The organism is Amycolatopsis sp. NPDC043885 (assembly GCF_056435685.1).
This window is the reverse complement of the sequence record NZ_JBWKEA010000016.1, coordinates 1-56872: the sequence shown is the minus strand read 5'-3', so window position 1 is coordinate 56872 and position 56872 is coordinate 1. Positions and strand designations below refer to the sequence as shown.

Annotated in this window: 53 protein-coding genes and 1 pseudogene (1 of these 54 cut by a window edge); 15 read left to right on the top strand and 39 right to left on the bottom strand. The window is 68.1% G+C overall.

From position 1 onward, the window contains the following. A protein-coding gene (locus AC069I_RS33475; protein ID WP_478229556.1) for a GNAT family N-acetyltransferase crosses the window boundary here: on the bottom strand, positions 1-318 show its beginning. It extends 585 nt beyond the left edge of the window; only the first 318 of its 903 coding nucleotides appear in the window; its start codon is at positions 316-318; its stop codon lies beyond the left edge, outside the window. Beyond that, the gene (locus AC069I_RS33470) at positions 315-1166 is read right to left on the bottom strand and encodes a class I SAM-dependent methyltransferase (RefSeq protein WP_478229555.1); all 852 of its coding nucleotides are present in this window, start codon (positions 1164-1166) and stop codon (positions 315-317) included. Before AC069I_RS33470 ends, AC069I_RS33475 begins: the two co-directional genes overlap by 4 nt. Positions 1167-1470: 304 nt before the next feature. Here AC069I_RS33470 and rpsA point away from each other — a divergent pair, with 304 nt between their 5' ends. Then, positions 1471-2970, top strand: coding sequence for a 30S ribosomal protein S1 (gene rpsA / locus AC069I_RS33465; protein WP_007028125.1), 1500 nt, complete (start codon positions 1471-1473; stop codon positions 2968-2970). A gap of 151 nt (positions 2971-3121) precedes the next feature. Here rpsA and AC069I_RS33460 read toward each other — a convergent pair whose 3' ends face one another. Beyond that, on the bottom strand, positions 3122-3355 hold the full coding sequence (locus tag AC069I_RS33460; protein ID WP_478229554.1) for a hypothetical protein: 234 nt from the start codon (positions 3353-3355) through the stop codon (positions 3122-3124). 197 nt (positions 3356-3552) lie between these two features. Here AC069I_RS33460 and coaE point away from each other — a divergent pair, with 197 nt between their 5' ends. After that, positions 3553-4737: a dephospho-CoA kinase gene (gene coaE, locus AC069I_RS33455; RefSeq protein ID WP_478267192.1), complete on the top strand. Its 1185-nt coding sequence runs from the start codon at positions 3553-3555 to the stop codon at positions 4735-4737. 3 nt (positions 4738-4740) lie between these two features. On the opposite strand, the gene AC069I_RS33450 is transcribed toward coaE, so the two are convergent. The 4 genes from AC069I_RS33450 to AC069I_RS33435 form a co-directional block, all read right to left on the bottom strand. Beyond that, positions 4741-5277 carry a hypothetical protein gene (locus tag AC069I_RS33450; RefSeq protein ID WP_478267191.1) on the bottom strand — a complete coding sequence of 179 codons (537 nt, stop codon included), beginning with the start codon at positions 5275-5277 and terminating at the stop codon, positions 4741-4743. After that, entirely contained in the window at positions 5274-6794 is a 1521-nt protein-coding gene (locus AC069I_RS33445) for an ArnT family glycosyltransferase (protein ID WP_478267190.1), read from the bottom strand. The genes AC069I_RS33450 and AC069I_RS33445 overlap by 4 nt, the downstream gene beginning before the upstream one ends. A 90-nt stretch (positions 6795-6884) precedes the next feature. Further along, positions 6885-8411: an ArnT family glycosyltransferase gene (locus tag AC069I_RS33440; RefSeq protein ID WP_478267189.1), complete on the bottom strand. Its 1527-nt coding sequence runs from the start codon at positions 8409-8411 to the stop codon at positions 6885-6887. Positions 8412-8556: 145 nt separating this feature from the next. Continuing rightward, a complete protein-coding gene (locus AC069I_RS33435; protein ID WP_478229549.1) occupies positions 8557-9072 on the bottom strand; it encodes a ribonuclease FAU-1 family protein in 516 nt (171 codons plus the stop codon). Between the two features lie 143 nt (positions 9073-9215). On the opposite strand from AC069I_RS33435, the gene AC069I_RS33430 reads away from it, so the two are divergent. Beyond that, positions 9216-10499, top strand: a complete 1284-nt coding sequence (locus tag AC069I_RS33430) for a DUF5685 family protein (RefSeq protein ID WP_478267188.1) — start codon at positions 9216-9218, stop codon at positions 10497-10499. Positions 10500-10551: 52 nt separating this feature from the next. Further along, positions 10552-12708 (top strand): excinuclease ABC subunit UvrB, encoded by a 2157-nt coding sequence (gene uvrB / locus AC069I_RS33425; protein ID WP_478267187.1) that lies wholly within the window; start codon positions 10552-10554, stop codon positions 12706-12708. Positions 12709-12781: 73 nt separating this feature from the next. Here the strand turns inward: uvrB and AC069I_RS33420 are convergent, their stop codons facing one another. From AC069I_RS33420 to AC069I_RS33400, 5 genes are all read right to left on the bottom strand, one after another. Further along, a complete protein-coding gene (locus tag AC069I_RS33420; protein ID WP_478267186.1) occupies positions 12782-14191 on the bottom strand; it encodes a S28 family serine protease in 1410 nt (469 codons plus the stop codon). 90 nt (positions 14192-14281) lie between these two features. Continuing rightward, on the bottom strand, positions 14282-15052 hold the full coding sequence (locus tag AC069I_RS33415; RefSeq protein ID WP_478229326.1) for an enoyl-CoA hydratase/isomerase family protein: 771 nt from the start codon (positions 15050-15052) through the stop codon (positions 14282-14284). Positions 15053-15233: 181 nt separating this feature from the next. Further along, the gene (locus AC069I_RS33410) at positions 15234-15656 is read right to left on the bottom strand and encodes a hypothetical protein (protein WP_340688297.1); all 423 of its coding nucleotides are present in this window, start codon (positions 15654-15656) and stop codon (positions 15234-15236) included. A 257-nt stretch (positions 15657-15913) separates the two neighbouring features. Next, entirely contained in the window at positions 15914-16873 is a 960-nt protein-coding gene (locus tag AC069I_RS33405; protein WP_478229328.1) for an ABC transporter permease, read from the bottom strand. Further along, positions 16866-19775 carry an alpha/beta fold hydrolase gene (locus AC069I_RS33400; RefSeq protein ID WP_478267185.1) on the bottom strand — a complete coding sequence of 970 codons (2910 nt, stop codon included), beginning with the start codon at positions 19773-19775 and terminating at the stop codon, positions 16866-16868. Before AC069I_RS33400 ends, AC069I_RS33405 begins: the two co-directional genes overlap by 8 nt. Before the next feature lie 318 nt (positions 19776-20093). On the opposite strand from AC069I_RS33400, the gene AC069I_RS33395 reads away from it, so the two are divergent. Then, a complete protein-coding gene (locus tag AC069I_RS33395) occupies positions 20094-21068 on the top strand; it encodes a TerC family protein (RefSeq protein WP_478229330.1) in 975 nt (324 codons plus the stop codon). Positions 21069-21098: 30 nt separating this feature from the next. After that, on the top strand, positions 21099-23060 hold the full coding sequence (locus AC069I_RS33390) for a S9 family peptidase (RefSeq protein ID WP_478235719.1): 1962 nt from the start codon (positions 21099-21101) through the stop codon (positions 23058-23060). A 78-nt stretch (positions 23061-23138) separates the two neighbouring features. On the opposite strand, the gene AC069I_RS33385 is transcribed toward AC069I_RS33390, so the two are convergent. The 3 genes from AC069I_RS33385 to AC069I_RS33375 all read right to left on the bottom strand — a co-directional run bounded on the left by AC069I_RS33385 (position 23139) and on the right by AC069I_RS33375 (position 25790). Then, complete coding sequence (locus AC069I_RS33385) at positions 23139-23795, bottom strand: RES family NAD+ phosphorylase (RefSeq protein WP_478229332.1); 657 nt, start codon at positions 23793-23795, stop codon at positions 23139-23141. A gap of 97 nt (positions 23796-23892) precedes the next feature. Continuing rightward, complete coding sequence (locus tag AC069I_RS33380; protein ID WP_340688302.1) at positions 23893-24474, bottom strand: DNA-binding protein; 582 nt, start codon at positions 24472-24474, stop codon at positions 23893-23895. Between the two features lie 335 nt (positions 24475-24809). After that, complete coding sequence (locus AC069I_RS33375) at positions 24810-25790, bottom strand: LacI family DNA-binding transcriptional regulator (protein WP_125682291.1); 981 nt, start codon at positions 25788-25790, stop codon at positions 24810-24812. A gap of 114 nt (positions 25791-25904) precedes the next feature. On the opposite strand from AC069I_RS33375, the gene AC069I_RS33370 reads away from it, so the two are divergent. Beyond that, positions 25905-27428: an FGGY-family carbohydrate kinase gene (locus AC069I_RS33370; protein ID WP_478267184.1), complete on the top strand. Its 1524-nt coding sequence runs from the start codon at positions 25905-25907 to the stop codon at positions 27426-27428. Here the strand turns inward: AC069I_RS33370 and AC069I_RS33365 are convergent. Continuing rightward, positions 27359-28045 carry a helix-turn-helix domain-containing protein gene (locus AC069I_RS33365; protein WP_478267183.1) on the bottom strand — a complete coding sequence of 229 codons (687 nt, stop codon included), beginning with the start codon at positions 28043-28045 and terminating at the stop codon, positions 27359-27361. The genes AC069I_RS33370 and AC069I_RS33365 overlap by 70 nt on opposite strands. Before the next feature lie 30 nt (positions 28046-28075). Between AC069I_RS33365 and AC069I_RS33360 the strand changes: the two genes are divergently transcribed. From AC069I_RS33360 to AC069I_RS33350, 3 genes are all read left to right on the top strand, one after another. After that, the gene (locus tag AC069I_RS33360; protein ID WP_478267182.1) at positions 28076-28480 is read left to right on the top strand and encodes an NUDIX hydrolase; all 405 of its coding nucleotides are present in this window, start codon (positions 28076-28078) and stop codon (positions 28478-28480) included. Positions 28481-28681: 201 nt separating this feature from the next. Next, on the top strand, positions 28682-29167 hold the full coding sequence (locus tag AC069I_RS33355) for an MmpS family transport accessory protein (protein WP_478229336.1): 486 nt from the start codon (positions 28682-28684) through the stop codon (positions 29165-29167). A 21-nt stretch (positions 29168-29188) separates the two neighbouring features. Next, on the top strand, positions 29189-29956 hold the full coding sequence (locus AC069I_RS33350; protein WP_478229337.1) for an ABC transporter permease: 768 nt from the start codon (positions 29189-29191) through the stop codon (positions 29954-29956). Here AC069I_RS33350 and AC069I_RS33345 read toward each other — a convergent pair. The 12 genes from AC069I_RS33345 to AC069I_RS33290 form a co-directional block, all read right to left on the bottom strand. After that, entirely contained in the window at positions 29919-30605 is a 687-nt protein-coding gene (locus AC069I_RS33345) for a histidine phosphatase family protein (protein WP_478267181.1), read from the bottom strand. The genes AC069I_RS33350 and AC069I_RS33345 overlap by 38 nt on opposite strands. Positions 30606-30786: 181 nt before the next feature. Continuing rightward, positions 30787-32655, bottom strand: coding sequence for a Na+/H+ antiporter (locus AC069I_RS33340; RefSeq protein ID WP_478229399.1), 1869 nt, complete (start codon positions 32653-32655; stop codon positions 30787-30789). Between the two features lie 40 nt (positions 32656-32695). Then, positions 32696-33088: a VOC family protein gene (locus AC069I_RS33335; protein ID WP_478267180.1), complete on the bottom strand. Its 393-nt coding sequence runs from the start codon at positions 33086-33088 to the stop codon at positions 32696-32698. A gap of 5 nt (positions 33089-33093) precedes the next feature. Beyond that, positions 33094-33498 carry a helix-turn-helix transcriptional regulator gene (locus tag AC069I_RS33330; RefSeq protein ID WP_198941864.1) on the bottom strand — a complete coding sequence of 135 codons (405 nt, stop codon included), beginning with the start codon at positions 33496-33498 and terminating at the stop codon, positions 33094-33096. 115 nt (positions 33499-33613) lie between these two features. Further along, on the bottom strand, positions 33614-36706 hold the full coding sequence (locus AC069I_RS33325) for a glycosyl hydrolase 2 galactose-binding domain-containing protein (RefSeq protein WP_478267179.1): 3093 nt from the start codon (positions 36704-36706) through the stop codon (positions 33614-33616). Between the two features lie 120 nt (positions 36707-36826). Beyond that, the gene (locus AC069I_RS33320) at positions 36827-38065 is read right to left on the bottom strand and encodes a hypothetical protein (RefSeq protein WP_478229341.1); all 1239 of its coding nucleotides are present in this window, start codon (positions 38063-38065) and stop codon (positions 36827-36829) included. Positions 38066-38123: 58 nt separating this feature from the next. Continuing rightward, positions 38124-38510 carry a YchJ family protein gene (locus AC069I_RS33315; RefSeq protein WP_478229400.1) on the bottom strand — a complete coding sequence of 129 codons (387 nt, stop codon included), beginning with the start codon at positions 38508-38510 and terminating at the stop codon, positions 38124-38126. Between the two features lie 19 nt (positions 38511-38529). Further along, positions 38530-38907 (bottom strand): DUF1801 domain-containing protein, encoded by a 378-nt coding sequence (locus tag AC069I_RS33310; protein WP_478267178.1) that lies wholly within the window; start codon positions 38905-38907, stop codon positions 38530-38532. A 70-nt stretch (positions 38908-38977) separates the two neighbouring features. Further along, entirely contained in the window at positions 38978-39181 is a 204-nt protein-coding gene (locus AC069I_RS33305; protein ID WP_340688314.1) for a helix-hairpin-helix domain-containing protein, read from the bottom strand. Positions 39182-39239: 58 nt separating this feature from the next. Continuing rightward, the gene (locus AC069I_RS33300; RefSeq protein WP_478235729.1) at positions 39240-39869 is read right to left on the bottom strand and encodes a hypothetical protein; all 630 of its coding nucleotides are present in this window, start codon (positions 39867-39869) and stop codon (positions 39240-39242) included. A gap of 385 nt (positions 39870-40254) precedes the next feature. Then, positions 40255-41508: an HNH endonuclease signature motif containing protein gene (locus AC069I_RS33295; protein ID WP_478267177.1), complete on the bottom strand. Its 1254-nt coding sequence runs from the start codon at positions 41506-41508 to the stop codon at positions 40255-40257. 126 nt (positions 41509-41634) lie between these two features. After that, complete coding sequence (locus AC069I_RS33290) at positions 41635-41907, bottom strand: hypothetical protein (protein WP_478229346.1); 273 nt, start codon at positions 41905-41907, stop codon at positions 41635-41637. A 104-nt stretch (positions 41908-42011) separates the two neighbouring features. Here AC069I_RS33290 and AC069I_RS33285 point away from each other — a divergent pair, with 104 nt between their 5' ends. Next, positions 42012-42809 carry a DUF1684 domain-containing protein gene (locus AC069I_RS33285; RefSeq protein ID WP_478229347.1) on the top strand — a complete coding sequence of 266 codons (798 nt, stop codon included), beginning with the start codon at positions 42012-42014 and terminating at the stop codon, positions 42807-42809. Here AC069I_RS33285 and AC069I_RS33280 read toward each other — a convergent pair. The 7 genes from AC069I_RS33280 to AC069I_RS33250 form a co-directional block, all read right to left on the bottom strand. Beyond that, positions 42791-43786, bottom strand: coding sequence for a BtrH N-terminal domain-containing protein (locus tag AC069I_RS33280; protein ID WP_478229348.1), 996 nt, complete (start codon positions 43784-43786; stop codon positions 42791-42793). The genes AC069I_RS33285 and AC069I_RS33280 overlap by 19 nt on opposite strands. Then, positions 43783-44586 carry a MerR family transcriptional regulator gene (locus tag AC069I_RS33275; protein ID WP_478267176.1) on the bottom strand — a complete coding sequence of 268 codons (804 nt, stop codon included), beginning with the start codon at positions 44584-44586 and terminating at the stop codon, positions 43783-43785. Before AC069I_RS33275 ends, AC069I_RS33280 begins: the two co-directional genes overlap by 4 nt. Before the next feature lie 45 nt (positions 44587-44631). Then, entirely contained in the window at positions 44632-47538 is a 2907-nt protein-coding gene (locus AC069I_RS33270) for a discoidin domain-containing protein (protein WP_478229350.1), read from the bottom strand. 159 nt (positions 47539-47697) lie between these two features. Then, positions 47698-48384 (bottom strand): hypothetical protein, encoded by a 687-nt coding sequence (locus AC069I_RS33265; protein ID WP_007028085.1) that lies wholly within the window; start codon positions 48382-48384, stop codon positions 47698-47700. Between the two features lie 36 nt (positions 48385-48420). Then, positions 48421-49140 (bottom strand): HEAT repeat domain-containing protein, encoded by a 720-nt coding sequence (locus AC069I_RS33260; RefSeq protein ID WP_478267175.1) that lies wholly within the window; start codon positions 49138-49140, stop codon positions 48421-48423. 189 nt (positions 49141-49329) lie between these two features. Beyond that, positions 49330-49815, bottom strand: a complete 486-nt coding sequence (locus AC069I_RS33255) for an AMIN-like domain-containing (lipo)protein (protein WP_478267174.1) — start codon at positions 49813-49815, stop codon at positions 49330-49332. Between the two features lie 77 nt (positions 49816-49892). Further along, on the bottom strand, positions 49893-50957 hold the full coding sequence (locus AC069I_RS33250) for a DUF6734 family protein (RefSeq protein WP_478267173.1): 1065 nt from the start codon (positions 50955-50957) through the stop codon (positions 49893-49895). Between the two features lie 100 nt (positions 50958-51057). Here AC069I_RS33250 and AC069I_RS33245 point away from each other — a divergent pair, with 100 nt between their 5' ends. Together AC069I_RS33245 and AC069I_RS33240 are read left to right on the top strand one after the other, a co-directional pair. After that, positions 51058-51675: a hypothetical protein gene (locus AC069I_RS33245; RefSeq protein WP_478267172.1), complete on the top strand. Its 618-nt coding sequence runs from the start codon at positions 51058-51060 to the stop codon at positions 51673-51675. An 18-nt stretch (positions 51676-51693) separates the two neighbouring features. After that, positions 51694-52023 carry a hypothetical protein gene (locus AC069I_RS33240; RefSeq protein ID WP_478229355.1) on the top strand — a complete coding sequence of 110 codons (330 nt, stop codon included), beginning with the start codon at positions 51694-51696 and terminating at the stop codon, positions 52021-52023. Between the two features lie 16 nt (positions 52024-52039). Here AC069I_RS33240 and AC069I_RS33235 read toward each other — a convergent pair whose 3' ends face one another. After that, on the bottom strand, positions 52040-53116 hold the full coding sequence (locus AC069I_RS33235) for a beta family protein (protein ID WP_478229356.1): 1077 nt from the start codon (positions 53114-53116) through the stop codon (positions 52040-52042). Between the two features lie 178 nt (positions 53117-53294). Here AC069I_RS33235 and AC069I_RS33230 point away from each other — a divergent pair, with 178 nt between their 5' ends. Next, positions 53295-53600, top strand: a complete 306-nt coding sequence (locus AC069I_RS33230; protein WP_478267171.1) for a type II toxin-antitoxin system Phd/YefM family antitoxin — start codon at positions 53295-53297, stop codon at positions 53598-53600. A 25-nt stretch (positions 53601-53625) separates the two neighbouring features. On the opposite strand, the gene AC069I_RS33225 is transcribed toward AC069I_RS33230, so the two are convergent. After that, the gene (locus AC069I_RS33225; RefSeq protein ID WP_478267170.1) at positions 53626-53874 is read right to left on the bottom strand and encodes a low molecular weight phosphatase family protein; all 249 of its coding nucleotides are present in this window, start codon (positions 53872-53874) and stop codon (positions 53626-53628) included. A 410-nt stretch (positions 53875-54284) separates the two neighbouring features. On the opposite strand from AC069I_RS33225, the gene AC069I_RS33220 reads away from it, so the two are divergent. Beyond that, the gene (locus AC069I_RS33220; RefSeq protein ID WP_478267169.1) at positions 54285-55505 is read left to right on the top strand and encodes a hypothetical protein; all 1221 of its coding nucleotides are present in this window, start codon (positions 54285-54287) and stop codon (positions 55503-55505) included. Positions 55506-55566: 61 nt separating this feature from the next. Here AC069I_RS33220 and AC069I_RS33215 read toward each other — a convergent pair. Together AC069I_RS33215 and AC069I_RS33210 are read right to left on the bottom strand one after the other, a co-directional pair. Continuing rightward, positions 55567-55761 (bottom strand): annotated as a pseudogene (locus tag AC069I_RS33215) (MBL fold metallo-hydrolase); the annotation flags it as partial. Positions 55762-56126: 365 nt separating this feature from the next. Beyond that, entirely contained in the window at positions 56127-56714 is a 588-nt protein-coding gene (locus tag AC069I_RS33210) for a hypothetical protein (protein ID WP_478267168.1), read from the bottom strand. Positions 56715-56872: the final 158 nt, after the last annotated feature.

The window sequence follows — 56872 nt, the reverse complement described above, 5'->3', positions numbered from 1 at the left end:
CGCGACGTCCCGGCTGGGCCAGGTGACCGTGCACGACGAGTCGGGTTCGGCGTCGGCTAGGGCGATTCGCTCGCGCCAGGCGGAGAGCAGCGCGCTCATCCCCGCGCCGGCGTCGAGCGGGAGGATCGCGGAGAGGATCTGCAGTTGAGCCGGGCTCCAGAGTCGTTGCCAGGAACCCGCCGCGAACCGGACGTGCGCGATCGTCCCGAAGGCGCCGTCCGCCTCGACCGGTTCTCCGGCCGGGAGCGGAGGCGGCGGCGGGAGCAACGGGTCGAGCGCGGCGAACCGCGCCCGCTGCCGCTCCGCCGCCGGGATCATCCCCGCTGGGTGCAGAAGATCGCCGTGCCGGGGAAGAGCTTGCCGCGCAACGGGCTCCACTGCCCCCACGTGCGGGAGTGGCCCTCCGGCCAGGCGGGCTCGATGAGGTCGGTCAGCGCGAACCCGGCGTCGGCGAGCGCGCGGACGTAGTCGCCGAGGGTCCGGTGATACTCGACGTACGTCGCGACGCCCTCTTCGTCGACCTCGACATAGGGTGTGCGGTCGAAATACGGCTGGGTGACGGTGAGGCCCTGCGGGCCGGGGTCGTCGGGGAAGATCCAGCGCATCGGATGGGTCACCGAGAACACCCAGCGGGCCCCCGGCCGGAGCACCCGGTGCACTTCGGCGAACACGACGTCCACCGAGGCCACGAACGGGATCGCGCCGAAGGCCGAGCAGGCCGCGTCGAAGCTCGCGTCGGCGAACGGCAGCGACTCCGCCGTCGCCTGCACGAGCGGGACGAGGGTGCCGGTGCGCTCGTTGCCCTCTTTCGCGTGCCGGAGCATGCCTGCCGACAGATCGGTCGCCACCGCGTCGGCGCCCTGCGCGGCGAGCCAGCGCGAGCAGGCCGCCTGTCCGGAGCCGACCTCGAGGATCCGCTTGCCGCCGACTTCACCCAGAAGCGCGACGTCGGCCTCGCGGACACCCTCGGGGCACCAGACGAAGTCCGCGTCGCCGAGGAAGCCGCCGTGGGTCGCCTGGTAGTCGTCGGCGTCGGCGTCCCACCACGCCAGGTTCGCGGCGGTGGCCTCCGGCGCCGAGACCGCCCGGTAGGCGACCCCCGCGGTGCCGAGCCGCTCCTCGGCCTCTGCGTGCCGTTCGGGCTCGGTGACGGACTGCTGGCTCAAACCGATATCCTTTCCCCAGGTCAGGGCTTCGCGGGACAGTCTATCCGCCCGCCGCGATCGTGGGGGCGACCCTGATTGTGCCGTGTACAGGGGGCCGCGTAGGATATCTGTTAGCGCAGTGGGTTCGCGCTACTCTTTCCCCCGGTTCGCTCAGCGTCCGGGTCAGGGGGTCGCGTACCGGATGCGGTGATGCTCGCGGTCGTTCCCTGTGGACGTTTGCTTATGTGGTCGCCTCATGTCGGAAGAGCCCATGGTGCCCTAACTGCAAACCCACTACTTCCCATCCACCGGAGCAACCCGCCTAATGACGACCGACACCGCCACCGCCCCGACCGCCCCCGCCGGGCCCCAGCAAGTCGCTATCAACGACATCGGGTCGGAGGAAGACTTCCTCGCTGCGATCGACAAGACGATCAAGTACTTCAACGATGGCGACATCGTCGAAGGAACCATCGTCAAGGTCGACCGTGACGAGGTCCTGCTCGACATCGGCTACAAGACCGAGGGTGTCATCCCCTCGCGCGAGCTCTCCATCAAGCACGATGTCGACCCGGCTGAGGTTGTCACCGTCGGCGATGAGGTCGAAGCCCTGGTCCTCCAGAAGGAGGACAAGGAAGGCCGTCTGATCCTGTCCAAGAAGCGTGCGCAGTACGAGCGCGCCTGGGGCACGATCGAGGAGCTCAAGGAGAAGGACGAGCCCGTCAAGGGCACCGTCATCGAGGTCGTCAAGGGCGGCCTCATCCTGGACATCGGCCTGCGCGGCTTCCTGCCGGCGTCGCTGGTCGAGATGCGCCGCGTGCGCGACCTGCAGCCGTACGTCGGCCGCGAGCTCGAGGCGAAGATCATCGAGCTGGACAAGAACCGCAACAACGTGGTCCTGTCCCGCCGCGCCTACCTGGAGCAGACCCAGTCCGAGGTGCGCAGCGAGTTCCTCAACGCGCTCGCCAAGGGCCAGGTCCGCAAGGGTGTCGTGTCGTCCATCGTCAACTTCGGTGCCTTCGTGGACCTGGGTGGCGTCGACGGCCTGGTGCACGTCTCCGAGCTGTCCTGGAAGCACATCGACCACCCGTCCGAGGTCGTCGAGGTCGGCCAGGAGGTCACGGTCGAGGTTCTGGACGTCGACATGGACCGCGAGCGCGTCTCGCTGTCGCTGAAGGCGACCCAGGAAGACCCGTGGCGTCAGTTCGCCCGCACCCACGCGATCGGCCAGATCGTGCCGGGCAAGGTCACCAAGCTCGTCCCGTTCGGTGCGTTCGTGCGCGTCGAGGAGGGCATCGAGGGCCTGGTGCACATCTCCGAGCTGGCCGAGCGCCACGTGGAGATCCCGGAGCAGGTCGTCCAGGTCAACGGCGACGTGATGGTCAAGGTCATCGACATCGACCTCGAGCGTCGTCGCATCTCGCTGTCGCTGAAGCAGGCGAACGAGGGCGTCACGCCGGAGACCGAGTTCGACCCCACCCAGTACGGCATGGCCGCCGAGTACGACGCCGAGGGCAACTACATCTACCCCGAAGGCTTCGACCCGGACACCCAGGAGTGGCAGGAAGGCTTCGACAAGCAGCGTGAGGAGTGGGAGCGTCAGTACGCCGAGGCTCACACGCGCTACGAGGCTCACATGAAGCAGGTCCAGAAGGCAGCCGAGGCCGACGCCGAAGCCGCCGCGGACGCCGCGACCGGTGTCACCTCGGGCGACTCGGGCGAGCAGAGCTACACCTCCGCTCCGGCCGAGGCCAAGAGCGGTGGCACGCTCGCCAGCGACGAGCAGCTCGCGGCTCTCCGCGAGAAGCTGTCGGGCGGCGCGTGATCCAGGCGCTCAGCCAGTAGCTGACTGACAGCGGCCCCGGTCCACTACGGACCGGGGCCGCTTTCTTGTCCGCGTTCAGTCCTCTGGATGCGTTCCTTGCACGCGCAACTACCGCATTCAGAGGACTGAACGCGGTAGTGGGGAGAGGAAATCAGGAGGTGGCGGTCCGGACGGACGGGACGGACGGCACCCAGACACGTTCGAGTGCCGCGGCGCGGGCCTTGCGGCGGAGTCCGGCGAAGCTGTGCTTGGCGGGAACGAGGAGCGCGCTCAGCCACGTGCGCCGGTATTCGGCGAGGGCGTCGGCCACGGGACGATGGAGGACACAGTGCACCAGGCCCGGCGTTCCGAGCCGGTGCCTTCCGACGTGCTTACCGTCTGCCATCTTTCCTCCGTGTGGGCTACCTTCGCCGCGCACGGTACGCAATCAAGCCGCCGAAGCCCGGTAACCGCCCGGCGTGTCACCCATAAAGGTCGTGTAACGCGTCACTATGAACTTGCCTTTTGCACCCTTCTGTGCGGGAAGTGCACCTCTCGTGACCCTGCGCGGTCGGCCCAGGTCGCGCCACTAGGCTGATCGTCATGCTGCGTGTGGGCCTGACCGGCGGGATCGGCGCCGGAAAATCGACGGTGGCGAACCGGCTTTCCGAGCACGGCGCCGTCCTCATCGACTCCGACAAGATCGCCAGGGAGGTCGTCGAGCCGGGGACACCGGGGCTCGCCGAACTCGTCGAGGCGTTCGGGGAAGACATCCTCGCCGCAGACGGCGCGCTGGACCGGGCCGCGCTCGCCGCCAAGGCGTTCGCCGGCGAAGAATCCCGCAAACGGCTGAACTCGATCGTCCATCCGAGGGTCGGCGCCAGGACGGCCGAGCTGATGGCGGCCGCGGCGCCGGACGCGATCATCGTCCACGACATCCCGCTGCTCGTCGAAGGCGGGCTCGCGCCGATGTACCACCTCGTCGTCATGGTCGACGCGCCGGAGGAGGTCCGGGTCCGCCGCCTGGTCGAAGCGCGGGGGATGGCCGAGAACGACGCGCGCGCCAGGATCAAGGCGCAGGCCACGACCGATCAGCGCCGGGCCGTGGCCGACGTCTGGTTCGACAACAGCGGAGCGCCCGACATCGTGCTCGCCGAGGTCGACGCGCTGTGGGCGGACAGGCTGACCCCGTTCGAGGCGAACGTGCGGCTCCGCAAGCCGCGCGCGCCGATGTCGCCGAAGATCGCGCCGTACGACGAGACATGGCCCGTGCAGGCCGAGCGGGCGCTCGCGCGGATCCGCGTGGTGGCCGGTGACAACGCCGTGCGGGTCGATCACATCGGTTCGACGTCCGTGCCGGGGCTGCCCGCCAAGGACATCCTCGACCTCCAGCTGACCGTGTCCACTTTGGACAAGGCGGACGAGCTGGCCGACGCGCTCTCCGACGCGGGGTTCCCGCGAGCGGAAGGGGAGTGGTTCGACGACGCGCACGGTGAAGAGGGCACTTGGCCCAAGCGGTTCCACTTCGGTGGCGATCCTCGCCGTCCGATCAACCTGCACGTCCGCTCGCGGGAGACGCCGGCCTGGCGGCTCGCGCTGCTGTTCCCGGAATGGCTGCGGCGGAATCCGGGCGAGCGCGACGCCTACGCCGCGGTCAAGAACGCCATGGCCGCGAAGCACGCAGGCGACGGGACGGTCGAGCGGTACACCGACGAGAAACAGGGCTGGGTCGACGCGGCCTTCACCCGTGCCGACGCTTGGGCGGACTCGACCGGCTGGACCCCGTAGGCCTCAGCCGCCGGGCGGTCCCCGCGCGAAAGCGGTGGCGACGGCTGCCGTCTGCACGAGCGTGACCACGATCCACAGCGCGGGCTGATCGGTGAACGCCCGCAGCGGGCCGCCGTTGGGGACCGTGTTGATCAGCGCGGAGACCACGAAGATCCCGGCGAGCGCCAGTGGGGCGGGCCGCAGGCGCATCGCGTCGAAGAACCCGGTGATCATGAAGATGAGGAAGATCGTGTCGTGCGCTTCGAGCACCGCCGCGATCGCTACCAGCCCGGTGAAGGACACGGCGATCACGACCGGATGACCTTCCCAGCGCTTCGAAAGCAGCGTGGAGGTGAGCAGGAGCCAGACGGCCGCGATCCCGGCCAATCCCAGTGTGCGCAGCGGGTCGTGCTCGGAGGTCACGAGACTGAGCACCGTACTGAGCGTCAGCAGAGCGTACGGCAGACAATTTTCGATCCGGCCGCCCCCAGGGCGCCACAGCGACCCGCCGTCATCAGGAGACGGCCACAGCGAGTCCTGCCAACGGATCCAGCTGGTCATACCCGGAATTCTCGCAGGCCGGGCCATGCCGTGGCCCAGGTTTCGGTGTGGCCGGTGACCAGCCAGATCGGCATTCCCCGGCTCACGTTGCGGACGCCGGCCGCGTTGTCCACCCGGGAGACGATCCGGGCGTCGGTGAACGACCGCAACAGCCGTGCCGGATCCGGCCCGACGAACAGGACGCTGTCCGCGGTCTCGGGCGGATGCCCGAAGTACCAGAAGCCCCGGCTGGGGCTGTACACGGCGGGAAGCCCGTAGTCGGCGCCGTACCGGTCCAACGCTCCGGCCTGCCAGTACCCGGCCGTGACGAGCGTGGTGCGCGCCCGTTGGTCCGGCGGGAGCCGGTAATAGGCGTCCGCTACGGAACGCGCGAGATCCGGCCAGCCGATCTCCTCCAGCGTGTACGCCGGGCGGGGGACGTCCCGGCCTTCCGCGAGCCAGGCGGACGGCCACACCGGCAGCGCGTACGGCAGCGTGTACAGCGCGGAAAGCAGGAACACCGGCCAGGTCGGGATCCAGCGGAACCACCAGGACGGCCTCAACTGTCCGAAGTGGACGGCGGCGCCCGCCCACAGCACGCTGAACATCCCCGCCGCGTAGTAGTACCGGCCGTTCGACAGGATGAACAGGGTGATCACGCCGACCGCGGTCCAGCCGAGGAACCGGTATTCGCGCAGTTTGGCCGAGAACAGCAGGACCAAGAGTCCATAAAGGACACCGACTACACCGATGCCGAGCCCGGCGCCGGTCAGCAGGGCGGGCAGGAATCCGGCGCGGCCGCTCCAGCCGCCGGTGGTCTCGTGCGCGATGACGTCGCCCATCTCCAGTTGCGGCCAGCCGTTCGCGGCCTGCCACCAGAGGGTGGGGACGAGCGACAGCGCGGCGATCCCCGCGCCGAGCCAGAGTTTGGGCCTGCGCAAGAGATCCCGGGGCCCGAAGACCAGGATCGCGACCCCGGCGGCGACCCAGAACGTCGCGATCAGGAGCTTGACGTTCAGCGCGACGGCGGTCGCCACGCCCAGCCACAGCAGCAGATTGTCGTCGCGGGTCCGCATCCAGCGCACGACCAGCCATGCGATGAGCGTCCACAGCGCCGGGTCGATCGTCGAGGTGGCCAGGTAGTGCCCGCTGCCGAGGAACTGCCCGCAGATCGCGTACGCGGCGGCGGCGCGGGTCTGCGCCCGGCGGTCACCGCCCATCTCGTAGGCGATGAGTCCGGTGAACACGACACCGGCGGCCGTCGCGAGGACGGCGGGGAAGCGGAAGACGAAGACGTTGCCGGGCGCGAGCGTGTCCATCGCCAGCGCCAGGACCGGGAGCACCGGCGGCTGGTCCGCGTAACCCCAGGCGAGCCGCTTGCCCGCGGAGAGGAAGTACAGTTCGTCGCCGAAGTAGCCGTACCGCCACGCCGTCGCCATCAGGACCGCCGCGGCCGCGGCGGCGAGGAGCCCCACCGGGAGCCGGGCGAACGCCGCACTGGACACCGTCGGTGTTTCGGCCGCGCGGGCGGCTTCCATCCATTCCTCGCAGATCCCTCGGGTGCCGGTCCTCTCGCACCTTACGTGCCACCGGCGTGGCGCGTCGGTCGTGAGAGGGCCGGTGAGGGCTCAGAAGCCCCAGTCCGTGAGTTTCGGCCACACCGTGTCCCAACTCCCGTTCCGGCCGGTGGCCAGCCAGATCTTCATGCCCTGACTCACGTTCTGGATCCCGGCCCCGTTGTCGAGCGCGCCGACCTCACGCACCTGCGTGAAGTACGGCACAAGTCCCGAAGGGTCGTTCCCGACGAACAGGATGTCCCGTGCCGATTCCGGCGGCCTCGGCAGCGTCACGTAGCCGCGGTTGGGGCTCGACGGCGACGGAAGCCCGAACTCCGGTCCATAGTGGTCGATGGCGCCGGCCTGCCAGTACTTCGCCGTGACGACACCGGTCCGGGACGGATCGGGAACGGTCCGGTACACCCGCCCCACCGACTCCGTGATCTCCCGCCAGCCGACCTCTTCGACGGCGAAGATCGGCCGCGCCCACACCGGAGCGCTCGCCAGCTGCGCACGCGGGAGGACCGGAAGTGCCTGCGGGATCGCGATCACCATGGCCACGAGGTACACCGGCCAGGTGGCGATCCAGCGCCAGTACTTCGACGCCTGGCCCGCCTCGATCTCCACCGCCGCCGCGGCGAACAGGGGGGCGAACATCCCGGCCGCGTAGTAGTAGCGCCCGTTCGCCAGCAGGAACACGGCGAGGACGCCGAGCGCGGTCCAGCCGAGGAACCGGTACGGCCGCAGGCGTTCGGACCGCAGCAGGCGCCACAGTCCATAGCAGACCAGGATCGCCCCCACCGGTAGTCCGGCGCTCAGCACCAGCGTCGGGACGAAGGTGGCCCGCCCGCCCCAGCCTGCCGAGACCTCTTGGGAGATCGCCGCGCCCATGGTCAGCTGCGGCCATCCGTTCGCCGCCTGCCAGACGAGGGTGGGCGCGATCATCACGGCGGCGATCAGCGCGCCGATCCACAGCGCCGGACGGCGGACGAGGTCACGGGGTCCGAACGCCACCGCGGCGGCGAGTACGACGACCCAGAAGCCCCCGACGAGGAACTTCGTGTTCAGGGCGAACCCGGTCACCACACCGGCCCAGACCAGGAGTCTGTCCGTCCGGGTCCGCACCCAGCGGACGAGCAGCCAGATCAGCAGCGCCCACAGGAACGGGTCGATCGTGCTGGTCGCCAGGTAGTGCCCGCCGCCGAGCATCTGGATGGACACCGCGAACGTCGCCGCCGCGATCGTCTGCGCTTTGCGGCCGCCGCCCAGCTCCCTGGCGATGAGCGCCGTCAGCACCACGCCGGCCACCATCGCCAGCATCGCCGGGATGCGCAGGACGAACGGCGAATCGGCGCCGAACGCGTCCATCAGGCGGGCCAGCAGTGGCAACAGCGGCGGCTGGTCGGCATACCCCCAGTCCAGATGCCGACCGGCCGCCAGGAAGTACAACTCGTCGCCGAAGTAGCCGTAGCGATCGGCCGTCGCCGCGAGGACCGCCCCCATCGCCCCGGCGATCATCAGCACCGGTGTCCCGGCGAACGACGCGACCCCCGCGGGTTCTCGCCCATCGGACCGTTCCCGGAGTCCCTCGGCCTCCATGACCACGGGTATCCGCCCCCTCTCGATCGGTTACGCCCTTGATCGAGAGTCCCGCACCGCCGCCCCGCCGGGGATCCATCGGCCGGTCAGGATCGGCTCACCCAAGGGATGAGCCAGGATCAACCGATCGATGGATGCCGAGAGGTCAGTGCCGTCGCCAGTCGAGTGTGATGTCCTTTGTGGACAGCCAGCCGCGCAGGTCGTGGCCGTGAGAGGCCAACCCGTCCACCGTCGCGTGGCTGACGCCGAGCGCGCGTTCGCCGTCGGCGGGGGAGAGCAACCCGGCGGTGACCGCGGCGAGGAGTTCGTCGGTGTCGATCACCTGGACGGATTTCTTGTCCCGCAGAACGAGGTCGAGATAGAGATCGGTGGCCACCCAGACGCCGTCCTCACGGCGGATGTCGACGACGTCGAGGTAGAAGTCCTGATCGCGTTCGTGGCCGGGGGTGAACCAGAAGTCGGTGATCCGCAGGCCGAGATCCGGCAGCAGCCAGGACTCGATGTAGTGGAACTGGGCCCGCCCCGGCGTCGGCCGCGCCATGTAGAGGCCGAAGGGTTCTTCGCGGTATTCCTCGACGTCCCTCACGATGCCCTTGGGGTCCGTGTTGGTCTTCGCGGCCGGGTCGAAGTACTCGACCTTGGGCGGATGCAGCGCGGTCATCCGCCCATCTTGGAAGGCGGCGCCGCCCGCGAACACCGCCCAACCGGGTGGACGATCACGGTTTGCGGGTTCCGGGGGAGTAGCGCCGTCTGGCCGGATAAGGTGCGCTGGTTCCGCCAGAGGGGTGAGTGGGGAGTCGACGCATGTTCGGGATCATCAGGCCGTGCCGCCACCGGCTTTCCGCGGGTCTGCACGCGGACTGGCTCGCCCATCTCTGCGGTCTTTGCCTGGCGTTGCGGGACGAACACGGACATCTCGCCCGAATGGTGACGAACTATGACGGGCTGATCATCTCGGCGCTCGTCGAAGCCCAGTCATCACGTGCGGAAGGACGTCGCGACGCCGGCCCTTGCCCGCTTCGGGCGATGAAGGGGACTTCGGTCGCGAAGGGCGGCGGCGCCCAGCTCGCGGCGGCGGTCTCCCTCGTGCTGGCGTCGGCCAAGATCAGCGACCACGTCGAAGACCATGATGGTGCCTTCGCGCGGCGTTCTGTCGCTCTCGCCGCGAGGCGGGTGGCGACGCGCTGGGCGGATCAGGGAAGCCGCACGGGGATCCGGGTCGGCTTCGACACCGCGGTCCTGACCGAGGCCGTCGACCGGCAGGCCGAGATCGAAAACGCCGTCCGCCTCGGTGATTCGGCCGTACTCGCCACCGAACCCGCGGAACTGGCGACGGCGGCCGCGTTCGCGCACACCGCGGTCCTGGCCGGCCGCCCCGGGAACGCGGCGCCGCTGGCCGAGGCCGGCCGCCTGTTCGGCAGGGCCGCGCATCTGCTCGACGCCGTCGAGGACCTCGCGGAGGACGAGGCCGCCGGTGCGTGGAACCCGCTGACGGCCACCGGGACCGGGCTCGCCGAGGCTCGGCGGCTGTGCGACGACGCCGTGCTCGGCGTCGAACTCGCCCTTCGCGAGGTGAAGTTCGATCAGCCCAAGCTGGTGCACGCCCTCCTGGTCCACGAACTGCGGCAGGCGGTGCGGCGCGCTTTCGGGCACAACCTCACCGGGCACGGCCATGGCCCGCAGCAGCCGCCGCCGGGCTGGATCGGGCCCGGCCCCCAGCCACCGCAGCATCCCCACCAGCCTTATCCGCCCCAGCAGTACCCGCAGGGCGGCTACCAGGCGCCGCCTCCTCCGCCGGGCGCTCCCGGTGGCGGGGGTCCGCCGCAGGAGCCGCCGAAGAAGAAGCGGAAGCACGGCGGCCCGCCGACCGACGGTCAGGGTGGGTGCTGCTGGACGCCGAAGTTCCGGGTGCCCGCCCAGCCGAGAGGGTTCTTCCTCGGTTGCGCGGTGGCCACCTACATGTGCTGTTCGTGCCAGTTCTGCTGCCGGGACCCGTTCCCCGGGGCGTGGAGCGGGAAGCCGCACGAGGCATGGTGCAACAACTGTGACGGTTGTGACTGCTGTAACTGTTGTGACTGTTCCTGCTGATCCCGACCAGGCGAAACGGAAACTGTCGGACCCAGCGCCTACTCTGGTTCCCGTGGCTTTCGCAACCGAACATCCCGTGCTCGCCCAGTCGGACTTCCGCCCCGTCACGGACATCCCCCGGACCGGCGGCCGGTTCGAGGTGGTCAGCGAGTACAAACCCGCCGGTGACCAGCCGGCGGCCATCGACGAGCTCGAACGCAGGATCAAGGCGGGCGAGAAGGATGTCGTCCTGCTCGGCGCCACGGGTACCGGTAAGTCGGCGACGACGGCCTGGCTGATCGAGCGCGTCCAGCGTCCGACGCTGGTGATGGCGCCTAACAAGACGCTCGCCGCGCAGCTGGCGAACGAGCTGAGGGAGCTGTTCCCGCACAACGCGGTCGAATACTTCGTCAGTTACTACGACTACTACCAGCCCGAGGCGTACATCGCGCAGACGGACACCTACATCGAGAAGGACTCGTCGATCAACGACGACGTCGAGCGGCTGCGGCACTCGGCGACGATGAACCTGCTGTCCCGGCGTGACGTCATCGTGGTCGCGAGTGTCTCGTGCATCTACGGTCTCGGCACGCCGCAGTCGTACCTCGACCGGTCGACGAAGCTGAAGGTCGGCGAGCAGCTCGACCGGGACGTCTTCCTCCGCGCCCTGGTGGACGTGCAGTACACCCGCAACGACATCGCCTTCGCGCGCGGCACTTTCCGCGCCCGTGGCGACACGGTCGAGATCATCCCGGCGTACGAGGAGCTGGCTATCCGCGTCGAGTTCTTCGGCGACGAGATCGAGAAGCTGTACTACCTGCACCCGCTCACCGGAGACATCGTCAAAGAGGTCGACGAGGTCCGCATCTTCCCGGCCACGCACTACGTGGCGGGCCCGGAGCGGATGGAGAAGGCCATCGGCGGCATCGAGGCCGAGCTCGAGGAGCGGCTGGCCGAGCTGGAAAAGCAGGGCAAACTGCTCGAGGCCCAGCGACTGCGGATGCGCACCGCGTACGACATCGAGATGATGCGCCAGGTCGGGTTCTGCTCCGGCATCGAGAACTACTCGCGGCATATCGACGGCCGCGGCGCAGGCACCGCGCCCGCGACCCTCATCGACTATTTCCCGGAAGACTTCCTGCTGGTCATCGACGAGTCGCACCAGACCGTCCCGCAGATCGGCGGCATGTTCGAAGGCGACATGTCGCGGAAGCGGAACCTGGTCGACTTCGGGTTCCGGCTGCCCAGCGCGGTCGACAACCGGCCGCTGACCTGGGAGGAGTTCACCGACAGGATCGGCCAGACGGTCTACCTCTCGGCGACGCCGGGACCGTACGAGATGGGGCAGGCGGGCGGCGAGTTCGTCGAGCAGGTCATCCGCCCGACCGGCTTGGTTGACCCGAAGGTGGTCGTGAAGCCCACCGAGGGTCAGATCGACGACTTGGTGCACGAGATCCGCGAGCGGGCCGAGAAGGACGAGCGTGTTCTGGTCACCACGCTCACGAAGAAGATGGCCGAGGATCTCACCGATTACCTGCTGGAGCTGGGCATCCGGGTGCGGTACCTGCATTCCGAGGTGGACACGCTGCGCCGGGTCGAGTTGCTGCGGCAGCTGCGCGCGGGCGATTACGATGTGCTGGTCGGCATCAACCTGCTCCGTGAGGGGCTCGACCTGCCTGAGGTGTCGCTGGTCGCGATCCTCGACGCGGACAAGGAGGGCTTCCTCCGCAGTGGCACGTCGCTGATCCAGACGATCGGTCGCGCGGCCCGGAACGTGTCGGGCGAGGTGCACATGTACGCGGACAAGATCACCGACTCGATGCGGCACGCCATCGACGAGACCGATCGCCGCCGCGCCAAACAGGTGGCCTACAACGAGGAGCGGGGTGTCGACCCGCAGCCGCTGCGGAAGAAGATCGCCGACATCCTGGATCGGGTCTACAGCGAGGCGGAGGACACGGAGTCCGTCGCGGTCGGCGGTTCGGGCCGGAACTCTTCGCGCGGCAAGAAGCCCGAGCAGGGCGATCGCGTGCGCAGCTCCGGGATGCTCGCGGACAAGGACGTCGCCGGGATGCCGCGCGCCGAGCTGGCGGATCTCATCCAGCAGATGACGGACCAGATGATGCAGGCCGCGCGTGACCTGCAGTTCGAGCTGGCCGCCCGGCTGCGGGACGAGGTCGCGGACCTCAAGAAGGAGCTCCGGGGCATGGACGCGGCCGGCATCAAATAGCCGCGTTTCGTCCTCTGGTTGCGATCCTTGCGTGTGCAAGTACCGCATTCAGAGGACGAAACGCGTGAGGGGGTCAGAGGCGACGGCGCTCCAGCATGGTCAGGTCGGCATCGAAGTCCGGGAACCCGGCGGGCACCGAACGCGTGCTGACGCCCGGCGAGACCGGAGGCAGACCGGCCCACCGCCGCACGGTGTTCGTCGCTTCGGCGGCCTGGGCCGCGGGAAGCTGCGAGATCCGGGCGCCGTGGTTCCCGCTCGGCACCGTGTAGCTGTAGGAGTCCTTCGTGCCGAAGCCGAGCCTGAACGGCTCCGCACTCCACGGGTCGTTCCCGCCGTAGACGAACATCAGCCGCTTCCCCTGAGACTTCACCCAGAAGTCGATGTCCGGCATCGCCAGGTGGTCGAACCGCGGGATGTCGACCGATTCCGGCACGAACGTCCGCGACACGTTGGAGCCCGGGTAGCGCAGTAGATCCCGCAGATATCCTTCGTAGGATTCGGGGGCGCCGAGCTGGTAGGCCGCCTGGAAGTAGTACGGGACGTAGACCTCGAGGTTCTGGTCGGAGTAGGTGTTCAGGCTTTCGACGCGTTCGAACCAGGCGTAGATCTCCGCCGCCGGAGCACCCGCCTTCGGGATCGTCGCGCAGTCGGACTGCCTCTGGTACTGCCAGAAGGCGAAGTACGAGTCGATCACGGAGATCTCCAGTGACACGTCCGCCGAGCCGACGGTCTTGAACGTGTAGCCGTTCTTGGCCGCGTCGGCGGCGGCGAGCGCCGCGAACTCGGGACGCCGGGTCAGCACGTCACGCTGGATCGCCTTCAGCGCCGACCGGCAGGCCGGATCGTCGCCGACGTTCGCCAGGAACCGGTTGTAGCGGTCGTGCGCGTTGATGACGTCGTTGGGCGCGACGTACGGGATCGTCGCGTCGACGTCGTCCGGGAAAAACCTACGGAAGTAGGTCGCCGTCATGCCGCCCTTGCTGCCGCCGGTCGCGAGCCACTTGCCCGGATAGATCCGCTTGAACGCCTCGACCGCGCGGTGCTGATCGGCGGCCGCCTGCCAGATCGTCAGCTGCTTGCCCCAGTCCGGACGGTCCGGCCGGGAGGGAGTGAAGAACCGGTACTCCATGGACAGCTGGTTGCCGTCGACGATCTGTGTCGGCTCCGAGCGATTGGGCGCTTGCGAGACGTTGTACCCGCTCGTGTACACCACGGTCGGCGACCGGAATTCCTTGTGCAGCAACGTGAACCGCTGCTGGAAGGTGCCGCGGTCCGGCCTGCGGTGGTCGACCGGCTGGGTGTAGCTGAGTTTGAAGAACCGGTACCCGGTCGGCGCCGGATTCTCCGAGACGACGGTCAGCCCGGGTATCCGCCCGAGCGCGTCCTCGATGTCTCCGGGTGCCGCCTGCGCCGCCGGGGTCAGCCCGGCCAGTGCGAGAACGGTGATCGCCAGAACCGGCCACGCGGCCGTGAGCTTCCGCATCCATGCCCTCCCCATCGGGACCTGTTGAGCGGTCGGATACTCACAGAGTCCCCGCCGGTGGGCAATCGCCTATCCGGTCGAGCCCGAAGATCAGGCCCGGCCGCTGAGCACCCGGTCGACGTAGGCCTTGATGGCCGCGAGGGCTTCGGGGGAGCTCCACAGATCGAGGACGTGGGCGTCGTCGCCGGTGCGGTGTTCGGCGATGCGCTCGTGGAACGGCCGGTGCAGCTGCGCCTTCGTGTGCGCGTACGCGGCCGCCGGGATCTCGGCGAGCTTCCTGGCCACCTCCACCGCCCGCTCGACGACGTTCCCGGGCGCGGTCACCTCGTTCACCAGGCCGAGCCGGAGCGCGTCCGCGGGCAGATGGGTCTCGCCGAGGAACGCGAGTTCGGCGAGGACGTCGGCGCCGAACCCGGACCGCAGGATCTCCAGCGCCGCCAACGGGAACGGCACGCCGACGAGCAGCTCGGTGATCCCGATCCGGCCGGGGCCGTCGGCGAGGACGCGGCGGTCGCAGGCGGCGGCGAGCACCGCCCCGCCGGCGATCGCGTGCCCGTTGACGGCCGCGATCACCGGGCCGGGGAAACCGAAGACCGAGAGGAACGCGTCCGACAGCGCCGGCAGGAAGTCCTCGAGATAGTCCGCGCCGCCGTCGTGAACACGCCGCAGGTCGACACCCGCCGAGAAGATGCCGCCGGTCCCGGTCAGCACGACACCGCGATGGCCGCCGAGCTGGACGTCTTCGAGCCGGACGACCAGTTCCTGGCAGAACTCGGTGTCGAGGGTGTTCGCCTTGCCGTGCTGAAGGGTGACGACGGCGATCCCGCCTTCGTCGTCCACGCGGATCGAGGAGGTGGCCATGGCCTCGACCGTACCCGAGCCCGCAAGATCTACAGTGGACCGCTGATCGCGCTTCCGGGTTGCCGCAGCCGGGCCGCGGCGTGGAGTTGTCCACTCACCCAGCCAGATCAGCGGTCCGCCTCCGCGAACCCGAGCCTCCGGCCGAAACTTAGCCGGAGAACCTCAGCCGGGGAGCCACCGCTCAGTCCCGGAGGCGCACGGTGACCGTCGGGCTGAAGGACCGCTTGCGGTTCCAGCCGGTTTCGGCGCCGATGCTGAGCTGGATGGCGCGGTCGGCGGGCGCCCAGTAGCCGGTGCGCACGAAGTAGGCGTCCATCGAACACAGCCTGGCACAGGACTTGCGGTTGCAGATCGTTTCCCAGCCCCACTGCCTGCCGCTCTCCTCGACGCCGTTGCGCCGGACGAAAAGATGCGGATTGCCGATTTCGCGGCAGTAGGCGCTGCCCTCGGAGATGTAGAGGACCCCGTCGATCTTGTAGAACCGATTGTTGTCGAGAAGCGTTACCTGGCCCGAGACGGCGAATCCGACCCGGCCGCCCTTGCCTGCGGTCATGGTCCAATCAAGAGAGAATTCTTGGACCGGGGTCTCGACTGACTGGGTCATGGTGACATCCCCGCTTTCCGCTCGCGTCGGCACCTTTCCACTGAAGATAAGGATTTCCCGGAGGTCTCCGAAGATGAATTCGAGGTTTTCACCCAATGAGTCGATGATCCGAAAATCAATGTTCTCATGCGCATGAAACACCGATTACCGGCGCTAATGGGTGAAGGTCGCCACGGCCAGTGAAAACCGGGGCCCACCAGGGAAGAGGATTTCGTCTTCCCAGTGGACCCCGGTGATTTTCCGGTACGGAAACGCTCTCAGCTGGTGATGTCCTTCGTCGCGAACCGGCGGCCCGCCAGAAGGAAGAACACCGTGCCGTACAACGCCGCGGACAGCATGCCGTTGGCCATGTTCGTCCAGTCGATGTCGGTCGAGATCAGGTCCATCCACGAGAAGGCGAAATGCGTCGGAAGGTAGTCGCGCAGCCCTTCCAGCGCGGTGATCTGGTCGAGGATCTGCGAGACGATCGCGACGATCACCGCCCCGCCGACGGCGCCCAGCGGGGCATCGGTGGCGACCGAGAGCAGCATCGCCAGACCGGCCACCCACGCCAGCTGCAGGATGATGTAGATCGTCGCGAGCCCCATGGCTATGAGACTGTCGCCGAACGACACCGCGTCCCCGGTCGGGCTGATGGCGTCGCCCGCGCCGTACCAGATGACGCCGACCACCAGCGAAACCAGCGGTAACAGGATCAGCGCGACCGCGGACAGGATGCCCGAGACGATCGCCTTCTGCCGCAGCACCCGATGCCGGGGGACCGGCATCGCGAGCAGGTACTTCAGGCTCGACCAGGACGCCTCGCTCGCGATCGTGTCGCCGTAGAACAACGCCACGATCATCGGGAGCAGGAACGTCCCGGAGACGAACAGCGCGAGCACCACGAAGTTCGGCGCGCTCGCGGTGGCCAGGTCGACGAAGCCGCCGCTGCGGCGGTTCGGGTTGGCCTGCCCGATCTCGAACGCGATCACCAGGATGAACGGCAGCAGCGCGGCGAACCCCAGCATCAGCTGGGTCCGCCGCCGTTTGAGCTGCCGCTTCAGTTCGACGCCGAGCCGCAGTGTCCGGTCGGCGCGGTACCCCGCCACCGCCCCGTCGGGGCCGACCTCGGTCGGTTCGTGCGACGCGACCTCGGTCAGCTCCAGCAGGGCCGCCGGATCGGTGTGCACGCCGTGATCCGCCCGGGTCGCCGGGCCGGAACCATTGGTCTTACTCACCCTTCGAGTCCTCTCCGACCAGCTGCAGGAACGCGTCTTCCAGACGGCGCCGCGGCCCGGCCTGCTCGACCGCGACCCCGGCCCGCACCAGGACGGCGACCGCCTCGGCGCGCGCGAGACCGTCGAGATCCGCGTGGACCAGTTCGCCGTCGACATCGACGCCGGAAACGCCGCCGACCTTCCGCAGCGCTTCGGCCGCTTCGGCGGGCTTGTCGACGCGGAACGTCGCCTCGCCGCTGGACGCGGCCAGTTCGCCGACCTCACCCGAGGCGACCAGCATGCCGCGGTGCATCACGACCACGTGCGTACAGGTCTGCTCGACCTCGGCCAGCAGGTGGCTCGAGACCACCACGGTGCGCCCGGTCGCCGCGTAGCGCTGGAGCACCTCACGCATCTGGTGGATCTGTGGCGGGTCGAGCCCGTTGGTCGGTTCGTCGAGCACCATCAGCTCCGGCAGGCCGAGCATCGCCTGCGCGATCGCGAGCCGTTGCCGCATGCCCTGGCTGTAGGTGCGGACCCGCCGGTTCACCGCGTCGCCGAGCCCCGCGATCTCCAGTGCCTCGGCGAAATGCGCCTTGTCCCTCGGGCGGCCCGTGCTCGCCCAGTACAGCTCCAGATTCTCCTTGCCGGACAGATGCGGCAGGAAGCCGGAACCCTCCACAAAGGACCCGATCCGGGACAGCACCGGCGCGCCGGGCGCGATCAGGTGGCCGAATACGCGGATGGTGCCCGCGGTCGGCGTGATGAGCCCCATCAGCATGCGCAGGGTCGTCGTCTTGCCCGCGCCGTTCGGCCCGAGCAGGCCGAGCACCTGGCCGGGTTCGACGCGGAACGACAGATCCTTCACCGCGACGAACCCGCCCGCGTAGGCCTTGCGCAGACCTTCGATCACGAGCGGCGTCCTCGCCAGGCTCTCGTCGACGTCGTGGGCACGGCGGCGGCGGAACGCGGCGATCACGGTGATCGCGATCCCCGCGAGCAGCGTTCCGGCGATCCCGAGCAACTGCGCGGTGGGCGCGCCCGCGCCGACCGAGTTGCCGGGAACGACCGGCACACCGAGCCGTCCGCCGTCCGCCAGCCCGATGCGGAACACGGCGGGCTCGACCGGCGTCGCGAACGCCTGGTCCGTCGTGCCGACGACCAGCCGAAGCGTGTGCCCGGCCTCCAAGGGCCGCACGATGCCCGGCAGGGTCACCGTCACCTCGACCGGGCTGCCGTCGGCAGGAAGGCCCGAGACGCGGAAGGGCGCGACGGCGTTGGCCGGAAGTGTCCGGACACCTTCCGAGTTGACGTCGTAGAGCTTCGCGAACAGGACGGCTTCCTTCTGGGGAGCCGCGGCGGACGGATCGGCCGAGACCTGCAGCCGGACTGTCGACGAACCGGCCGCGATCGTCTGCGCGTCGAGCGGCGGTGTCGCGAACTGCGCGGCCTGCCCCGGCGGGTCCAGGCTGAACAGGCCGGAAAGCCGGGACGAACCCGCAACCGCTCCGTTCAAGCCGGGGATCCCGCTCACCGCGGCGGGATTGCCGCCGGCGGGCCGCACGACCGGCTGGGCCGGGCCCGCCAGGGTGAACTGCCGCCGCTCGGTGGCGTCCCCGGTCGCTCCCGGGTACGCCGGTGCGGTGACCGTCCGGACCGAGGGGGCGCCGTTGGCCCGCAGCGTGCCCTGGATGTCGTAGCTGAACCCGGTACCGGGATCGGTGCCCTGCCCGGTGAGGGAGAACTTGAGGAAGTCGGCGATCTGCGCGCGCAGTTTCTGCCCGGGCTTCCCGCCGTCGTGGCCGCCGGTGTACCAGATCGTGCGGACCTTGCCACCCGCCGCGGTGATCTGCCGGGCGGTCGCGTCGGACTGGTCCAACCCGAACAGCGTGTCACTTTCGCCCTGTACCAGCAGGGTCGGCACGGTGATCTTGTCCGTCACGGACGCGGGGGACACCCGGCGGAGCAGGTCGACGGTCTTCTGGCTCGCCTTCCCCGTGGTGGCGAGCTCGGTGTAGGCCTGGCAGACCTCGGCGGTGAACCGTCCACAAGGGTCGGCCGGGCCGGACGGTGGCCGCTGCCCGTTCTGGCCGCCGAGCGGCAGCGACTGCGCCGCGGCCCCCGCCGCGCCCGTGCCCTGTGCCGCACCGGATTCGCTCGTCTCGTCACCGGCTTCGGGCGCGTCGTTGGCGGGGGAGCCGCTCTGCGCCGCGCCGGAACCGGCGGAGAAGAAGATGCCCGCCCACGACTTCTTGAAGACGCCGTCCGCGGTGAACGCGCCGGCGGCCGGGGTCGTGGCGTTCGGCGCGGCCGGAGCGGCGGCGTTCGGGAAGAGGCCTTGCGCGAGATCGTTGTAGGTGATCACCGGCGCGATCGCGTCGACCCGCTTGTCGGTCCCGGCGAGCAGCAGGGAAAGCGCGCCGCCGTACGAAGCGCCGGACACGGCCACCTTCGGGTCGCCGTTCTCGCTGAGGACCTCGGGCCGGGCGGCCAGACCGTCGATCAGCTTCTTGGCGTCGGCGACCTCCCGGTCGGGGTCGTTCAGCGCGATCTTCCCGGTGCTGCGGCCGAAACCGCGCGCGGACCAGGTCAGCACGACGAAACCCTTGTCGGCGAGTTCGCGGGCTTCGGTGGCGACACTGTTCTTGTCACCGCCGAAACCGTGGGCGAGCAGGACGGCCGGAGCCGGGGTCTGTTCGGGCAGATACGTGGTCGTGTCGATCTTCACGACCTCGGACGAGCCCGGGGTTTCGGGCAGGTCGAGGGTCGCGTCCTGGGTTCTGACCGCGGACGGGGCGGGTTCGCCGTTCGTCCACACGACGGCCGCGGCGGCCAGGACCACCACGACCGCGGCGAGCGCGGTGAGCTTCGCGCCTCGCGTGCGAGGGAGCGGGATTCGGGGCACGGAATGACCGTATTTCACCGAAGCTGAGAACCGCTTCCCCGGCACACACGGACCACACAAGCGTGCCGTTAAACCGCCACCGGAACGGGTACTCAAGGAGCGAGAAGAGGTGGGTGTGACGGGAGTTACGCCATCATCTTGGTGACAAGGGCAACCTTAACTGGCGTCATGCGTACAGACCGGTCAGACTGGACCAGCTGTGAGGGGAGTATTCCTTCGCGGCGGTGTCGTCAGCACGGTGGTCTTCGCAGGCCCCCGGCACCGTCGGCCGGTTTCGCACCGGCGGAAGAGACCTCCGGTTAGTTGCTGCTGTGCACTTTCCGGAGGGTTGGTTACATGTCTGTTCCCCTGTGGCTATGGATCGCCACGGTCGGCGGTCTGCTCGCGCTGATCGCACTCGACCTGGTCATCGTCGATCGCAAGCCGCATGAGGTCACCACCGGCGAAGCCGCCAGGTGGGTCATCTTCTACATCGCCGTGGCCGTCGCGTTCGGCGTCGGCGTCTGGGTGTTCGCCGGACATGACCCGGGGGTCCAGTTCTTCACCGGGTACATCACCGAGTACTCGCTGAGCGTCGACAACCTGTTCATCTTCATGATCATCATGACGTCGTTCAAGGTGCCCGCGATCCACCAGCACCGGGTGCTGCTGATCGGCATCCTGCTCGCGCTCGCCATGCGAAGCGTGTTCATCGCCGTGGGCGCCGCGCTGATCGCGCAGTTCGTCTGGGTCTTCTTCCTCTTCGGCGCCGTCCTCATCTGGACCGCGATCAGCATGGTCCGCAACAAGGACGAAGAAGAGGAATACGAGGAGAACGCGCTCACTCGCTGGGTGCGCAAGCTCTTCCCGGTCACCGACGAGTGGCACGGGCACAAGTCCTTCGTGAAGAAGGACGGCAAGCGCTGGATCACCCCGATGTTCCTGGTGATCGTCGCGATCGGCAGCGCGGACCTGCTGTTCGCGGTCGACTCGATCCCCGCGATCTTCGGTATCACGCAGGAGGCCTTCCTGGTCTTCACCGCCAACGCGTTCGCGCTGATGGGCCTGCGCCAGCTGTACTTCCTGCTCGGTGGCCTGGTCACCAAGCTGGTGTACCTGTCCTACGGTCTCGCGGTGATCCTCGCCTTCATCGGCGCCAAGCTGTTCCTGCACGCGCTGCACGAGTACCACGTCGTCCCGGACTGGCTGGACATCAACAACTGGGTCTCCCTGGGCGTCATCGTCGTGGTCCTGACCGTGACGACGGTGGCCAGCCTCGCGAAGGCGAAGAAGCTGGAAGCCGCTGAGCAGGAGTCTTCAATCAGTAGTTAGAGCTGCTAAGGATCGGGTACCGTCGGGGCCGTGCGTCCCGTTGACATCGAAGCCCTGACGGTCCCCGGCATCCTCGCGCTGCACGGCGACCTGCTGCTCACCGCGGTGAGCAGGCCTGATCTGAAGACGAACAGCTACCGCGGAGCCCTGCGCAGAGTCGATCCGGGTGGCGGCGGAGAACGGGCCTGGACCCACGGGACCAAGGACTCCGCCCCCGCCATCTCGCCGGACGGCCGATGGGTCGCGTTCCTCCGGGCGGGAGAGGGCTCCGGGCGTGCGGCCAAGCCGCAGGTGCACGTGATGCCCGCGGCCGGTGGCGACGCGAAGCGGATCACCGGCCTGCCCCTCGGCGCGGGTGCCCCGGTCTGGGCACCCGATTCCCGCCGGATCGCCTTCGTCGCCCGTGTGCCCGAGCCGGGCCGCTACGGCAGCGAGAACGCGGACGGCGAAACGCCGGAGCCGGGCGAAGAAGCGCCGCGGCACATCACGAACCTCTTCTACCGCGTCGACGACGTGGGTTTCCTCAACGACCGTCCACAGCGTCTGTTCATCGTGGACGCCGTCGCCGCGTTGGACGAGGAGCCGCCTGCCGAGCTCACGCCGCTGACCGACGACCGGGCCGACGTCGACCATCCCTCGTGGACGGTCGACGGCGAGCAGGTCCTGTTCACCGGCCCGCGTGACTGGGCCGCTGAGGACACCGTCCGTACGGATGTCTACGCCGTGCCCGCGGGCGGTGGCGAACCCCGGCTTCTGGTCCGGACCATGGGCACAGCGGACCGGCCGGTCGTCGCCCCTGACGGCTCGATCCTGTTCTACGGCAACGAATTCCCCGGTCTGGAGGACGTCGCCCGCAACACCGGGCTCTGGCGGGCGCCGTGGCCCTCCGGTGACGAGCCCTCGTCCCCGCGCCGGCTGACCGACGTCGAAACGGTGGATTGCGACAACGCCGCGGGGCCTCCGGTCGTCGTCGGCGACGAGGTCCTCGTCGTGGTCAGCACCCGAGGTGCCGCCGAGCTACGTGCCGTTCCGCTCGACGCCGAACTGGCCGAGCTGAAGTCTCTGCGCCACCTGGCGGGTGAGCGCACCGCGGTGAAGTCGTTCGCCGTCGACGGCGAACGGATCGTCGCGGTGATCGGGACTCCCGAGAGCTCCGGCGACGTCGTCCTGCTTTCGGACGGTGAACCGCGCGTGCTCACCGACTACTCGAAGGCTTTGCGGGACAACGGGATCCTGCCGCTGGAGGAACTGAACGCGACCGCCCCGGACGGCTACCCGGTCCACGGCTGGGTCGTCCGGCCCGAAGGAGACGGGCCGCATCCCGTGGTCCTGATGGTCCACGGTGGACCGTTCGCGGCGTACGAATGGAAGGTCTTCGACGAGGCGCAGGTGCTCGCCGCCGCGGGCTACGCCGTCGTTCTCGGCAACCCGCGCGGTTCCGCCGGCTACGGCGAAAGCCACGGCCGGAGCATCGTCCACGGCCTCGGCACCGTGGACGCGGACGATCTGCTGGCACTGCTGGACGAAGCGCTCAAGCTGCCGAATCTGGACGGTGACCGGGTCGGCGTGATGGGCGGCTCGTACGGCGGTTTCATGACCAGCTGGCTCGCCGCGCACCACGGCGGCCGGTTCCGCGCCGCGTGGAGCGAGCGCGCGGTCAACGCCTGGGACTCGTTCGTCGGCAGTTCCGACATCGGCTGGTTCTTCGCCGGGGGCTACGCCGGCGACGACATCGAAGAGCAGCGCAAGCGCAGCCCGCTGACTTACGCGGGGAAGATCGACATCCCGTTCATGGTCGCGCACTCCGAGCAGGACTGGCGTTGCCCGCTGGAGCAGGCGCAGCGGATGTACGTGGCACTGCGGCAGAACGGCGTCGCGGCCGAATTCCTGCTGTTCCCCGGCGAGGGACACGAACTCACGCGTTCCGGGCTGCCGCGGCATCGGGTGCAGCGGTTCGACGCCGTGCTGGAGTGGTGGGGCCGTCACCTCTGATCTTCGGTCCCTGGACTGCAATGAAGGGGCCTTTCATAGCAAATTTTGCTATGAAAGGCCCCTTCATTGCACGAGAGGTCAGCTGAGAAGCGTGTAGTTCAGCTCTTCGCACACCCGGCCGAGCGGCACGTCGAGCCCCGGATGGTCCAGCGGGAGCAGCACGTCCGGCGCGACCGGCAGCGAATCCCCGGCGGGCGGGTCCCACAGCGCGAGCGCGGGGCCGCCGGAGTCCATGGACGACCGGTACCAGACGCCGTCGAGGTCACCGAAGGCGGCGCGGATGGCGCGGGCCCAAGCCTGGGTGATCTTCTTCGGGCCGCTGGAGATCTCCTGCGAGGCGCCGACCCTGGTCGGCCACAGGCCGGCGAGGTCCAGCAGCCGCAACGTGCGGGTCGGCCGGACGACGACCAGACGCGGGCCACGGGACTTGCGGTCGACCGTCGACGTGGTCTGGAAGACCTCCGCGATGCTGGTGCGCACGGTGAGACCGAAGTACAGGACGCCGTTCCCGGGGTCGGTGACCGGACGGCCGCCACGACCAGGGGTCTGCGGGTCGAACCGGCCGTGCGGGAGCGGGCCGGTGTAGCGGAACGAATTCCACTGCTGGGGGTGGTTGCCGTGCGCGGTGAAGATCCTGACCAGCCTGGTGCCGGGGTGCACCGTCACCACGTCGTTGGTGCGGTGCAGCTCCTTGACCAGGACAGAGCGTGCGGGCGGCAGGGGGAGCCGGGCCATACCTCGGGAGTCGTCCGTCCTTGTCGGGTGATCTTGCTCGGTGGGGTCAGCCTACGGCCTACCCCCGACTGAAATTTTCCGTCGTCGGGCAAGGATCTCAGAACGGCGAGCCGAGTGTGGCCACCAGTCTCGCGACGTGCTCGGGGTCGCCGCCGGAGAGGAGCCATTGGCGCGGGGTGGCGGGGTGTTCGTTGATCACCAGATCGGCCTGCGGAGTGCTCATGAACGCGGCGACGACGAGCGCGGGCTGGTCTTCGGGGACGGCGCGCAGCACGACCTCCAGGCCGGGCAGCACCCCCGAACCGGCGAACTGCCAGGCGGGCAGTCGCCAGCCCTGGTCCTTCCAGCCGGTGAGCCTGCCCTCCTTCAGGCGGTGCCGGATCCTGCTGTCGTCCACGCCCAGTGCCTTCGCCGCTTCCAGCACGCTCAGCGCGGAATCGGCGAGTACGGCGTGCGCGGCGACCGTGCGGGCGCGGAAGTCCGGCTCGTCCTCGCCCCGGGGGGAGAGGTCCAGGCCGACGTCGGTGAGCGCGGCCCGCTGGTCCGCCGAGAAATAGTGCGACGGATCGGGGTTCGGTGGAGTCAGTCTCCGCGCCGCGTCCTCGACGAGGTTCAGGAACTCGTTGGCGTCGACCTTCAGGCCCGCCTTGGCGAGAACGTTCTCGAGCGCTATGGACATAGCGCCTAGGGTAACGCGTCTGTGCGGGTTCGTGCGGTCTCATCTCGGTTTCGTGGGGGAATTCACCAGAGATGAACACAGAGTGCACGGAATCAAACACGCGCAGTAGGCAATGTCGCCATAGTCTGCCCGGATCGGGCGAGCTTGTCCAGGAGTTCGGCTTGACAGGTGGTAAACGGGAACTTACCTTCCGAAAGGTAAACGATTTCTTCCCACCGCTTCGGAGAACCCGGCTGGTGTGGGCCGGCTTGGGGGGAACAAGGGGGTGGGGCGTTCCTGGGCGGCCGGTGCGAACCGGTCGCCCAGGCACGTCGTGCACCTGGGATCTCCGGGCGTCAGTCGCGCCGTGAACTCCGGCGCACGATCAGTTTCGCCTGCAGCGTGGTCGTGGTGGCCTTGCGCGTGCTGTCGCCGATCCGGGCGAGCAGCAGCTCGGCGGCGACCCTGCCCACCTCGTTCGCGGGCTGGGCGACCACCGTCAGCGGCGGGTCGATCAGCGTCGTCCACGGCGCGTCGTCGAACGACACGATCCCCACGTCCTGTCCCGATCGCAGACCGCGTGCGGCCAGTGCTTCCAGGACGCCGATCGTCATCGTGCTGTTGCCGACCAGCAGCGCGTCCGGCGGCTCGGGCTCGTCGAGCAGGCTGAGCGCGGCGAGCCTGCCGCCCTCGGCGCGGAACTCGGCCCGCCGGGTGAGCGCGTTCTCCTCTCCGACGGCATCGGTGTAACCGGCCAGCCGGTCTTCGGCCGTGCGCACCCCAGGCGGCCCGCTGACGCAGGCGACCCGCCGGTATCCACCATCGAGCAGGTGCCGGGTGGCGTCGCGGGCGGCGAGCCGGGTGTCGACCAGCACCTGGTCGCCGGTGTTCTTCAGCAGTGGCCGGTCGACGGCGACCACGGGAGTGCCGCGTTCGGTCAGCCGGTCGACGTTGGTGGCCCGGCCGGTGGGGGAGAGCACCACGCCGGCGACCCGCTCCTGGAGGGCGACGTCTATATAGCGCCGCTCCTTCTCCTCGTTGTCGTCGGCGTTGCACAGCACCACCGAATAGCCCGCCGTCTGCGCGATGTCCTCGACGCCGCGGGCGATCGCGGTGAAGAACGGGTTCTCCACGTCGGAGATGATGAGCGCGAGTACCGCGGTCTCCTGACGGCGCAGATTCCTCGCGAGCCCGTTCGGGTGATATCCCAATTCGGCCGCGGCGGCCTGCACCCGTGCCGCGAGCACCGGGTCCACAGTGGACTTCCCGTTGAGCGTTCTCGACACGGTCGCCGTCGAAACCCCGGCCTTCGCCGCCACGTCGTTGATGGTGGCCACCGTGACCTCCCCTTCCGCAGGTGTGTTGACACCCTCGCACGGGAAGAATAGCTTGACCGACAATCGTTACCATCCGCTGATCGCGCTACTCGCGCGGAGGAGTTCGGAGGCGTCGTGCGGGAACCGGGCCTGGTGCTCGGCATCGACATCGGCACCTCCAGTTCCAAAGCCGTCCTCGTCGATTCCCGGGGCACCGTGGTGGCGCGGGCAGCTCGACCGCACGAAACATCCCGCCCGCATCCCGGCTGGTTCGAGCACGACGCGGAAACCGTGTGGTGGCAGGACTTCGTGGCGCTGGTGAGGGAACTTTCGGCGGGCGCCGGGGATCATCCCATCATCGGAGTGTCGGTCAGCGGGATCGGGCCGGTGTTGTTGCCGGCCGACGCTTCCGGGAAGCCCTTGCGCCCGGCGATCCTTTACGGTGTCGACACCCGCGCCTATGACGAAATCCGGGAATTGAACCGCGAATTCGGCGAAGAATCCATTGTGGAACGCGGCGGGAGCGCACTCGGCTCACAGGCCGTCGGGCCGAAATGGCGCTGGCTGGCCAAAAACGAGCCGGACGTATTCGAGCGGGCGAAGCTCTTCTTGATGGCGAGTTCGTTCCTCGTGCTGCGCTTGACCGGTGAATACGTCCTCGACCATCATTCGGCGAGCCAATGCGATCCGATGTACGACCTGCGCGAGGCTCGTTGGGCGGCGGACCGGGCCGCCGCGATCGCCCCCGGCGTCGAGCTGCCGAGGCTCGCGTGGCCGACCGAGGTCGCCGGTTCGGTCACCGCCGAGGCAGCCGCGGAAACCGGCCTGCCGCAAGGGATCCCGGTCACAGCGGGGACGGTGGACGCCTGGGCCGAGGCGACCAGCGTCGGGGTCACCGCGCCCGGGGACACCATGCTCATGTACGGCACCACGATGTTCCTGATCCAGATGCTCGCCGATCCCCGCCCCGGGCAGGGGCTGTGGACGACGCGTGGTGCCTTCCCCGGCAGCTACTCGCTCGCCGCGGGGATGGCCACCTCCGGCGCGATCACCGATTGGCTGCGGGATCTCGTCGGCGGCGAGTTCGAGGAACTGGCCGCGGCGGCGGCCGGGGTCCCCGCCGGCAGCCGCGGTCTGCTGATGCTGCCGTACTTCGCGGGAGAACGGACCCCTGTGCCGGACCCGGACGCGAGGGGGGTCATCGCCGGGCTCACCACGTCCCACGATCGTGCCGATCTGTACCGCGCGGCCCTGGAAGCCGCCGCGTACGGCGTTCGGCACAACCTCGAAGCCATGCGAGAGGCCGGTGGTGGCACCGGCCGGTTCGTCGCCGTCGGTGGCGGGACACAGGGCGGGGTGTGGACGCGGATCGTCAGCGACGTCGCGCGGATCGACCAGGAGATCCCCGCGGAAACCATCGGTGCCGCGTTCGGAGACGCCGTTCTCGCCTCGGTCGCGCTGGGCTGGGAACCGGATATCGAAGCCTGGAACCCCGTCGCCGAGATCGTCCGCCCCGGCGCGGACGCCGAGGTCTACGACGAGTTCTACCCGCGTTACCGTGACCTGTACCGGTCCACTGTGGACATCGCTCACTTCCTGGCACGGAAGAACTCACTCGCTTTCAGCCCGGAGAGCTCCCGGCAGTCCCGGCTCAGGTGAGCCTGATCGGCGTACCCTGCCGAAAACGCCAGCGAGGCGAGATCCGGCGCCGTTCCCGCGAGGCCGATGGCGCGCTGGAACCGGGTGACCCGCAGGTACGTGGCGGGGCCGTAGCCGACCGCGAGGGTGAACCGCCTCCGCAACTGCCGCTCGCCGGTGGTGAACCTCTCCAGCGCGGCCGAGACCCGGGGCGCACCGCTGTCCAGTCTGGCGATGAGCTCCGAAATCTCCCGGTCGGCTCGTCCGGTTCCGCGCCGCACGGCGACGGCGGTCAGCGAAGCGGCACCTGAGAGCACCCGTTCGGCCAGTAGTTCGCCTTCCCTGCCCCACATGTCGCCGAGGGGGACACGCTGACCGCGTAGCTCGTCGGCACCCAGGCCCAGGATGTCACCCGCTCTGCCGGGGGCGAACCGCACGCCCTTTGCCCGTTCGCCGGTCTCCCAGGTCCAGGCCGCGGTGTCCGGCCCGGCGACGAAGACCTCGCCGCCGCTCTCCACCAGGTCCACGCAGCCGTCGGGCACGATCCGCTTCGGTGCCGTGCCCGTGTCCTCCCACAGGCAGCGCACCATGCCTGCCAGCTCGCCGGGCGCCGTCGTCTCCCGATACACGGTTGCCATGATGCCCCTGACCTACGACAGAATCAGGCCGTGTCCGAAGCAGAGATCGATTCACTGGCCTGGATCCACGTCCGCGACCGCCGTCTGCTGTCGGTGCGGACCAAGGGCAAGGCCAAGTTCTACCTTCCCGGGGGCAAACGTGAGCCGGGCGAGGGCGACGTCGCCAGACTGTGCCGGGAGATCAAGGAGGAGCTCGGCATCGAGCTCGACCCGCAGAGCTTTCGCTTCTTCGCGGTGCTGAACGAGCAGGCCGACGGTTTCGCGGACGGCCGACGCGTCCGCATGACCTGTTACACCGCCGGCCATCGCGGAGAGCCCGCGCCGGGCCGCGAGATCGCGGAGTCCGCCTGGCTGTCGTCGGCCGACGCGCATCTCTGCCCGCCGGCGGGGCGGCGGATGCTCGGGCTGCTCGCCGAGGCGGGTCTCGTCGATTAGGCCGAGATCACTCAAAGTGAGCTGTTCGGCTCACTGTGCTTACGCCGATCGCCTCATAACCAGGGATTCTCCACTCAGTGGGACACCCAAAAGGGTGAATATCGGGTTTCTTCCCGATAACGGCTAACGCGGAGTCACCTTCGTGCGAGAAGTAGACGACGCGCTCGACGGAAGCGCGCTCGGACGAGAGAAGACCTCTCCATGGGTGTTCCCACCGCGACCCCTCCGGCATCGGCGCCGGTGCAGGGTGCCCCCGGCAGGCTGAAGCCGCTGGGGACCGTCGTGGTCGTGCTGGGTGTGATGGCCGTCGCCGTCACCCTGACCAGCTACGTGCTGCCGAAGGCGTCGAGGCCTGTGCAGAGCCCGCCCGTGCCACAGGTCGAACAGGCCGTGGCCGCCGTGCGCACCGTGATCCACTCCGTCGTCTACGAGCTTTCCGGCGCGGAGGGCGCCCAGAACGTCACCTACGTTGCGCAGGGTTCGGAACTCATGCAGAAGACCGAAGTGACGGCGCCGTGGAGCACCACCTTCGAGCGCAGGAGCGAGGAAGGCCGCGACGAGTTCTACAGCCTGTCCGCGCAGGGGTCGGGCAGCGGCGCGCTGCGGTGCCGGATTGTCGTCGACGGCGTGGTCGTCAGCGACCGCACCGCCCCCGCCGCGGGCGCGCCGGTCACCTGTACCTCCTGACCCTGCGGCAGGATCATCCGCGTGACGGATGGTGCGATCGCGTTCGGCCCGGTGCTCGCCGTGGTCCTGGCCGTGCTCGCGATCTTCGGCGCGGCGGTGGTGCAGTTCGGGCGGTTGGGGCAGGGCAAGGCGGTGCTGTTCGCGGCCGGACGCGCCGTCGTGCAACTCGCCGCCGTGTCGCTGGTCATCGTCGGAATCCTGAAATCAGGCTGGCTGACCGGCGGTTTCGTCCTGCTGATGTTCACGATCGCGGCGGTCACCTCCGCACGCCGGATCGGCGTGGCGAAGGATCTGGCGTGGGTCGCGCTCGCCATCGCCTCCGGCGTGGTGCCGGTGCTGACCCTGGTGCTCGCGACCGGGGTGGTCCCGTGGCGGCCCATCGCGATCGTGCCGATCGCCGGCATCGTCATCGGTGGCGCGATGTCCGCGACCTCTCAGGCGGCCAGGCGGGCCCTCGGCGAACTCGTGTCACGGCACGGCGAGTACGAAGCCGCGTTGGCGCTGGGATTCCTGCGCCGCCCGGCCGCGCTGGAGATCTGCCGCCCCTCGGCGGGACACGCGCTGATCCCCGCCCTCGACCAGACCCGGACGGTCGGCCTGGTGACCTTGCCCGGCGCCTACGTCGGTGTCCTCCTCGGTGGCGCCGGGCCGGTGCAGGCCGGGGTGACCCAGGTGCTCGTGCTCATCGGGTTGCTGGCCGCCGAGGCGGTCGCGGTCCTGGTCGTCGTGCACCTGGTCGCGGCGGGCCGGATCAGCCGAAAGGCGACTGAAGATGCGACGTGTCGTTGAACCGCCGCACCATCCAGTCTTCGCCCGACACCACCAGATGCGAGATCGAGCCGTTGTCCGCGCCCAGGAACGCGAACCGGTTCTTCGCGCCGCTCGCCTGCGCGAAGACCTCTCCGATGACGCCGCCATGGGTGAACACGGCGATCCTCCGGTCCGGGTTGGCCGCCGCGAGCCTGCCGATGGCCGCCCTGATCCGGCCGCCGAACGACTCCATCGTCTCCGCGCCGGGAATCACGTCCCAGCGCTGTTCACGCCACAGCTGCTCGACGATCGGGTGACCTTCGTAGGTGTAACGCCGGAAAAGCCCGTTCTCCCAGTCGCCGAGGTGGATCTCCCTCAGCTCCGGCTCGACCTCCGGCGTGAGCCCGAGCTTCGCCGCCAAGGGCGCCGCGGTCTGCGGCGTCCGGCGCAGTGTCGTCACGTACAGCGCGGAGATCCGCTCGTCCGCGAGACGGCGCCCCACCCGCTCTGCGTGGTCCCTGCCCTCCGGCGCGAGATCCGGATCGGCCTGCCCGTCGACGAGGTCGAACGGCGCGCTGCCCTTCGCGGGCGCCGATTCACCGTGGCGGACAAGGAAGATCTCGGTCGCGCCCGGCGGAGGTGAGAACCGGTGCTGGCGGTATTCGACTTCCTGCTCAGGGGTGCTCATGCTTCGGACGATACCCAGGTCGTGTCCGGTGAGTCTTGTCCGCGGTCTTCGCGCCCAGGTGGTCCCTGACGGCACGGGCGGATGCGGCCGAATACGACCCGGTACGAGGCCGATCCGCCCGCACCGCCAGGAACCACTTTGATCACTAAGCCCATCGGACAAGACTCACAGGACACGACCTCTAGCCCAGCTGTTTGTCCACGAAACACCAGCGCCAGGTCTCGCCGGGTTCGTGGCTGCGCATCACCGGGTGCAGGGTGTCGTGGAAGTGCTCGGTCGCGTGCTTGCCCGGTGAGGAGTCGCAACAGGCGACGTTCCCGCATTTGACGCATTCGCGCAGGTGCACCCAGGTCATCCCGTTCTCGACGCAGACGGCGCACAAGTCCGGGGCGCTGGGTTCGATCGCGGGCCACTCCTTGGTCAGATGTTTGCACGATCCCGCCGTCGCGGCGGGGGTGCGCAGTTCCCGATCGGAGTCCGGCACGGTCTCCTCCTCCCTGTCCAGCATGGATTCCTCGATGTCGAGGCGTTCGAGGATCCGGCGCAGGACGTCATCATCGGCCATCCCGGAGTCGCGCGCCTCCAGGAACTTCTCCCGTTCGACTTCGAGCAGCCGCAGCCGCAGGCGGCGGTACGCGTCGCTCGGCGTTTCGGTCAGCGCGCTCTGCCTGCCCAGTTCCTCCCACGCCGAGTCCGAGCGGTGCTGGAGCCGGCTGCGCAGGCGTTCGACGATGTCGTCCGGGTCCTCGGGAGTCCGGATCTTCTCCAGTTCTTCGAGCGCGGCCCTGGTCATGTCGTGGAGCACGGCCGCCTCCTGGAGCGCGTCCTCGGCCGGGTCGGGCGGCGGCAGTTTCAGGCGGCGCACCAGCACCGGCAGCGTCGTCCCGTGCAGCAGCAGCGTTCCCGCCACCACGACGAACGCGACCAGGACCAGCACGGCCCGCTGCGGGGTGTCCGCGGGCAGCACGAACGCGGCCGCGAGCGTGACGACACCGCGCATGCCCGCCCACGCGATCACGGCCGAGTACCGCCACGGCCAGGCGTGCCGGCGGAATACCCGCCGCGCCAGGCCGATACCCGCCATCCAGACGATCCGGGTGACGATGGTCGCGGCCAGGGTGGCGGCGCAGATCAGCACCAGTTCCAGCGCGGTCAGCCCGCTGTCGCCGACCTCGGTCATGATCCGGCGGACCTGGAGCCCGATCAGCAGGAAGACGATGTTCTCCAGCAGGAACTGGATGGTCTGCCAGTTCAGCCTGCTGGCCAGCCGGGAGCGGCCCGAAAGCATGCTCGGCGCCTTGTGCCCGAGGATCAGCCCCGCGACGACAACGGCGATCACGCCGGAACCGTGGATCGCTTCGGCGGCCAGATAGGCGACGAACGGGACCACCAGCGAAAGCGCGGTGTCGGTGACCGGGTCTTCGAGGCGGGTGCGGATCAGCGCGGCGAGCGCGCCGACGGCGAACCCGATCACCAGCCCGCCGCCCGCGGCCAGCAGGAAGTCGCCACCGACCTGCAGCAGGCTCACCGAGCCCGCGATGGCCGCGATGGCGGTCCGCAACGCGACCAGCGCGGCCGCGTCGTTGAACAGGCTTTCGCCCTCCAGCAGCCTGGTCAGCTTGCGCGGCATCCCGACCTTGCGGGCGACGGCGGTGGCCGCGACCGCGTCGGGCGGCGCGACCACCGCGCCGATCGCGAGCCCGGCGGCCAGCGGCAGACCGGGGATCACCAGCCACGCCACGACCCCGACCGCGACCGTGGTGAAGATGACGAGCCCCACCGACAACAGCAGGATCGGCCCGCGGTTGCGGCGGAAATCGATGAGCGACGTGCGGATCGCGGTGGCGTACAGCAACGGGGGAAGCAGCCCCAGCAGCACGACCTCCGGGTCCAGCTCGTATTCCGGGACGCCCGGCACGTACGAGGCCGCGACCCCGACGGCGATCAGGCACAGGGGCGCCGACCAGTCGAGTTTCCGCGCCGCGGCGGTGACCAGGAGGACGGCCACCACCAGTGCCACTAGTTCTACCGCGATCTCCACGCCGCTCATCATCACCCGGGAGCGTCAGAGCGCGCGCACCGAGGCCGGGCTACCGCTCTTCGAACCGCACCAGATTGCCCGCCGGGTCGCGGAAAGAGCAGTCGAAGGCGCCGTAGGACTGCTTCATCGGTTCTTGGACGACGTCCGCTCCCGCCGCCTGGATCCGGTCGAAGGTGGCGATCAGGTCCGGGGTGGACAGCACGATGATCCCGTGGACGCCCTTGGCCATCAGCTCGGCGATCGTCGCGCGTTCCTCGTCGGTGATCTCCGGACCGGCGGCGGGATGGAGCACGAGTGACGTCTCCGGCTGCCCCGGCGGGCCGACCGTGGCCTGGAGCGGACCCTGGTCACGTACTTCGAAGCCCAGGATGTCGCGATAGAAGGAAAGTGAAGCCTCGAGATCGTCTGCCGGGAGGAAGGACGCCTGAATCGAGAGGGTCATACGACTCAAGGTAGGTCGGCGCGTGGAGGCGTCGCTTCTCGATTCCTGATCGGTCGCATGACCTGCTTGACGACGCAGCCGGGCATGCCCCGGCCGTCCTCCGCCGCCTGTTTGCGGTACGCGCTCGGCGAGATGCCGACCAGTTCGGAGAACCGCGTGCTGAACGTGCCCAGCGACGAGAAACCGACGTCGAAGCAGACCTCGGTGACCGACATGTCCCCGCGCCGCAGCAGCATCATGGCCCGCTCGATCCGGCGGGTCATCAGGTAGCTGTACGGCGATTCGCCGTACGCGGCGCGGAACTCGCGGCTGAGGTGCCCGGCGGAGACGTGCACGCCGCGGGCCAGCGCCTCGACGTCCAAGGGCTGCGCGTAGTCGCGATCGATCCGGTCGCGGACACGGCGCAGCATCGCCAGGTCCCGCAGGCGCGGGTCGGGTTTGCCGGTCACCCGGAAAGCGTAACCCACGCCCCGAAGGGAGAGGCCCCCTCGCCGGGTGGCGAAGGGGCCTCGGGCGACTCCCGGTCTAGAGGGTGATCTTGTCGATGTTGGGACCGCCGTTCGCCGTGGTGGCGACCGCCTTGATCTTGTTCGCACCCGCCGCCAGTGTCACCTTGGCGGTTCTGGTCGTCCAGTTCGGCCAGGCCCCGGTGCCGCCGAAGCCGACACCGGAAGCGCTGATCGAGCCGTTGACCGAGAAGTCCAGCGGCCGGTTCGCTGTCGTCCCGTTCGCGTAGCGGACGACCACGTCGTAGGTGCCCGCGGACGGCACGTTCACCGTCCACTCGACCGAGCTGCCCGCGACGTTGTCGTAGTTGACGAAGCCGGTGCCGGTGAACCCGGCGTGGTTCGACTCCACCGCGCCCCGGTCGATCGTGGCGTCCTCGGCCTGGTAGTCGACCGGGGTGCTGGGGCCGGAGCCGTCGGCGGGAACGGTCTGCGTGCCGGTGTTCCAGCCCGAGACGCGGACCGAAGGCTTGGAGCCCTTGAGATCGGCGGTGCGGTACTTCGCGGTCAGCGTGGTCGTTTCACCCGGCCACAGGCTGACCGCGTTGTCGTTCCACTCCACCGGAAGTACCGGCTTGCCCGCGGCGTCCACGACCTTCGAGTCGACGTAGAACGCCGGGAGCTTGCCGCCCGAGGTGTTCTTCAGCGTCACGGTGGTCGTGGTGGTGCCGTCGGCGCCGGCGACCGACTTCGCCGTCGCGCTGACCGCGGACTGCCCGAGGTTCTTCAGGCCGGACAGGTCGGCGTAACCCGACTGAGGCGTGTAGTACCAGTCGCTGCCGCCCCAGTTCAGCGTGTCGGCCTTGGTGGAGAGCCAGTACACGTTCCGGCTGACCTCCTTGCCGGACGAGTCGGTGAGCACCAGCTTCGCCAGGTACGTCGTCGACAGTCCGCTCACCGCCGGGACGGTGACCGCGGTGGCCTTGGCGCCCAGCGCGCCGACCGACAGCCCGGTCTTGGTGTTGCTGTACTTCTCCGTGCCGTCGAGGTTGTACAGCTTCGTGGTCGCCGTCAGCCCGCTCGCCGCGTTCGACGTCTGGTTGATCACCACGACCGACCGATTGTCGTGCGAGTACTGGATGTGCAGCGGCTCGTTGGCCTTCTTCGCCCCGTAGTAGGCGCCGTTCTGGTCCATGTAGGCGTCGAACAGCTGCCAGTGCAGCGAGGTCCACGGACTGTTGAGCATCCAGTAGATCAACCCGGTCGACGGGTTGGTCGAATCGGTGTAGTTGCGCGAGTGCGATTCGAACTCCGCGCGGACGTTCTCGTACTGCGCGAGCTGCGCCTTCCGTACGAAGTCGGTCAGATCCGCCGGCGCGCCGTAGCGCTTGGTGAGCGCGTTGGCGAACAGCTTCAGGTTCGCGAACGTCGTCGACGAAGAACGGTGGTATTGGGGTGCCGACGGGTCCTTCCACATCGTTTCCAGTTCACTGGCCGACATCATCCGCTTCAACGTGTCCATCGTCGGGATGTCGACGCCCGCGCTGGTCTCGGAGTTGAAACTCCACGCGCCGCCACGGTCCTTCTGCGACTTGTCGTACCAGTAGACGGGCGGGACGTAGTCGTACGGGCCGTTCATCTTCATGCCGGAAGCGCCCGTGATCGGGGACGGCCTCTTCGACGCAGACGGGATCACCGGGAGGGCGAAGTCGGCGGCCTTCATCGCGTCGAGGTAGCCCTGCTCGATCCGCCGGTCCGGCGCGAAGTCGCTGCCGATGTGGAAGGAGATGACGCTCGGGTGGTCACGCAGGCGCTCGGCCTCGGAGAACATCGACGCCTTGGCGATCGGGTAGTCCGACTCGACCCACGGCTCGCCCTTCTCCTCGCCGTTGACGTGCCCTTCCCATTTGTCGCAGCATTCCCAGCCGGGCATGGTCAGCACGCCGAGGTCGTCGGCGAGGTCGAAGAACTCGTCCGGCTCGATGTGGCCTTCCAGCCGGACCGTGTTGAGTCCGAGGTTCAGCACGTACTTGAGCTTGTCGGCCGCCGCGGTCTCGTTCCAGCGCAGGAACAGGTCCGGCGTGTAGCCGCCACCCCTGATCAGCAGCGGTTTGCCGTTGACGCTGTACTGCCGCCCGCCGCTGGAGTTCAGCGGCGCCTTGACGTCGCGGACACCGAACTTCGACTTGGAGGTGTCCGACGGCGTTCCGCCGGCACTCGCGGTCAGGTCGAGTTCGTACCGGTGCTGGCCGCCCATCCCGGCGGGCCACCAGAGGTCGGGTTTGTCGAGGCCGACCACGCCGAAGGTGACCGTCTTGCGTTCCTTGGCGGCCAGCGAGACCGTCTGGGTGATCGGCTTGCCCGCGACGGTGCCGGCGACGGTGGCCTGCACCGCGTTCGCCGAGTCGTTGCGGACGTCGGCCTTCACCGTCAGGTCGGCGCGGTCCAGCGAGGAGTTCAGTTTCTGGACGACGTGGGCGCTGCGCAGCGCGACCGGGCCGCTGCGGCGGACGAGGACGTCGCGCACGATGCCCATGTTCTGGTCCGGCGGGGTCTGCGCCCAGTCGATCCAGCCCATCGAGAGGTCGTTGTCGGGGTCGTTGGGGTAGACCTTGAACGCGACGCTGTTGACGCCCTGGCGCACGTGCGCGGTGATGTCGAGGTCGTGGCGGGTGTAGGCGCCGTTGACCTGGTCCTTCGTCGCGATCCTGGTGCCGTTGACCCAGACGTCGGCCTTGGAGAGCACGCCGCTGAAGTCGAGGTACGTGCGCTTCGAGGTGTCGTCGACGTTCAGATCCGTGCGGTACCACCACGGCACCGAGAACTGCGCGGTCGGGACGTTCTTCATGTTCGTCGAGTAGAACGGGTCGGCGTACTTGCCGTTCTGCAGCAATCCGGCGTAGACCGTCGAGCGCGACGACACCGGGTACCAGCCGGCGGTGGGGAAGCCCGGCTTCGACACCGCCGAGTCGTCGCTGACCTGTGCCGAAGACTGGATCACGTAGCCGGGGATCGGGGTGGCGTTGCCCGCGGCGGCGCCGACGGACAGGGGGACGGCCACTTCCGCTCCGGTGGCGGCGGGGGCGGTGGTCACCCCGCAGACCGCGGCGGCCAGCGCGGTGACGGTCATGGCCAGTAACGGGATCCGGGTTCTCTTCTGCCGAAAACTCACGAGCGCGCCTCCTCGGGCACACGGCGGACCTTGGCGAAATCGTTAAGAAAGTTCCCTAACAATATTGGGGGAGATAGTAGCCGCCACGTCACGCGGAGAACAGACCTTGCACCGGGTTCGTCAGCGATGGAAGCTCCGCCGGACGGCGGCCGCGCGCAGGCAGAGCAGGAGTGGAAGGGACGCGTCGTCACGCAATCTCGACGGCAGTGAGGGCGCGTCGGCCAGGTCCACCCCGTCGGAAAGGTCCTTGCCTAGCGCCGCGAGGTCGACGTCGAGCATGGTCGTGCCCGCGCTGTACAGCTTCTCGGCGCCGCGCGTACGACGCGTCAGCAGGGTGGCGCTGTCCACGGAAAGCTCGGTGATCCCCAGGAACTCCGGCTTCGCGCCGCGCTCCATCCAGCGCGCGAACCCGGTCAGTCTGGTGGAGGTGATTTGGCAGGGCAGGAGGCCGGTCTCCTCGCGGAGTTCCCGCTCCATCCCGGCGATCACCGCGGTGTGCAGCATTCGGCGGCGTCCGCCGTCGGGGGTGTCGAGATCCTGGGGTTCCAGCGAGCCGCTGCCCGACGGCGCGAGCAACAGCGCGCTCGCGGAGTTCCGGCCGGACTGGCGCACCACGACCAGTTTGCCGTCGGAGGTGAACGCGATGGTCGAGACGCCGACCAGATCGGCCAGTTCACTGCTCGCCAGCGTGCGCAGGCTGCCCGATGAGTCGGCGAGTTCCTCGCGGCGGAGGTCGTACTCCTCGCCGGTGTCGGTCTTGGTGATCCGCAGCGTCGAAAGTTCGTTGGAGCACACGGCGTCGAAGAACCGCGCTCGATGCAGCCGGATCGGGGCAGGCGTGGCGCCCGCGGCGGGGAGCGGTTCGCCGCGCATGCCGACGATGGCGCCGTTGAACAGCAGCCGCCCCTTCGCGCGCAAGGGGAGAACGTGCGGCGCGGTCGCCTTGAGCTTGGGCGGCAGGCGGTACGGCTCCTCGGCGACGACGATCCGAAAGTTCCCCGCCGTCAGTGCTGCGTCGATCGCGTCGCTGACCAGCGCCGTTCCTCGCGCGGGTACGGAGAGGTACGCCGCTCCCGGGTAGGCGGGCGGGGGCGGCAGTTCGGCGGTGGGGAAGGGGGCGGCGATCGCGCTGAACTCGAACCCGGCCCATCGTGCCCGCAGCAGCCGGAGATCCCTGACGAACGTGGTGGTGCCCAAAGCCAGTGCCAGTACCGAAAGCGCGATGCCGAAGGCGCTGGGCAGTATTGTCGCCACACCCAGGACGACGCCGACCCCGGACGCCGCGACCGGCCACTCACGAGCGGCCGAGTAGGCGAAGTGGTCGGCCTTCGCCCTCGCCCGGCGGGTCAGTTTTCCCATCGCCACCTTGTCTATCACGGCAGGGGCGGGTGATTCGCCGGGTTGGCGGAAGTGGGACTCAGCCGACGGGAGCCACGTAGATCCACTGCCCGTCGGCGCGGACGAAGCGGCTGTTCTCGTGCATGCTGCCGGGTTGGCGATCCTGCCGGTAGTGGGCACGGAACTCCACGGTGCCCTCGTTCTCCAGCAGTCCGCCGCCGGTCTTGCCGAGGATCTCCAGGAACGTCCAGCGTTGCCCGGGATCGAGCTCGAGATCGGCGGGCCTGGTCTTCGGGTGCCAGGTCTTCGTGAGGTATTCGGTGTCGCCGACGGCGAACGCGCTGAACCGCGACCGCATCAGGAGTTCGGCGGTCGGCGCGGTCGCGGCTCGCCGGTGGAAGCGGCCGCAGCAGACGCCGTAGGGCTCGCCCAGGCCGCAGGGGCAACGGGACTCGTCGGTGATCACAGGCACGCCGCCGATTGTGTCACCGCGCCGCCGCGGTGGTTTCGAGGTCTCGCGCCTGCTTGAGCCAAGCGGTGAACAGGGCGGCGTCGATGTCTTCGACTGAGCGCAGCTTGACGTGCGCCATCTCCCGCGCGCTCGCCTCCAGCCTGCCGGACTCGTCGTCGACGAGCTGCCCCTTCCACAGGGCGAAGGTGACGTACGACGAGTAAGCCTTCATCAGGCAGACGAGGTTCTTCCCGACGGCTTCGCCGGCGCTCCACGTCGGGGAGGCGTGGTACATCGCCTCGATGGAACCCGGCAGGGAAGCGTTGACGATCGGGCGCAACGCGCTGGCGACTTCGCGCAGGTTCTCGGGCAGAGCCGCGATGTAGTCGTCGACGTTCGCGAACTTGGCCATGACTCGTACTCCTTCGGTCGGTGTGGTGTAGAGTCAACCGCCGAAGGTCTAAGTTGTCAAGACAAAAAAATTAGTCGGTGAGTTTGAATGTCTGACCTCGTGTTTCCAGCGCCTCGCGGATGATGCGGAGCGCTTTGGGGCCGACGCCGTGCAGGCTCGTGAGCTCGGCTTCGGTGGCGCGGGTGAAGTGCTCCAGCCGCGTGTAACCGGCCGCGGTGAAGGCGCGCGTCGCCGGGTTGCCGATGCCGGGCGGCAGGTCGGGTTGATCGTTCATGGGTCCTCTTCGGTCGTGTCCGGCCTGGTCGCCTCCATTGTGGACCGCTGGTGCGGGTTCAAGGTGCGGGGAACTCGACGGCGACGTCGACGGCGGTCTCCAGCGTCGCTTCGCTCGGTCGTCCTGAAGCTGGGGCGGATTCGGCGATCACGACCAGCTTCTTGGCCAGACGGGAGTCGTAGTTCTTGCCGGTGAAGCGGCTTCCGGGCGGTGCCTCGCCGAAGAGCACGACGTTGCCGGTGCCGTCCTTGTCGACGAGCCGTTTCAGGTCGCTTGCCTCGCTCGACTTCGGCATCTTCACCCACGCGACGGACACGGTGATGGTGTTCCCGGCGCCGTCGTCGACAGTGACCATCATGCGATCGAGATCCACGCAAGGATGGCGCAGGAAGAAGCGCTGGACTTCGCCGAAAGAATGCGGCCCGCAGGTGAGTTCCCGCTTGGCGGTCTTCTTCAGCTGGCGCCAGCCCAGGCGTTGCCATGTTTCGGAATGGCGGCCCTTCTGCGCGGATTTCTTGCTGGAGCTTTTGCCTTTGAGGGCTTGGCTCGCGGCGGAATCCAGGGAGGCGGCAGTGCCTCCGCCAATGCCGTTGGTGGCGGCAACGACCACTCCTGCCGTGGCCATCGCGCCCGCACCGTACTTGTATTTGATCCAACGGCCGTCCGGGCCACGTGGTTGATTCACCATGATGTGCTCCGTCCCCTCCCAAGTCCGGAACGGCCGATCTTGCTCCGGGTTTTGCGGAATAATCGAGAGCTCTTGCGTTAATACGCTCGAACGGCGCAGTCGATGTTCGGGTTTCCGCCGGTACTGAACATTTTCAGCCGACGCGCGGCTTGACCGGGTAGTCGGCCTGGCGAGACGCCGTGACTAGGTACGTGAAGGCCCCTTCATGTACCTAGGCGCAAGAGGAAAGGGGCCTTCATGTCCTTCAGATCCCGGTGTTGTCCGCTGGACATGACCTCGTCCGTTGCGCTGAGGTCGTCGCGTTGCAGGAAGAATCGGCACGGAGCGCCGGGCTGGAAGCATGCCGAGGGGCCCGTCGCCGGTGTGGCTGGCGGGCTCCTCGGGGTCAGTGGTGGTGGAGGGTGTTGCGGCGGGGTTGCCGGAGCGGATCTCGATACTGGGGTGGGATGAACTCAGGTAATCCGTCGGCCGCCATGCGGACTTCCCAGTCACCGTGGTGAATCAACCGGTGATGGAATCCGCACAGCAGCACGAGATTCCGGAGATCCGTGGGTCCGCCGTCTGCCCAATGCACAATGTGGTGGGCGTGGCAATTCTTCGGTTTTCGATGGCAGCCGGGAAAGGCGCAGCCTCCGTCGCGGATGTTGAGGGCTCGGCGTTGGCCGGGGGTGACGAACCGGCGCAGTCGTCCCACATCCAAGGGTTCACCCGCGGCGCTCATCACGACCGGCAGCATCAGGCAGTCGCAGGCCGCGAGCCGCGCTTCTCTGGCGGTCATCGTGCCGACGAAGTCCAGGCACGCGGTCCCGAGGCCGGATTTCAGTTCGTCGAGTCCGATGGTGACGTGTAGCAGGGTGCGGTAGCCGCTGGTGCCGGGCTGGTCCGGGCAGGCGATGGCCAGGTCGAGGATGTCGGCCCAGGCGTCTCCCAGGCGTTCGCACTTCATCCGCAGATCGGCTTGGCCGAACTCGTCGACCGGCCGCGGTGCGGCGTACGCTTCCAGTGCGGCGGCGGTGCGGGCACCGGTCTCATCGTCGAGCAGACCGGTGAGTTTCCAGAACCCGTCTTTCCGGCGCTCCAGGGTGATTTCCCGGCGCGGCTCTTTGGGTTCGGGATTCTTTGGCTCGTTGCCGTCCGGGTCCAGCAACGCGAGCAGATTCGCTTCGGCGTCCGCGAGCTGGCGGGGACCGGCGTCGCGGGCGAGGGTGGCGAGAATCTTCTCCGCACCGGCGCGGTCCTCAGTAGAGGTGTCGGCGGGGAGCTTCTTCAAGATCTCCAGGATCTGCTCGATCCGTTCGTCCCCGACCAACCCTTCGGCGGCGACCGCGGCGGTCGCGGGCGCGACAGCGGGAACCTCAGTGCCGTCCAAAGCCCGAGTCGGATTCAGCGCGATCGCCCGATTCACCACCGGACGCGCCTCACCGCGTGACAATCCCGCCACATCCGCGAACCAAGCAGCCGTACTCCCATACCCGAACAAGTCTTTGACACCCCGGGACTCGATCTCCGCCAGGTACTGCCCCAATCCGGCGGTCGCCATCCGAATCACCCGCAACGACTGCCGCACACCATGGGCAAGCTCCAGCTTGCCGGCACGCCACAGTTCCTGCGGCAACTCGGGAAGGAAGGTCTCGGGCACCTCTCCATATTACCGCAAATCAATCGAACAAGTGTTCGTAATTTTGAGCGACAAGTAAGACGTACACACAACACTGAAGGATGATGTTTCCTCGCGTCGACACCACGCAAAGAAGAGGTGACGCAATTAGTCGACTAAATGCGGCCCCGCATGCGACCGGCAGACCGCGCGGACGAATTGCTCCAGGCCCGCCCCGCGATGCTCGCCGACTTCCGGGCCGACCGGGAAGGGTTCCTCGACGCCCAGCTGATCCGGGTCGACGACGAGAGCTGGCTCGACGTCGTGTGGTGGCGTTTTTCCGAGGACTTCGCCGCGTCCCGCGAGAGAAGGGGCGAACCTGCCGGGGATCAAGGCGTTCTTCGCGCCCAACACCGAGTTGATCTCCGCCGAGGAAGGCACCACCGAGGATTACCGGGCATAGCCCACATACCGGGACAGGAAATATCGTCGCCGCCGGCCCGTTGACCTGGGGGAACGAGCAAGGTCACGGAAGGGGATCGGCGATGAGCACAAGCCTGGACACGTTCACGCGGGACTGGCAGAGCTGGAAGACCCAGCGCGAGCGCGATCTCGCCGATCCGCTCGGCTGGCTCGCCCTGGTGTCCCTTGATTGGCTCGAGGACAAGCCGCGCGCGTACGAGGGGCTGCCCGGCCTGTGGTGGCAGGACGCCGACGCGGCGTACCTCGAACCTCAGGGCGCGGATCTCTCGCACGACGGCGAGCGGATCACCGGTGTCCGCCGCTTCGAGCTGATCAACAGCGGTGCGACCACCAGGGTCGTCGCCGGCGACATCGAGATCGAGGTGGCGCGCCGCGGCGGGTACCTGATCCGGACGCACGACCCGAAGGCGCCGGTGCTGAACGCTTTCCGCGGTGTCCCGGCGTACGAGCCCGACGCGGCCTGGGTGCTGTCCGGGACTTTCGAGCCCTTCGACGAGCCGCGGCCGACCACGGTCGGTGCGGTCGTCGAAGGGCTCAGCCACGTCTACGTCTCGCCGGGCATCGTGCGTTTCGAGTACGACGGCGTGGAGCACGCGCTCACCGCGTTCAACGGCAAGAAGGACGGCCTGCTCATCCTGTTCACCGATGCCACGAGCGGCGTCACCACCTACGCGGCGAACCGGTCGCTCGCGGTGCCGCCTCCCGCGGACGACGGGTCGGTAGTCCTCGATTTCACCCGCGCGACGAATCTGCCCTGCGCGTTCACCGATTTCGCCACGTGCCCGTTGCCGCCGGCGGGCAACGACCTGCCGTTCGCGGTGGAAGCGGGGGAGAAGCTGCCCTACGAGCGGCAGGGCTGAACGGTCGCGAGCGCCGTCATCGCCTCCTGTTCGCGCCGGGCCAGCTCGGACAGGAGGGCGGACGCGTCGTTCAGCCTTCCGGCATCGCCGGTTTTTCCTGCCTGTGCGAACAAGTCCGCGACCTCTGTCCATAGTGGAGTGATTTCCCGGTATTTCTCATACGCGGTGAGGAGACCGGCATCGTCGACGATGGCCGCGCCTTCTGCGAGGAAGTCACGGTAGATCCGGCGGAAGAGTGCCCCGCCGGTCCCTGCCCGCTCCATCAGGACGGCGGCCTGCGGAAGGTCGCGCGCCGGATCAGTGCTGCGCTCCAGCCATTTCCGCACCTGGACGGCGGCCTTGCCGATCCCGCGATATCCGAGGTTCGCGATGGGCGGATTGAGGAACCCCGCCGCGTTGGCCCGGACGGCCGTGCGGATGGCGTCGGCGAGCGGAACCAGTGGCTCGTCCGCACCGATGGTGAACGAGCGGTTCTTCGCCGTCATCGGGCCCTTCTCCCCGCGGGCGCGTTCGAGGCTCTCCAGTGATGTCGATACGGAGCCGCCCTGCTGTGCCGTGTCGACGAGGAAAGCGTGCTCGTCGTCATAGCCGTACAAGGCGGCGAAGTGCCCTCCGAAGTGGACTTTCGACGTGAAGTACTCCAGGTGGTACGAGTCGAGTTGCAGACCGACCGGCACACCGGCGTCGATCTCCTCGGCCACGTTGCGCCACGCCGTGCGCGCCGACGTCGTTTCCTTGACCCGCAAGGACAGCCCGAGCCGGTCGGTCAGCTTCCGCGTGATCTCGACGGGCTTGCTGCGCCCGCCGAGGAACGGGAACGGCAGGTTCTTCCCGTCCCAGTAGAGGAAGCCCAGGCCTTCGCCGAGTCCGAACAGCATCGGCTCGGACAGCTCGATCCCGGCGTGCCGCAGGAGGACATGGAGCGTGCTGGTCTCGCAGTGCTCCCCGCCCGCGGACGCGATTCCCTCGATGATCACGAGGTCACCGGCCAGGCGATCTCGGTGCGGTAGGCCTCGGGTGCGACTCCCGGCCCGGGCGCCACCAGGTACAACTCTTCGGCGGGACCTGCCGGGACGCGATCGCGTTCGGCGATCCAGCGGCCGAGCGATCGGTACGCGGTCTCGACGTCTTCGTAGCCACCTTCGTGGATCGTCGCCACGAGCGGTCCACCGGGAAGCTCGGCGGAGCCGATCGCCCCGTCGTCCCGCACCGGCCCGCCGACCGGGACGAACAGTTCGACGGTCAGCTCATCCGGATCGTCGGTGACGTAACGGGCCCCGGGCGGTCCGGACGGTGTGACCCCTTGCGCGCCCAGGGCCGCGAACAGCCGGGCGTAGGCGGGGCCGATCAGTTCGGCCAGACCGCTCAACGGCGTCCGGATCGACAGGCGGGCGATCGGTCGCGGTGCGCGCACGCGTTCGTAGACGTGCAGCCACCGCGTCGGTTCGGCGAGCACGGAGTCGAGTCCGTCGGTGATCGCCGCGAGTTCGGCGGCCCGTGCCGCCACCCGGTCGTGATGCCGTTTGATCGCGGCCTTCACCTCGTCCGGGTCGCCCGCGTCCAGGATCGCGGCGATCTCCGCCAGCGGCACCTCCAGTTCCCGCAGCCGCCGGATCAGGCCGGCGCGCGCGAACTGTTCGAGCGAGTACCGGCGGTACCCGGTGCCAGGATCGACGCTGGCGGGTACCAGCAGCCCGATCCGGTCGTAGTTCCGCAGCGCGCGGACCGACAGCCTGGTGGCGTGCGCGAACACGCCTATCGGCATCAGGGTCGTCATGGGACCAGCCTGAACCCTCTCCCGGGGAGAGGGTCAAGCCGGTACTCACTCCAGTGACAGCCGATCGAGATCCGGGGCGGACGCGTGGTCGTTGTGGAGTTTGATCGTGTTCGCCCCCGCCGTCAGCTCGACCGGCAACGACGCCGTGAGCTGGGTGTTGTTGCCGGCGCCGTCGACCTTCACCTCGATCGGCGTGCCGCCGTTGACCGTGACGAAGTACGAGCGCGGCCCGTTGACGGTGAAGTCGATGTGGAGGGTGTAGCGCCTGGTCTCGGGCACGGTGACGTCGTCGAACCGCACGAACGAACTCGGGTCGCCACCGATGTTGCGGACCTTCTGCCCGCCCGAGCACACCCCGCAGTTCGTGACACCCGCGTCGCCGACGTCGTTCGCCGAGTCTTCGGCCTCCCGCATGAAGACCCGGTCCGCCGGTCGTGGGCTCACCCGGACCGGCTTGCTCACCGTTTTCGCCCGGCCGAGCAGGTCGAACGACGCGGTGACCGGGATGTCGGCCGCGGTGACACCTTCGGGGGAGACCAGGGTCCAGGAGGCTTCGAGCTCGTTCCCGACCCGCATCGACGTCGCCGTGGCCGGAGCACCCTGCAAGGTCCAGCCCCCCGGGACGACGGGTGCGAGGCCGACCTGCTTGATCGTGTCGTCCGCGTCGAGCCGCAGCTTCGCGGTCACCTGAAGGGACTGCCGTCCCGGCGCGAGCCACTGGATGCCGCCCGGTTCGACGGTCAGCGTCGTTTTCGGCGTGTAGGACGACGGTGGCAGGAGGGCGATCGCGATCCGGTCAAGGCCCGGCCCCGAGGAGGCGTCGCTGAACACCTTGACGGTGTTGGCGCCGGCGTTCAGTTCGACGGGGATCGCCGTCGAAGTCACGACTCCCGGCGTTCCGGCGTCGATCACGGTCCCGACGGGGGTGCCGCCGTTGACACTCACCGCCACCGACGTCGCGGGACCGCCCACGGTGTCGAGCTGGAGCCGGTGGCTTCCGGCTTCGGCGGCCGTCACGTTCGGATAAGTGACCGAGTTGCGCGGGCCGCCACCGAGCCCGGTGACCTGGAACGATCCGGAGCAGGATGAGCAATGGCCGAGCCTGGCGCGGCCGTCGTGGTCGTTGCGGAAGGACTCCGCCTCCAGCGGGACCTGCGCGCCCAGCGCCGAACTCGGGTAGCCGTACGCCACCTTGATCTCGTCGATCGCCAACTGCTTGTAGAAGGGTTTCGCCTGAGGCCCGGACCAGGTGTTCAGCACCTCGAGTTTGACGAACCGGGCCTGCCGTTCGCCGAAATCGATGAACTGCACACCACGGGCGCTCGGCATCGCGCCGGTGCGGACCGGTTTGCCCCAGTTCCGCCCGTCGTCGCTGACGTAGACGCGATAGTCCTTGATCCGCGACGAGTCCTCCGGCCTGCCGAACGACTCGCGCGCGTGCGTCGGCGACATCTCACGCTGATTCACCGCGAGATAGGTGGCGGTCCGTCTCCTGCCGAGGTCCAAGGTCAGCGAGACCGGCTGCTTGCCGTCGGCGTCCCAATGGTTCTCGAAGTTCCCGTCGACCAGGTTCGACGCCGGATGCCCGGCGCGCGAGGACGAAGCGGTCGCCTTGATCGTGCGGGAGTCGTGGAAGTACCGCTGCCCGGCCGTTTCCACCTTGAACACCGTGTCGTAGGAGTCCCAGTCCTTGATGTCCACAATGGTCAGATAACCGCCGGATTGGCTGAAGCGCAGCGACTTCCCCGTGCGCAGGTCGGACACGCCGGTCACCTTGTATCCGTTGTCGCGTAAGCGGAGCAGGTCGGTGCGCGGCCGCGTCACCACGTGGAGGTACTGCGTTCCCGCGCCGGGCTCGACGGTGATGACGCCGTGCGCACCGTCGTTCCAGAACCCGGGCTGCATCCCGCCGTACATGTACCCGCCGCCCTCCTTGCCCTGCAAGGAGGACCTGATCGGGGGCACCCAGCTCGCCATGAAGTTGTTGTACGCCTCCTGCTGCGGCGGGAACTTCCCGTTCACCATCGGGGTTTCGGCCATCAACGACTTCATCGACGAACCAGCGTTGGTGATGTAGCGCCCGGTGGACAGCCGGAAGTCGACGGCCTGATCGGTGCCGTCGTACCACCAGCCGCCGTTGGTCGGCAGCTTGTAGTCGGCCTCGGTGAGCCTCGGCATGGGGGTGAAGGCGGCCTGCGGATAGTCGTACGGCGGTGTGATGCCGGTCTTCTGCTCGTTGCTGACGGTGTCCATGATCGGGGTGTCCTCGTTGTTGTTGCTCAGCAACCAGGACGGCCGTTTCTCGCGGATCTGTTCGTAAAGCTTGTTCTTCTCCCAGTAGTCGTTGTCGTTGTCGATCCAGAACCCGGCGAGGTCCGCGTAGCGGTCCATGACCTCGTGGAAGAGGTCGTAGCTGTACTCGCCGAAGCCCGGGCGGGTCGTCAGGTCGACTTGCTTGCCCTTGTAGGCGGAGTACGCGGCGGAATCCAGTGACTCGACACCAGTCTCCTTGTGCCACTGGGGATCGTCGGTCATGTAGAGGATCGTCCGGACGCCCTTCGCGTTGCCCGCCTTGACGAGCTCGCCGAGGAGGTCGCGGCGCGTAGAGCAGCTGCCCGGGATCGCCGACGGCCACGGGCGCGCGTAGCCCAGCCTGCTGTGGAAGGTGGCGAGCACGATGTAGGAGGCGCCCAGCTTGCGAGCCTCGTCCACCCAGTAGTCCGCGCTCCAGCCGCCGTCGGTGACGGCGCGTTCCCAAGCGGCGCAATCAGTGTGGCGTGGTGCGGTGAACATGCCCCAATGGAGGAAGAGTCCGGCGGTGGCTTCGCGGAGCCACTTCTGCCGGGGATGGTGCACCTCCGCGCTCGCGGTCGTCGTGGTGAGCAGGCTCGTCAGCAGGGCGAGAACTATGGCGAGCCAGGCGGTGCGATGCGCTCGAACTCTCATGACCATCCGCTCTCATCCAAGGCGTGGGGTTCCCGAGAGATCCGATGATTGTCGCAGAAATGTCGATGGTCAAGCCCCGATGAGCGGGACACTCATCAAGTCATCGGAGGTATTTCGCGACTAAGCCCTCTCGTCTGCAGTACGAGAGGGCCTGTCGGTCGTGACTCAGATGTTGAAGCCCGGATGAGTCGCGAAGGCGTTGTCGATCACGAGGTTCCCGCGCTGGCGGGCGCGTTCACGCAAGGCCGACGTCGTGCGGGCGCCCTGGGCGTAGAACCACCACAGGTAGAGCGCGCCGTACATCCAGGCGCCCTCGTAGCCCCAGGTGGAGTCGGCGCCGCTCTTGCCGGCGCCGAACACCGAACCCGCCGGGAAGTTCGCGTTGTGCGGCTTCCCGCCCTGGTGCCGCGATTCGTGGATCAACGTCTCGGCGCGTCCGGGAACGTCCTTGGAGTACCAGAAACCGAGGTACAGCTCGATCCGGTCGTCGACGAACGCCCCTTTGAACGAGCGCGCGATGGCGCTGCCGTCGCCGCAGAGCGAGCGGAGGTCGTCGCAGTTGTCGCGGACGTACCGGCGCGCCCAGTTCAGCATCGCCCCGGAATAGGCGTCGTTCTGGTAGTCCTGTGCCGAATAGGTCAGCAGGTAGCACGCGTTGAACGTCCGGGCGAGCGGCTTGTCGGTGTTGCACGCGTCTTCCCAGCCGAAGCCGTCGTCCCAGTAGTCCTTGTTGCCCGCGAAACCGTAGGTGTTCCAGAAATAGTCGATGTAGGTCTGATTGCAGATCGAGGCTCCGTAGAAATTGTCCCCGGTCACGTTCTTGTCGGGCACGGTGTAGCTGCAAGTGGCCATCGGTGATCACCTTTCTGTATAAGGAATGGATGGGGTTCAGGAGCGCGGGGGCTCCGGCGGTGGCACGTCGTCGGCCCGCGAGTCCTTCACGTACCGGCCGCCGACGGCCTGGGGGACACCGCGGACCTCGACCCGCCGGATGTTCAGCAGGCGCTCGTCCTCGGTGCCGCTGAGTTCCTCGCGCACCCGCGCGGTGAGCTCCGTGTCCCCGGTCGCGGCGACGGCCTGGACCGCCGCGCGCCGGACCGTGAACACCTCGTGCCGGACCTGCCGCAGCAGTAGCTCCTTTGCCGTGCTGTCCCCGGCGGATGCCAAGCGCGCCAACGCTTCCACGGCGGTGGTGCGGATGATCACCTCTTCGCCGACGGTGCTGATCCCGTGCGCGGGATCGTCGGAACGCTCCGGCGGGATCGGCTGGCGCAGCACGTTCTCCAGTACCGAAACGGCGGCGGTGTGCCTCAGATCGGTGAGCAGTTGGACCAAGCCCCAACGCTCCAGGTACTGCTCCTCGGAAAAGGCGTCGTACTGCGCTCCGAGCGCCGGGACGACGTCGTCCGCGCGCTCGCGAAGCCGGTCGAGGCTCCGCTGGTAATTGCGCTCGGCGTCCTCGCCGGACGCGGCCATGGTTTCGGCGGCCTGGGTGACCAGTTCGCCGATTTCGCTGTTCGAGAAGCTTCCGAGGCCCGAACTACCCGGGCCCGCTTCGAGATTGTCGCCACCCGGGCCCAAGGACGGGGTGTCGGGATTGCGTGGCATGAGGTTCTCCTTCGCGGCGGCGGTGATGCTGACGGAAGGAAGGAACGCGGGCCGGCGCGGCAGATACCTGATTTTCCGAAAATTCGCCCGTTGGGGCGGAACGTGATTTTCACCGCGGAAATCCGAAAAGGATTTTGCTCACCGAAACGGGATGGTCGTCGAAAAGCCTTCACGGATTCCCGCTCGTGCTCAATGGCGGACGTCGATGACGACGCGGTTCGGCGAAGTCAGGGTGAACACGGTGACCGGCGTCCTCGACCGGACGCCGAGACCGATGGACAAGGTGCCTTCGTAGTCGCCGGTGACCGCGACCGCCATGACGGTGCGCAGATTCCGGGTCCGGAATTTCCGCGGGCCGGGATAGGTGGGATTCCCGGCGTCGTCGTGCGCGGCCGCCGGGGTCGCGGTGACCGCGATGAAGAATTCCCCGGTCAGCCAGACGATCTCGCCCGAACCATCGGCGATCAACTCGTCGACGAGGTCGTACCGGACGGCGGGAGCCGCGCCGGCGCTCAGGTCGAGCACGACCCGGTCGAAGCCGGGGTTCTGGCCGGTGCGGATCCCGGTCATGGCGGGGATCTGCTGCGCCGCAGCGGAAGCGGGTGTGACCGCGGCGATGGCCCCGGTCAACATCAGGACGGTGGCGGCGACTGCGCGTCGTAGGGTGATGGTCATGGCGATGACCTCCTGCCGGAGAGTTGTTTCCGGAAAGACGCCCCAGGTCCCGATCGGTTGTATTCTTCGCACTATCGTTACTGATCGCCGAATACGCGTCGAACGATCTCGAGGTCGGCGGGAAAATGGTTTCTCACGCGCTCCGCGAGCCAGGCCAGGTAACGGAGATCGCTTTTCGCGGAAGCGATGAGATGGGTGAATTTCCGGTCATCGTCCCGGTAGCTGTCGTGCTGCGAGCCGAAGACGCACTGCACGTCCGTGGTGCCGCCGCCCCAGCAGAGTGCGCCGAGAAGGTATTGCTCGACAACGAGGTTGTAGTCCTCGAGCGGCGCGAGCCGTTGCCAGGCCGTCTGGTTCTCGGCCGACTCCACCATGCGGATGGCGAGATCGGCGTAGCGGCGGAGGAAGGGAATCGCCGTGCCGCCGACGACTCCGGTGCACAGTGCGGCGTCCCCGGTGTAGCCGCTGAATTCCTTCGGCAGGAAACCGCCGGCGCTCCGGATCGCCGCGGCGACGGCCGAGGGCCGGTAGTAGCCGGCATCGCGAACCGGTGCGTGCTCGGGATTCTGTGCGACGACCTCTCCGTCCAGCCCCTCCGCCGGGAATCCGGGCCAGAGGAACACGTCGTTGTCGATGTGCAGGAACGGCTCATGCTGCTCGCGGTACGCGTGCAACTTCCCGAGCGCCCACCACGACGGGTCCTGCCCGGCTAGCCCGTTCAGCGTCAGGGAGATGTCGTCGAAGGGCAGCCGCAGCCGTTCGGCAAGCAGTTCGTGACCCCAGTCGTCGGTCACCAACGCCGTCGTGGGGAAGAGGCGGGACGCGAGCCGGAACGACAGGATCCAGGACAACGCGTGGAAGAAGTCGCTGGGCCAATGCCTTCCGCGCCGGCGCCGGTACGGGACGCTCCAGAACGACCAGACCGCCCGGCGGATCGGTCGCGCGGTCCTGTCACCTGGACGGACCACGCGGACCGGTGGAGGACGCCAACCCGGCTCGCCGATCTCGCCGTATCCGCTGTGCCGGGGGATTCCGGGCGCGAGCAACCGGCCGCCGATGGCGACCGCGGTGCCGGGATCGTATCCGTAGTACGGCATCGCGCTGTGGTTCGGCTCCGGAAGATCGAACGTTACGACGGCCATTTGTCGAACCCGCCGGATGTGGTGTACTAGTACACCTTGGGTGCGACGACCGGTGAAAGCCCTTCGCCGGTTCTGATCTTTCACGGTCAGGAGGAGTCTCTTGTCGTCAAGCGCGGGGGCGCCGAGCCGATTCTCGGCGCGTCAGGCGTTCGCCTGTCAGCCGGTGTTCCTGGAACGCCTGCTCGTGAGCGTGGAAATGCGGCATGGAAGGGCGTATCGCCGGTTGGCGGTGCGAACTGTCGTCGCCTGCGAGAACGGCGTCGACGGCTACGCGGCGCGGGCTCCAGCCGGGTGGACCGAGCCGGTTCCCGTCAAAGCGATCTTCGGTTGCCGCGTCGAGACGTCGGCGGATGCTGTGGATCTGCGCTTCCCGAAGCCGCTCCGTAAAGGAGAGCGGCACGAATTCGTCTCCCTCGTATGCGACGACGATCTGGACGGAGAAAGACGGTGGATCAACGTCGACGTCGACCATCACGGGATCGCGCCAGGTGTCGTCGACGGTGAAGGCAAGGTCAAGGGAGGGCTCAACGTCAGCATCACGTTCGACGACCACGTTCCCGAAGCCTGCTGGTGGTACGCGGAACAGACCCAGTGCGAGCGCGTGATCCGGCCGCCGGCCGGCGATCGGCGTCTGCTCGAAATCCGGCGTGGCGTCGTGGAGCACACGTTCGCGGGGCCTTGCCGGCCGCGTGAGCAGTACGGCATCGCTTTTCGCTGATGGTGCAGGGGAGTGAACATGGCCGATGACGTGGGCTTGGAGTCGCTGCTCGACTACGCGCGAGAGGGCAGGGTCGGGCTCTCGGTCGTGGCCGCCGTGGCGGGAGCGAAGGTGGGCGAAGGCGCGACCTTCGCGGAGAGAACCGCGGCGTTGCTCTTGGTAGTGGGCGCCTTGATGGACCGAGGCGCGGTCCCCGGCGACCTGGTGGGCGCGGATCACGACTTCGTGGCGTGGCCAGGGTCGAAGGACGCCGTTCTGTCGCGGCTGGCGTGCGAGGTCAAGGCGTTGGGGGAGCTTCCGGCGACAGGGGAGCTTTGCTGGATCCATGATCCGGCCACCACGGGGTAACGTTGCTCGAGTCGAGTCAGAGGTCGGCGGCAGACCTTCGTGCCACATGTTCGATGTGGTGGGAGGTGGCCATGGCGACCCAGCGAGAGACTGAGCCGGCGGTTCTCCCACCGGTGCGCCGGCATCGTGTCAGTTCATTGTCTCCCCATGAGTAGCCCGGTCCGGCGAAGTCGTTTCTTTCGACAAGCTCCTCGACCAGATCTGTGAATCGCTCGGCGGGATCGTCGCCCTCTTCGACTTTGCGGCGCAGCAGTACGGACTTGCCCGGCACGGTGTAGCAGAGGTACGGATTAGGGGTTCTCGGGTTGCCGTCGGACCTCGGCGGCAGTGGATGCGTCACGCCATAGTCGCCGTAGTTGACCCCGTTCGCACTGGCGTGGTCTGCCTCGTTCCAGAAGGTGACTTCTGGGCGATCGCGTTCGGTCGTCACGTAGGTGGTTCGCTGGGCTGGGATGGATCCGGCCAGAAGCGTGGTCGTGGCAGGGCCGAGCAGATCTGACAACGCCGAGGCCGTTTCGGCTGCCGCGATGGCTTGGCCTGGGCGGACGGTCTCGACGAAGCCAGCGTCGAGAATCGTATGGATGCGCCCCGGTCGCGTGCCCGTCGACCTCATGATCGAGTCGATCCGTCCGAGGACTTCGTGTAGTGGCCTGCCCGAGTGAGGAAGCCGGATGACGATGTCGCGATCCTGGTGTTCGAGCAGAAGACGTACTCTGCGTAACTCGTACTCCGAGGCGTCGAGAGAGACGACGGGAATCAAGTAGGCGACGTCAGGTGCGAAGAGCCCGAGCTCGGCCTGGGCCGCGAACTCGATGGCATGGTCGAGGAACTCGAACACCCCTCCCGGCTGCTGTACGAGCGGGCTGCCGGCTGCCAGCCAGGTGGTGTCGATCCACAAGGGGCGGCCGTAGGACGCGGCCCGTACGGCTGCTCGGACGAGCACTGGGAGGATCCTGCCTCCGGTCGGAGCCACGGAATCGAGCAGTTCGACCATCACACGTACCTGTGTGTCCTGAGGGGAGCGCAGGCAGCTCAGAGCGTTCAATTCTCCGACCTTGGCCTTGACCGCGACCAGCGGACGAACAGGATGCATCCGCCTTCCTCCCTGTGGGCGGCGACATTGTTCGAACTTTCTCAGTATCAAGCAATGTCGTGTTCGAGGCCGTCCTCCGAGTAGGTGGCAGATATTGCGCTCTGTGAGTGATCAGGTTCGTTACGTGAAGTAGTTCGGCGGTGCGGCTCATCGAGCTACGCTTGAGCACACTGGTCTCGTGAAGGTGATCACCCAGCGCGAGTTCATGATCAACCCCGCAGCTGTAATGGATGCCGTCGAGGCTGGCGAGACTTACCACCTCACGCGTAACGGTGTTGAGGTAGCTGAACTGCGGCCAATACCGAGGCAGCTCAGCTGCGGCGGGAAGCCGATGAGTTCTTCGGTACCGAGGATCGAGTGGACTACGGCGACGCCTGGGATCGGTTTCGTGACTGATCGTCCTGAGACAGGCGTACTCGACACCTGTACCTACATCGACTTCGGTCTGCTCCTCCCCATAGCACTCGCAAGCTCCCGGAGCTGACTGCTGTCACCGTGGCTGATTTGCATCAGGCGGTTACGACGGGCGAAGGACGCCGCCCGACGGCATGTACGGAAATGCTCGGTGCCGCCATCGTCGATTCATCCCGTTGCCGCTCGATGGCGTCGCGGATCGGGCGCACGGCGTCGACGCCTTGCCCGGCTGTATCGTTGAGTTTCCAGTCGCGGTAGCGCTTGCCGGGGAAGACCGGGCAGGTGTCGCCGCAGCCCATGGTGATCAGCACGTCCGAGGATTCGACGGCATCGGCGGTGAGCACCTTGGAATCTCGGCGGAGATGCCGGTGCCGACCTCGCGCATGGCCTCCACAGCCGGGTTGATCTGGTCGGCGGGCAGAGCCGGCCGAGCGAGCCTGAACCCGGTCGCCCGCGAGGCGGGTGAGGAATGCGGCGGTCAGCGTTGTGGACGCAGACAAACAGCACCGACGGCGCTTGGCCACTTGGCGCCAGGTGACACTTTGTGCCTCTTGTGGCCCCTGTGCTCGTGTTCCGAACGTGCTGCAGTGAGGGGTGGCCGTGTCACGCCTTTCCCGTGAGGAGGAATAACGTGAGGAAACCTCAACGATGGGGAGCAGTGGCGCTGCTTCCGCGACGTCGTGCATGGGGGCTGCGGGCCTTCGGTATCGGGGCCGCAGCGGTGGTGGCGGCAGGGTTGGTTGTCAGTGTTCCGGTGCGGGCTGTCGCTGCCACCACGGTCACCGACCTGGGCACCCTGCCCGGCGGCCGCTCCAGTGCCGCTGTCGGGAGCAATGCCGACGGTGCGGTCAACGGCCAGCCACCCTCTGCGTCCTACCCCAGGCGCGCGGTGCGGTGGGATCCGGCGGACCGGATCACCGAGCTGGGCACCCTCGGCGGCGGCGAGAGCCGTGCTCGTGCGATCAATGATGACGGCACGATCGTCGGCTGGGCGCGCACGGCCGGCGGCGGCGACCGCGCGGTGCGCTGGGACGCGGCGGGCCGGATCACCGACCTGGGCACCCTGCCCTGCGGTCGCTCCAGTGTCGCTGTTGGGATTAACGACGACGGCACGATCATCGGCGAGGCGTCCACGGGCGGCGGCCATTCTCACGCGGTGCGGTGGGACCCGGCGGGCCGGATCACCGATCTGGGCACCCTGCCCGGCCGTCCCGAGGGCACTGCTGTCGCGGTCAACGCCGACGGCATGATCGTCGGCACGGCGACCGTGGCCAAGGGCGAGCCCCGTGCGGTGCGGTGGGACGCGGCGGGCCGGATCACCGATCTGGGCACCCTGCCCGGTTACACCGGCAGCACACCTGTCGGGATCAACGCCGACGGCACCGTCGTCGGCACGGCGACCGTGGCCAAACTCCAGCCCCGTGCGGTGCGCTGGGACCCGGCGGGCCGGATCACCGACCTGGGCAGCCTGCCCGGCGGCCGCTTCAGCCATGCCACCGGAATCAACGACGACGGCACGATCATCGGCCAGGCGTCCGCGGGCGGCGGCCATACCCACGCGGTGCGGTGGGACTCAGCGGGCCGGATCACCGACCTGGGTGCCTTGCCGCCTCGCCATCCCGAGAGCAGTGCTGTCGGGATCAACGCCGACGGCGTGATCATCGGCAGGACTTCAGAAGCCACTGGCGAGTCCCGCGCGGCGCGGTGGGACCAGATGGGCCGGATCACCGACCTGGGCACCCTCAGCGGCGGCGAGAGCACCGCTTACGCGATCAATGACGACGGCACGATCATCGGCCAGGCGGAGCTGCGGAGCGGCTATTCCCGCGCGGTGCGGTGGGACTCGGCGGGCCGGATCACCGACCTGGGCACCCTGCCCGGCCACAACGACAGCAGCACTGTCGGGATCAACGCCCACGGCACGATCATCGGATGGTCGGACAGGTTCAACAGCCGGCGGCACGCTGTGCGATAGCACAATCCACCTGCACTCCCAATAGGCACAACCCCTGGCCTCGCCGACATAACCTGTTGCCTCACCAGCCTCGGGAGCGCCATTCGTCGATGTGCGGTTTCTGCTCGCCCAAAGTCGAGTCGTCGCCGTGGCCTGGGTAGAACCACGTCTCGTCCGGCAGTTCCCCGAAGATCCGCGATTCGACGTCGTCCAGAAGCGACTTGAAGTCTTCCGGCGAACCAGTCTTGCCGACGCCGCCGGGGAACAGCGTATCGCCTCAGCGGTGAACAAACTAGCCATCCGTAGCTCAGTGAGCTACGGATGGCTACTCATGCCCCATGAAGGTGATCCCCCCAGCGCGAGTTCGTAACAACTCCCCTGCCGGTATGGACGCCGTCGAGTCGGCGAGATCTACCATGTCTCTCGCGACGGCGTCGAAGTGGCTGAGCTTGCGACCGATACCGCGTCGAAAGCGTCTGACTGCTGAGAAGCTGGTCCGACGGCATCGAGGGTTGCCCGAGGTCGAGGCGGTTCAGACGGGACAAGAGGCCGACGACATCTTTGATGGTGGTCGAAGTGCTGCGCCTGCAGCGAGCGTTGGTTGTCGTAGGGTCGCATTGAGGCGTGCCGTGTCTGACGCTGCTACAGGTAGTCCAGTTCCTCCAACCTGCGGCGTCGGGATTGAGATGCCGGGTCCTCGTCGGTCGTCAGATCTTCGAAAGCTTCCGGCGGTGCCGCACTCCAAACGTCCTCTTGTTCCTCGGGCTCGTCTTCGTTCATCCATGGATCGAAGGAGTCTTCCCATGAGAAACGGGGCGTGTCGAGGCTGGTGCCCTCGGATTCGTCAGTCTTGACTGGAGGAGCTTCTCCCGGGAAACTGGTGGCAGGGCGGTCAGCGACAAGGGAGCCAGGGGCTCGCTTCTCGGGTTTTACCGAGATAGCTGGCCGCTCCTTATATCCCTCCCGCGGGCGGAAGCACGTTTTTAGCAGCGGATATACAGTCTCGTAGTGAGCGCACTCGCCCTTCACAAGCCGACGTTGAACGGTCCAGAGCGCGTAGTCAGCAACCTGTAGTCCCCATGAGCTTGCGCTGTCCCAGGTGCACAAGGTCAGATCCAGCCATGGAAACTGAGCGCACACCTCCTCGATAGCTTCCCGGACGGCTCTCTTCTTCTTCCCGGTACCCAGTGTTGCAGCGACGACGTACACCTTGTCCGTCCGGTTCAGCACATACTTAGCTTGGTAATGGAAATGCAGAAACCAAGCCAAACGGTAGAGGTAAGTATCGTTAGCTGAGGTTCACCCCGAATGGTGGACAGGGGTTACGAGGGTTCAGGCAGCCGCTCGGAGTGACTGCTCGAAGTTGTCAGGGCTGAGCATCCCGATCG

Excerpts from the sequence above, each read along its gene's own strand:
- rpsA (WP_007028125.1), top strand. The coding sequence starts at position 1,471 with ATGACGACCGACACCGCCACCGCCCCGACCGCCCCCGCCGGGCCCCAG.
- AC069I_RS33460 (WP_478229554.1), bottom strand. The coding sequence starts at position 3,355 with ATGGCAGACGGTAAGCACGTCGGAAGGCACCGGCTCGGAACGCCGGGC.
- coaE (WP_478267192.1), top strand. The coding sequence starts at position 3,553 with ATGCTGCGTGTGGGCCTGACCGGCGGGATCGGCGCCGGAAAATCGACG.
- AC069I_RS33450 (WP_478267191.1), bottom strand. The coding sequence starts at position 5,277 with ATGACCAGCTGGATCCGTTGGCAGGACTCGCTGTGGCCGTCTCCTGAT.
- AC069I_RS33445 (WP_478267190.1), bottom strand. The coding sequence starts at position 6,794 with ATGGAAGCCGCCCGCGCGGCCGAAACACCGACGGTGTCCAGTGCGGCG.
- AC069I_RS33440 (WP_478267189.1), bottom strand. The coding sequence starts at position 8,411 with ATGGAGGCCGAGGGACTCCGGGAACGGTCCGATGGGCGAGAACCCGCG.
- AC069I_RS33435 (WP_478229549.1), bottom strand. The coding sequence starts at position 9,072 with ATGACCGCGCTGCATCCGCCCAAGGTCGAGTACTTCGACCCGGCCGCG.
- AC069I_RS33430 (WP_478267188.1), top strand. The coding sequence starts at position 9,216 with ATGTTCGGGATCATCAGGCCGTGCCGCCACCGGCTTTCCGCGGGTCTG.
- AC069I_RS33420 (WP_478267186.1), bottom strand. The coding sequence starts at position 14,191 with ATGCGGAAGCTCACGGCCGCGTGGCCGGTTCTGGCGATCACCGTTCTC.
- AC069I_RS33415 (WP_478229326.1), bottom strand. The coding sequence starts at position 15,052 with ATGGCCACCTCCTCGATCCGCGTGGACGACGAAGGCGGGATCGCCGTC.
- AC069I_RS33410 (WP_340688297.1), bottom strand. The coding sequence starts at position 15,656 with ATGACCCAGTCAGTCGAGACCCCGGTCCAAGAATTCTCTCTTGATTGG.
- AC069I_RS33395 (WP_478229330.1), top strand. The coding sequence starts at position 20,094 with ATGTCTGTTCCCCTGTGGCTATGGATCGCCACGGTCGGCGGTCTGCTC.
- AC069I_RS33385 (WP_478229332.1), bottom strand. The coding sequence starts at position 23,795 with ATGGCCCGGCTCCCCCTGCCGCCCGCACGCTCTGTCCTGGTCAAGGAG.
- AC069I_RS33380 (WP_340688302.1), bottom strand. The coding sequence starts at position 24,474 with ATGTCCATAGCGCTCGAGAACGTTCTCGCCAAGGCGGGCCTGAAGGTC.
- AC069I_RS33365 (WP_478267183.1), bottom strand. The coding sequence starts at position 28,045 with ATGGCAACCGTGTATCGGGAGACGACGGCGCCCGGCGAGCTGGCAGGC.
- AC069I_RS33355 (WP_478229336.1), top strand. The coding sequence starts at position 28,682 with ATGGGTGTTCCCACCGCGACCCCTCCGGCATCGGCGCCGGTGCAGGGT.
- AC069I_RS33345 (WP_478267181.1), bottom strand. The coding sequence starts at position 30,605 with ATGAGCACCCCTGAGCAGGAAGTCGAATACCGCCAGCACCGGTTCTCA.
- AC069I_RS33340 (WP_478229399.1), bottom strand. The coding sequence starts at position 32,655 with ATGAGCGGCGTGGAGATCGCGGTAGAACTAGTGGCACTGGTGGTGGCC.
- AC069I_RS33335 (WP_478267180.1), bottom strand. The coding sequence starts at position 33,088 with ATGACCCTCTCGATTCAGGCGTCCTTCCTCCCGGCAGACGATCTCGAG.
- AC069I_RS33330 (WP_198941864.1), bottom strand. The coding sequence starts at position 33,498 with ATGCTGCGCCGTGTCCGCGACCGGATCGATCGCGACTACGCGCAGCCC.
- AC069I_RS33320 (WP_478229341.1), bottom strand. The coding sequence starts at position 38,065 with ATGGGAAAACTGACCCGCCGGGCGAGGGCGAAGGCCGACCACTTCGCC.
- AC069I_RS33310 (WP_478267178.1), bottom strand. The coding sequence starts at position 38,907 with ATGGCCAAGTTCGCGAACGTCGACGACTACATCGCGGCTCTGCCCGAG.
- AC069I_RS33305 (WP_340688314.1), bottom strand. The coding sequence starts at position 39,181 with ATGAACGATCAACCCGACCTGCCGCCCGGCATCGGCAACCCGGCGACG.
- AC069I_RS33300 (WP_478235729.1), bottom strand. The coding sequence starts at position 39,869 with ATGGTGAATCAACCACGTGGCCCGGACGGCCGTTGGATCAAATACAAG.
- AC069I_RS33285 (WP_478229347.1), top strand. The coding sequence starts at position 42,012 with ATGAGCACAAGCCTGGACACGTTCACGCGGGACTGGCAGAGCTGGAAG.
- AC069I_RS33275 (WP_478267176.1), bottom strand. The coding sequence starts at position 44,586 with ATGACGACCCTGATGCCGATAGGCGTGTTCGCGCACGCCACCAGGCTG.
- AC069I_RS33270 (WP_478229350.1), bottom strand. The coding sequence starts at position 47,538 with ATGGTCATGAGAGTTCGAGCGCATCGCACCGCCTGGCTCGCCATAGTT.
- AC069I_RS33265 (WP_007028085.1), bottom strand. The coding sequence starts at position 48,384 with ATGGCCACTTGCAGCTACACCGTGCCCGACAAGAACGTGACCGGGGAC.
- AC069I_RS33260 (WP_478267175.1), bottom strand. The coding sequence starts at position 49,140 with ATGCCACGCAATCCCGACACCCCGTCCTTGGGCCCGGGTGGCGACAAT.
- AC069I_RS33255 (WP_478267174.1), bottom strand. The coding sequence starts at position 49,815 with ATGACCATCACCCTACGACGCGCAGTCGCCGCCACCGTCCTGATGTTG.
- AC069I_RS33250 (WP_478267173.1), bottom strand. The coding sequence starts at position 50,957 with ATGGCCGTCGTAACGTTCGATCTTCCGGAGCCGAACCACAGCGCGATG.
- AC069I_RS33240 (WP_478229355.1), top strand. The coding sequence starts at position 51,694 with ATGGCCGATGACGTGGGCTTGGAGTCGCTGCTCGACTACGCGCGAGAG.
- AC069I_RS33235 (WP_478229356.1), bottom strand. The coding sequence starts at position 53,116 with ATGCATCCTGTTCGTCCGCTGGTCGCGGTCAAGGCCAAGGTCGGAGAA.